The organism is Nitrospira sp. (assembly GCA_030653545.1).
Taxonomy (GTDB): Bacteria; Nitrospirota; Nitrospiria; order Nitrospirales; family Nitrospiraceae; genus Nitrospira_D.
In genome coordinates, this window is sequence record JAURZE010000033.1 from 1 (window position 1) to 57671 (window position 57671).

A 57671-nucleotide genomic window follows, 5' to 3' on the forward strand; every position below is an offset into this window, starting at 1 on the left:
ATCGCTCGCGGCGGGTGGATTTGCGATACGGCTCGAACGTGGCCTCGGCAAATGTCGCTTGCTGCATGGACGCGCCTCCAGTTCAGTGCGATATTTCTCTTAGCACATCAGGCGAGGCGAATAAATCAGACCTTCCCTAGATGATAAATAGCTCCTTCTACAGGATGCTCAAAATGGCCACTGTTCTCACCCACCCAACCCCGGCGCGCCGAGACGCACCGTTCCGCGGGTAAGGCCGCAGCGAGTGACGGACCGAGGAGGTACATACCAAGCTTCGCTTGAGCCGCTCGCTTCGATCCCATGCGAGCGGAGAGGTACCTTTCCTCCAGTAGGCTTGGTACGTTGAGGGTCTGAACGATGCGAGAACGCCGCTGGCGGACATTTTCAGCATCCTGTTATCCCGAAGGAAGCTTCCTATCCTCCAACCGCAGCAAACCGGCCTTCACATCCCGTTCGGCCTGCCCATAGCGTTCCGACGTCCCCACATCGGACCAGTACCCTTTCAGGTCATAGCCCAACAGCGGTTCGCCCCGCCCGATCGCGGCCACATAGGGATCGATGATCGACGACGCCACTTCTCGTGGAATATCCCGCAAGAGCCTGGAGTGCAGAATATGGATGCCGGCAAACATGCGCGGCCTCGTCGGCATGGCGGCCTCCGCCAGGCCTTTCCCATTGATCCGGACGATGCGATCATCCGCCCCCACTTCGACGAGTCCCCATTTCACCGCATCGGGATCCTCCCGCAGCACCAGCGTCGCCAGGGCCTTGCGCTCATGGTGGAACGCACACAGCGCCGCGAGATCCAGATCAAACAGCGTGTCGCCATTCAGGATCAACACCGCCTCGTTGGAGAAGTACCGCTCGGCCTGCTTGATCCCCCCGCCCGTCCCTAAGATGATAGGCTCGTGCGAATAAAGAAGCCGCAACCCGAACTGCGCACCAGTCCCCAGCGCCTGCTCGATCATCGGGCCGAGGTGATGCAGATTGATCACCACATCGCGGAATCCGTGCTGCTTGAGCAGCAGAAGATTCCACACGATGAGCGGAGTGCCGGCAACCGGAAGCAGGGGTTTGGGGATCGTGTTCGTCAGCGGCCGGAGGCGGGTACCGAAACCCGCCGCGAGAATCATGGCTTTCACTGAAGTTCAGGCACATACGGCGTGAGGTGCTTGCGGAGCGGCGCGAGCTCCGGATACCGCTGAAGATTCCGTTTCACATACCCCAAGACGCGCGGGATATCGGCCAGAAATTTGGGGTTGCCCTTCACCCGGTCGATGTAGACAAACCGTCCGGCGGCTTTCATATTCCGTTGAATGCTGGTGAGATCGAACAAGCGCCGGAAGGCGTCGCGGTTGGTCCAGACATGCCGATGCTCAGCCAGCTGATCGAGATAGTAATTCACCAACTGATCCACTAGCGGCTCATCGAGCGCGATGTAGGCATCGCGCAAGAGGGAGGCCAGGTCATAGGTCGCCGGACCCATCAGCGCATCTTGAAAATCGATGACGCCAAGGCGTAGGCCGTCGACCATCAGATTGCGCGAATGATAATCTCGATGGGTGAACACCCTGGGCTGCCCGGCCAAATGTTCGGAAATCTTTTCGAACTCCCCGCGGATCGCCGTCCAGTCCTCCGAGCACATCGGCTTACCCTGGCGCGCCACGATCCCGTACTCCAGGAAATGATCGAACTCCCACATGAGCAACGGCACATCGAAACTCCGGTGGAACGCCAGACAACCGGGATCGGCCGGCGAGGTCGCCTTCACCTGCATCTGAACCAGCACATTAATCGCTTGTTTGTATCGCGACTCCAGACTCGGCGCATCGGCATCACGCACCGCTTCGGCAAGCGTCAGATCGCCGAAATCTTCGAGATACAGCAACCCGGCGACATGGTCATAGTGATGCAGCGTCGGGACCGACACGCCGGCCTTCCCGAGATGCGACAGAATATTCAGAAAGGGCAACTCGGTGATCTGATGCATCGCTCCGCTGACCGCTTCTTCCGATTGCTTAAACCCCTCCGGCTCTGCGAGTTGCATGAGGATCACGGAGTGGGGCGGACCGCCGGCCAGGACGGCGCGGAAGTAGCGCCGATTCGACGCATCCCCCGGCAAGGGCTGAAGTTCGCGCAAAACCAGACCGGGACTCAGCCGCGATTCAATGGTGCGGGCGACGAGGGCTTGATCAGGAGGTGTGAGAGGCCCCTTCGGTGGAGCCGGGTTCGCAGTAGTCATACGCGCCGGATTATACCCAGTGGCCGAAAGGTTGTCACGAAGACTACAGAATTTTGAATGGAATTGAGGGGTTTATTATCACAAGTCGCGGAAGGACAAGCGTAGACATATCACTGATACTCGCCCATTCTCCGGATACATCATGCCGCTTGCGGAATCGTTGCGGGCTGACCTCCTTATGGCTTCTGGGAAGGCAGCCATCGACTGAGCGCATCGGCGAAACCTTGCGACTGGACCGGCTTGCTAAGGTAATCATCCATTCCCGCCTTGAGACATCGTTCCCGATCTTCGACCATGGCATTCGCGGTCATCGCCACGATGGTGAGATGGAGCCCGGCTCGCTCTTCTAGGCGAATCAGACGCGTCGCCTCGAAGCCGTCCATCTCCGGCATCTGACAATCCATGAAAACGATGGAATAGGGCAGTCGCGCCACCGCCTGGACGGCTTCTCGTCCATTGGCCGCCACGTCCACCCGACATCCGAACTTTTCCAACATCTTGACCGCCACCTTCTGGTTCACCGGGTTGTCCTCAACCACCAAGACCCGGCCGCGGAGACCAGACTGAGCTTCGGCCAGACTGTGCCGGGTGACGATGGTCTTCGTCTCACGAGACAACGACTCGACAAGCGGTCGCTCCACTCCCCTCAGGACGAGACTCAAGCAATCGAGTAATTGAGCTTGACGCATCGGCTTGGTGAGATACGCCGCAATGCCCGCATCCCGAGCAGTCGTCATGTCTCCGCGTCGGCCAAGGGAGGTAAACAAGACCAAATGGACCGAGCTGATCGCCGGATCGACCTTGATTCGTCGAGCCAACTCAATACCATCCATGTCAGGAATGTGCATATCGAGAATGGCCAGGTCGAAGGGGCGGCCCTCATCGGCTGCGCGCCGGAGTGCCTCCAACGCGTGATGACCGTTCTCTGCGCTCTCATGCGCCATTCCCTGAGCCTTGAATTGCTGCTCGAGAATTTTCCGGTTCATCGCGTTATCGTCCACAATCAACGCCTTGCGCCCACGAAGAGGGATGAGCAGGCGACCCGAGGGCTCCGCCCCATGACGCCCCTCCGGCTGCCGGGTTAATCGCACCGTGAACCAGAACCGGCTGCCTTCGCCAGGCACGCTCTCTACCCCGATGCGCCCCTGCATCAGTTCCGTCAATTGCTTGCAAATGGCGAGTCCGAGGCCGGTACCACCATACTTGCGCGCCATCGACCCGTCGGCCTGCACAAAGGGCTGAAAGATATTGGCGCACTGCGTCGCCGTCATACCGATTCCCGTGTCGGCGACTTCAAATCGCAGTTCGACGCTGGGCTGTTCCTGGGTTCCGGCCTGCCCGACGACACTGACCGTGACAACGACCTCGCCACGTTCGGTAAACTTGATCGCGTTGCCGATCAGATTCGTCAAAATCTGTCGCAGACGGCCGGGGTCTCCGCAGACCGCGGTCGGAACCGTCCCGTTGATCAGACAGGCTAGTTCCAACCCTTTGCTGTGCGCACGTTCGGCCTGCATCGAGACGGCATCCTCGACCGTTGTGCGAAGATCGAAATCCAACAACTCCAGATCGAGCTTGCGGGCGTCTATTTTGGAAAAATCGAGAATGTCATTGATGATGTCGAGCAACACTTCTCCCGAGCAGCGAATCATCTCGGCATACTCTCGCTGTTCCGCCGTTAGCTCGGTATCGAGCAGTAGGCCCGTCGTGCCGATAACCCCGTTCATTGGCGTGCGGATCTCGTGACTCATCGTAGCAAGGAACTCGCCTTTCGCTCGACTGCCGGATTCTGCCGCTTCTTTTGCGACGAGCAATTCTTTCTCCGCCCGTTTGCGTTCGGAGATATCGCGGATAATGCCGCTGTAGAACGATGTTCCCTCCGTTTCCCAGGTTCCGAGCGAGAGATCGATCGGGAATTCAGTTCCGTCCTTGCGCAGGCCATGCACTTCTGTGATCTTGCCGATCAGACGGGGTTGGCCCATGGCCTGGAGCCGTTGAATCCCCTGCGCATGAGCATCACGGTAACGAGGCGGTATCATCACGGTCAACGGCCGGCCGATGACCTCGAACGCCGCATATCCGAACAGCCTCGATGCGACCGCATTCCACGAGACGATCCGGCCATCCTCATCGGCGACCACGACGGCATCGGGAGCCGATTCCACCAGTTTCTGAAATTTGCTTTCCGCGGACTTGGCCCGCTCGTTGTCTTCCTGCGCCGCCGCACACGCGCGCTCCAGACGGCGAACGCTCCACAATACCAGTCCAACCAGTGGCAGCAACATGCCTGCACCCGCCGCACCGACGTTCCATACAATCGTCCGAATAGGAGCCAGGATGTCGCTCCGGTCTACGCGGACCAGGACTCCCCAGCGGAGTGCGCCAAGATCTCCGACTCCTTTCGTCATAGCATAACCCGTCACCACGTCTACCTTGCGGCGCAGATGCCGCTCTTCGACAAAACCGGGAGGCGCCGTATCGAATAACTTCGCCGACGGCAGGCCCATTCGCTTCAGATTGGCGCGCCGTTCTTCTCTCAACAATGAATCGGCGATGACCTCCCCCTCCCGGTTCACGAACTGATACTCGACCCGCACGTCCGTTCCCCATTGCGCCTGCAATGCGGTCACGGTCTCTACAAAGACATCCTCCAGTACCGGCAGCGCGACCCGCGAGGTGATGGTCCCGAGAAATTCGTTCCGCATCCCTCTGATCGGAGCGGTGAACGCCACCGCACTGACGCCAGGAGACTCTTCGGAGAGTTGCGCATCTCCGACAGAGATCACCCCGCGATCCTTCGATACCCGAAACCACTCTTGGCCGCTTCGATCATTGCCGATGCTGGCGGGATCGGTCGACGCCACGATTCGCCCAGCGGAATCTGTGACACCCAGCCACGCGTACACCGGATAGACCGTCGCCATCCATGTCAGATCATCTGTCATTGCGGCGGCATCGCAACAGTGAACGGCCCCCGAACGGGCCATCATCTGAATATCGCCGTAGCGTTCCGCCATCAGCAAATCGAGCTTCCCGGCAATATCCACCGCCGCGAGCGCAAGATTTTCCCCGGCCTGCGCCACCATGCGCACCTGCAGGTACTGCGACGTGGCGCTTCCCACTACGGTGACGACAAGGATGCAGGCGACAACCAGAGCCACCAGCCGGCGAAACTGGCCGCCCCTCACTCCGCTTGCCGTGTCCCCAGCCACATGATTCTGCGCAGAAAGCCGACGTTCACCGGAAGTCGGGGGCAGACCGGATGGAGCCCCACCGCGGCAAATCATCACTTCGTCTCCATGAGGATGAGGGAGAGGAGAGGCTGGGGTTGTGTCATAGGTACGGCCGATACCGTTAAAAACCGTCTTCCGACACGTATCTGTTCGTTCTCACTGTCGCTCTATCGGACCTTCAGGCGGGACGCTTAATGCGTAAGCGTACGCGGTGAGGCAACGAGGTCTCCCGCTACTTCAAAGTTTTGCGCCTCAGGTATGATGCTACCCATTGTAGGATGTGGGTTCACGCTAATCTCGACGGATAGAGCACAACGGGTCTACCCTTAACCGGGGGACAATGGGTTACAGTTGGCTCCTAGAGAGGATTTGAATGAATCGTCACATGATCGCACTTCCTCCGGTCCCCTCCCGTTCGTTCACCGACATACCCGCTCACGCTCGTCAAGCATGCGTGTTGCGAATTCTTTGCAACCCCCGATCATTGAATAAGACACGCGCCTGAGGGAAGCTCCCCATGAATCAATTCCCAGAGCAAGTCCTGCTGCAGCTGGTTGAGAACGTCAAGAGCCTCTTGCATCCCTCAGTTGTTGAACGCACATTCCTAGATATCGGGGCCACTCTCGGTCGTGAAGTCATCACCCGGGTCTCCGAGCCGCCTGACACTCTCTCCTCAACCAAACAGATGCACTATCTTCGCTACAGCGAGTGGATGAGGACTCACTGGGGCTGGGATCAAACCATGTCGATCGGCACGGGAGATCACATCGAAGTGCACTGTCGAGCCTGCCCCTTTGAGAGGCTGGCGAAAGAGGATTCGCTCATCTGCCAGCTGGAAGGGGCGATCCTGGGGGAACTAGCGGGAAAGTTGTTCGGATACAGTAAGGTGGTTGTCCAGCGCGATCAAAGCCATCCCCCGCGCAATTGCCGGTTTCTCGTACATACGGAACGGACGCCGCAGAGCCAGGCTGCAACTGGCCTCACCTTTGCCTCCAACCGTAGTGAGGGAAAGCGTACATCTGATCAGGCTGCCGCCTCGCGGATCCTCGCTCAGCTTACCGCTCGGGAACGGCAGATTATCGCGCTGCTTGCGGAAGGACTTCCAGACAAACAAATCGCCAAGACGCTCCACCTCAGCGTTCGAACCGTCGAAGGCCACTTGTCGAGAATCCGGCAAAAAACCGCGCTGCAGACACGCAGTGCACTGATTCGTTTCGCCCTTTGCGCCGGCACGATATGACAGGGAGACCTTGTTCGTCCGATAACTCCGTGTCGAGAGCCGACGAAAGAGGACCGACATGCATCGTTCCGCTCGTTCTGTCGCCATCGAAGCCCGGAACATATCGATGATTCGGCTGCTGATCGTCGATAGCCATGAAATCGCGCGAACGGGTACTCGAGCTGTCCTGAATCAAACCGAACGCATCAGGGTCGTCGGCGAAGCGGCCACAATAGCCGCCGCCGTAGAAGCCGGGCGCCGGCTCACGCCCGAAGTCGCACTGGTGGAACTGCGCTTGCCGGACGGAAGCGGCATCGACGCCTGCCGCCGTATTCGCGAAGCCTCCCCCGGCACCCGTCTACTTGTGCTGACGCACGGCGCCGATGACGAGTCCATCGTCTCGGCTTTGCGCGCCGGCGCCACAGGATTTTTGCTCAAAACCATCAGCGGATCCGACTTAGCCAGGGCCATCGAAACCGTCGCCGACGGGCAGGCCATTCTGGATGGCGCGGTGGCGCAGCGGGTTATGACGCACCTCTGCAGCCTGTCCGTCTCAAATTGCGGGAAAATACAACCCGAGCTCTCGGCGCAAGAAAAACGGGTAATGGATCTTGTCGCGCAGGGAAAGACCAACAAGGAAGTCGCCGCCGCACTCGGCCTCAGCGATAAGACTGTCAAAAATTATTTGAGCAACGTCTACGAAAAACTTCAGGTCAACCGCCGGGCACAAGCCACTTCGTCCTTTATTCAACAAACACGCGAGACTTGCGGCCTCAGCATCGCCGATTTCGGATGCCCTGCCTTGCCGCCTCTGACATAAAACAGCGCCTTTTCGATCTCAAGGAGGCAGAAGACTCGCCGCTCAGAGAACGCGTCACAAGCGCGTTATCCCTTTGGCGCTTAGGAAGAAATAAGGGCGTGAAACACGACTGCACGAGACCGCCCCCAGCACCGAGCCCGTCACGTCCGCCAGCCAATCCTGCCAGCTTGACTCACGGAACGGCACGAACAATTGATGAACTTCGTCGGTCACCCCATACAGCGACGCCGTCAGAATCGAAAAGAGCAACGCCCGGGCTGCCACCGATTCTGTTGCGCCCCAGCGAAACGCCCGATAGCACAACCCGCCAAGGCCCGCATACTCCAGCGCATGCAGCACCTTGTCGTTCACCGCTCCGAACAGAGACGGCAGATTGTCGTCCGGATGCGATTGCGCCGACAGATAGAAGATCAATCCGGCATAGCCGAGCACCGGCCCCCAATACACGACGAAGCGCCTCCATCCCGTCTCTCCGGCCTGACCAGTCACGATACAAACTCCTCTGTTCGTTGCGCGTCTCGGACCCCTATGACATACTTCAAAAAATGAGAGAAATCACGCTCCAATGAAAAACGTCCACGTCTGCTTTGTCTGGCACATGCACCAGCCGTACTACACGGACCCCATTGCGGGGACGGCGAGTATGCCCTGGGTGCGCCTCCATGCGACGAAAGCCTATTTCGATATGGCATACCTGCTGGAGAAGTTCCCGGCGGTGAAAGCCACGTTTAACTTCACGCCGTCGTTGTTACTCCAGCTTCAGGAGATCGGCAACGGCACCGTGCGCGACCTGTTCCTCGAACGCGCTCAACGTCCGGCCGCAGAGTTGACGCCGGAGGAACAGGCCTTCCTCATCCGCCATTTCTTCTCAGCCAACTGGGCCACGATGGTGCGTCCGTTCGCCCGCTATCACGAACTGCTGGTCAAACGCGGCACCGAGGTCTCTGGACCGGATCTCGCCAAGGTCGCCCGTCAGTTTTCGACACAGGATTTTCTGGACCTGCAGGTCTGGCACAACCTGGCCTGGTTCGGGTATGGGCCGCTCCAGCGCTACCCCCGCCTAGGCGCGCTCCGCAACAAGAACCGCAATTTCACCGAGGACGACAAACACGAAGTCCTCGCGCTGCAGCGGATCGCGATTCAAGAGATTGTCCCCCTCTACCGTCAACTGCTCGACCGGGGTCAGATCGAACTCACCACCACACCGTTTTTTCACCCGATCCTGCCGCTCGTCATCGACACGGATATCAATCGCCGCGCGCGTCCCGACCTGCCCCTGCCCTCCCGGTTTCGCGCGCCGGAAGATGCGGAGACGCAACTCCAGCGGGCCGTCGACTTTCACCGCAAGACCTTTGGCCAGCCGCCGGTCGGGCTCTGGCCGTCAGAAGGATCCGTCTGCCCCGAACTGCTCCCGCTGGTCCATCACGCCGGGCTCCGCTGGCTGGCGACCGACGAGGGCGTACTCGCCCGCTCGTTCGAATTGAGCAATCGACCATGGCATCGACACAGCGACCTCTACCAAGCCTACCGCGCGGGGGAGTCCGGCCGAAACGTAACGATGGTCTTTCGCGATCGCGATATTTCCGATGCGTTCGGTTTCGTGTACCACAAAACCAATCCGGACTCCGCCGCCGATGACGTGCTCCGCCGGCTCCGAAACATTATTCACAACGCACCGCAGGAACAGATTCTCATCCCTATCATTCTCGATGGCGAAAATCCCTGGGAGCATTACCATGACGGCGGGGAACACTTCCTCTCGCGCCTCTACCGGGCCTTCACCGCGCATGAATTGGACCAGGAACACGCTGTTCATTTGACGGCGTCCACCATGTCGGAAGGCCTTGCCGCAGTCCCGCCCACCCAACACCTCCCCGCACTCCATTCAGGATCCTGGATCAATCAGGACTATAAAATCTGGATTGGGCATCAGGAAGACAACCGCGGCTGGGACCTCCTCGGCCATACCCGCACCCGTCTTGTGGAAGTCGCCCCGACCTTGCCGGTGGACCGTGCAGAGGCGGCCTGGCAGGAGCTCTATGCCGCCGAGGGCAGCGACTGGTTCTGGTGGTACGGCGACGATTTCGACACCGACTATAAGCAGGAGTTCGATCGGCTCTTCCGCACCCACTTGCGCAACGTCTGGCTCTTCATGGGCCTCACTCCTCCCGATCGATTGAACCAGCCGATCTGTGTCATGACCCAGCAGGCTGCGGCAGATCGCATCACCCAGCCGGTCTCGATCCTCACCCCCACCATCGACGGCCTGGTGACGGACTTTTTCGAATGGCGCGGGGCCGGAACTATCACGACGCAACCGCCGCTGGGAGCGATGTGGAAGGCCGAGGGACTATTCACTGCGATCTACTTTGGCTGGAGCCAAGATCATCTGCTCTTACGACTCGATCCGGATGACGCCGCGCAGCCCCGGCTCAACGGATTGGGGATGGAGCTCACGCTCCACGGGCCTCAGCACAGCTTCCGTCTTTCCTGCTCGCTTGCCCCGTCCGGACCGGAGTCCTTCACGCTCTTCCAGCAATGTGAAGGAGAAACCTGGCAGGAGATCGGTCCCTATCGTTCGATTTGTCGCCGGACCATTTTAGAACTGGCGATCCCGATGAAGGACCTCCAGCTTGATGCGGGACAGGAGGTGCGCCTGAGTCTCGTAATTCTCGAACATGGATTGGAAGTGGCCCGCTACCCGCATCATACGCCGGCCATCCTGACGGCACCGGGGCCAGAATTTGAAGCGGGACTGTGGCGCGTGTAGACACCGTTTCAGATGATGTGTAGCGAGCACCGTATTCAAGGAGTACGGTTCATGAAAGACGTTTCACGGAGGAGAGCATGCCTGACTTAAGACGTGATCCTATCGTCGGTCGCTGGGTGATTATTTCAACCGAGCGGAACGGCCGACCGCATGATTTTGCCCAGATGCAACCGGCAAAACCGATCTCCACCGCGATCTGTCCATTTTGCCCTGGTCAGGAACGACTCACGCCGAAAGAAATCATGGCCTATCGGCCGCAACCCGGTGAACCGAACACGCCGAACTGGACCGTCCGCGTCATCCCGAACAAGTTTCCCGCCTTGCAGGTCGAAGGCGACATGGGCCGGGAGGGCATCGGGTTATATGACCGGATGAACGGCGTGGGCGCGCATGAAGTCATCATCGAATCGCCCGGCCACAAGGAAGGCCTCGCCGATCTGCCGACAAAAAAAATAGAGGATGTGCTCTGGGCCTATCGCGACCGTATGATCGATCTCCGAAAAGATCTGCGCTTCCGCTACATCCTGATCTTCAAAAACCACGGCGCCTCGGCCGGCGCTACGCTGGAACACAGTCACTCCCAACTCATCGCCCTGCCCATCGTTCCGACCAGCGTGACGGAGGAACTCGACGGCTGCCGTGCCCACTACGAGCAGAAAGAACGCTGTATCTACTGCGACATCCTCCGGCAGGACCTTGCCAGCGGCGATCGGATCGTGGCGGAGAATCAGGAATTCCTCTGCGTCACACCCTATGCCCCGCGCTTCCCGTTTGAAATGTGGATTCTCCCCAAGCGCCATGCCGCCTATTTCGAAGAGAGCCAGAAATCGCAGTTCGAATTCTTGGCTCCGATTCTCTCCGAGTCCCTGCGCCGCATGGACAAAGCGCTCGGCCGTCCCTCCTACAACTTCATGCTCCACAGCTCTCCGCTGCACGAAAAGACCGGCGACTACTACCACTGGCACCTGGAAATCATCCCCAAACTCACCCAGGTCGCTGGCTTCGAATGGGGCACCGGCTTCTACATCAATCCCGTCGCGCCCGAAGAATCAGCCAAGTTCCTGAGGGAAGCGGAGCTGTAGGTGCCCGTTCGCTTCCGCATTGAAAACCCCGCGCTCGCTCTGCCCCTCCGCCAGATCGAACAATTGGTGCGCCGGGCCGGCGGCCGGCTCTGGCTGGTCGGCGGCTGCGTGCGGGATCTGATCCTCGAACGGCAACCGCGCGATCTGGACCTCGAAGTATCCGGTCTTCCTCCCGGCCAGCTGCACAGCATTCTCACCGAACACTTTTCCGTCCAGTTCGTCGGTCGGGCCTTCGGCGTGTTCAAGCTCGACGGTCTGCCGATCGACGTCTCGCTGCCCATGCGACGCCCTCTGGATGAAGCCACGATCCCCGGGCTGCTCCACCTGGCCGATCCTGATATGGACATCGACGAAGCCCTTTCACGGCGAGACTTCACCATCAACGCCATGGCCTGGGATCCCGATACACTGGATTTTCATGATCCCTTTCACGGCCGTGAGGATCTCAAGACCGGTACCTTGCGCCATGTCTCCGAACGATTTTCCGAAGACCCGTTGCGCGTGCTGCGCGGGCTGCAACTGGTTGCGCGCTTCAACCTGACGGCGGCACCGGAGACGAATGCGCTCTGCCGCTCGCTCACACAAGAGCATCTCCCAAGCGAACGGATCTGGGAGGAGTGGAAAAAATTCCTGCTCCAGGGGGTTACCCTCTCGAAGGGACTGCAGTGGCTCCACGATTGCGGCTGGCTGCGGTTCTATCCGGAGCTTGCCGCGTTGCCCGGTTGCCCGCAAGATCCGGTGTGGCATCCGGAGGGCGATGTCTGGGTTCACACCCTCCACTGCCTTGACTGGTTTGCCAGGGAACGCACCGGCCAGGCGGAGGACGATCTGACGGTCGGCCTTGGCGTGCTCTGTCACGACTTCGGCAAGCCCGCCACGACGAAGGAAGAGTTCGGGCGCATCACCTCGCGCGGCCATGAACCGGCAGGAGAGGCCCCGACCAGGCAATTTCTTGGCCGGCTCATCAATCGAACCGGCCTGGCCGACGAGGTTGTGGCTCTTGTGCTGTGTCACCTGCGACCCCGTGCGCTCTACGATGGGAAGGCGTCCAACAGTGCGGTGCGCCGCCTCGCCAGACACGTAGGCCGTATTGATCGCCTCGTGCGGGTCGCGCGCGCCGATCATGCCGGCCGGCCCCCGAAACCCTTCGATGACTTTCCCGCCGGCGAGTGGTTGCTCAAGAAAGCACGCGAATTGGATGTCGAAACACAAGTCCCTACTCCCATCGTGATGGGCCGCCACCTCCTTGCCATGGGAGTTTCACCGGGGCCGGAGATGGGCAAACACCTTGATGACTGCTACGAAGCCCAGTTGGATGGCTTGTTCACCACACTCGATGAAGGTCTGGCTTATGCCCGCCGGATGCTCTCCTCTACTTCTTAACCCGATACACTCCCTCCACTCGTCACCCGTCACTGATCCCCTGTCTCCTCCTCCACGCCCCTTGCTCCCTCACGCATCGGCAGCATATGATCGCCTCATGCATATTCAACTGAGCCATCCGTCCAGAACTGTCGAGATCAAAGGCCCCAAGAAGGCCAAAGATCTTCTGAAGGAACTCAATCTCGTGGTCGAAGCGCACCTCGTCATTCGCGGCGACGAACTCGTGACCGAAGACGAGATGCTGTATGACCAGGACCAGATCGAAATCCGTCCGGTGATTTCCGGCGGTTCCCCCTTCCCACGTTTCCCTTCACCCTTCACCCCTTATCCCTCACCGGCTTCGGCATGAACTGCACGAAATGTAAAACCCGCGCGGTGATCGATCTGCCGCGCCACAATGCCGCCTTCTGCAAAGACTGCTTCAACTATTATGTGCATGATCAGGTCGGCAGGGCCATTAAGTCTGAAAAAATGTTCGGGAAGGATGATCGTATCCTCGTGGCAGTGTCAGGCGGCAAAGACAGCCTGGCGCTCTGGGACGTTCTCCTCAAGATGGGTTATAAGGCCGACGCACTGTATGTGAACCTCGGCATCGGCGGCTATTCGGAAGTGTCCCATGCCAAAGCAATCAAGTTTTCCGAAACCGTGGCCGCCCCGCATGGCGCAGTCCTGCACGTCCACACCGTGGAGCAGGAAGCCGGAGCCGGTATCAAGGAACTGGCCATGCTGATTCACCGTCCGACCTGTAGTACATGTGGCACCATCAAGCGCTACCAATTCAATCGCGTGGCGCTGGAACATAAATACGATGTGATGGCGACAGGACACAATCTCGACGATGAAGCGGCCCGCCTGCTGGGCAACGTGCTCCGCTGGCAGGAAGAGTATTTGGATAAGCAGTCCCCCAACCTGCCGGCATCCCTTGACGGGTTCGCCAAGAAGGTGAAACCGCTCTTCCGCCTATCCGAGCGCGAATTGGCCGCCTACTCGGTCTTGAACCGAATCGACTACATCGTCGAAGAATGCCCGATGGCGAAAGGCGCCAGGACGTTGCTCTACAAGGAAGTGTTGAATCGGCTCGAAACGGAATCGCCCGGCACCAAGCAAGCTTTCTATTGCGGGTTCCTCGACAAACAGCGCAAGCCGGAAGCCTCCCCTCAGGCTACAATGGCCGAGAAAGATCAGGCTATGCTGCACCCCTGCTCCGTCTGTCAGCAACCGACCACCGCCGACGTCTGCTCCTACTGCAAGATGATGGCACGAGCCAAAGTCCATTCTAATTCATAAGCCCTCCACCACTTATTACTCATGGCCTGCCGTTCTCAGTTGACTCGCATTCTTAGCCTTGTCCTACTACTGTTCCTGAGTGCGCACCTTCTGCCCTGCTCAGCCGCCGCATCTGATGGGCCAATATCAACCCCCATCGGCACCCAAACCATAGGACTCACGACTGGGCCATTCTTTCCCCTGCGTGTTGGGACCAGCCAATCCTCAAAACTTTTCGGGGAAGCCTTCATCCCGTCGTGGATGATGACCCTTACGGAACCGATCGGCTCAGGCTGGTACCAAGGCCAACTGGCGCTCGGCGCAGAGCTCGTCGTTTTCCATACTCATAGTCCGATTACAGCCTATGGGATCGGACTGACTCCGAAAATGGCCTATACCTCCACGGCGTTTGGACGGGTGCGCCCCTTCATCGAGGGAGGCGGAGGGCCGGCGTGGACGGACTTGGGAGGGCGAGTCCCAGAACAACCAGGACAATTCAATTTTCTGGGATGGGGTGGAGTTGGCTGTGCCTACCAGATGACTCCCGCATGGGCGCTGACCGCCGGCTACCGCGTCATGCACATCTCTAACGCAGGGACTCGATCGCCCAATTCTGGGCTAAATTTTAGCCTCCCCTATCTTGGCCTCACCTATCAATTATTCTGATTCCTCCGCCTTCAGACCAGCTGACCAAGCCTATACAAAATTGAACACTTGTCACGAATGAATCGTGAGCATTCTGAGGAGCCCCCCCTCTTTTGATGTGTGGTAACTCTTCAGGAATTATGATGATATGGACCTGCGTGGCAGAGGCACTTACATCACCCACTGGCACTACAAGGCAGGTCTGGTTATGTTCGAGCGCGTCCTATATGCAGTGAACCTCGATCCTTCAAGCAAGTATGGATCGCTGGAGGAACAGATCTTCCTTACAAGCCAAGCCATCGCTAAAGAGGGGGGGGTCTTCATCCCTGTTTTTGCCGCAACGCTTCCAGAGAAGGAGGAACAGCGATACCGAGTTGCAGGACTGACAGTTACATCGTTGCCACTCGGACGATTTAACATCCCCACTCTTCGCAAGCTGCTACGCTTGATCGACCGGCATCGCATTGACGTAGTCCATTGGAATCTCTACCACCCCCTCAGCGGATACGCGGCAGTCTTGCGTGTCCTACGACCCAAGTTGCGGCATTACCTTACCGACCATAACTCCAGACCAACCTCTTTTCGTCCCACCCGTCATGCGCTCTCAAGCGCATGCAAGAAGCTGATGCTTGGAGGCTACTCAAAAGTTCTTGCTGTCAGCGACTATGTCTTAGAGGAGTTAGAGCGACAAGCCATTTGGCCTAACCTTGGCAGATATCACCACTTCGTAAATACAGGCCGCTTCCAGCCTGACAAAACAACACGTTCAACGATACGATGTTCCCAAGGGGTGGAGAAAGTGTTTATAGTCCTGATCGTGGCGCACCTCATTCGGGAGAAAGGTGTGCATGTTGCTATCCAGGCGCTCAGCGATCTTCCATCCAATGTTGTACTCTGGATTGTCGGAGACGGGCCGGAACGACTGCCCCTTGAACGCATCGCCGAATCTCTCGGTCTCCGTGAGCGAATCAGGTTCTGCGGCCTGCAAGCTGAAGTGAGTCCATTCATGCAGGCTGCTGACTGTTTCGTTTGCCCCTCCTTATGGAAAGAGGCGGCAGGCCTTGTTATTCTTGAAGCAATGGCTTGCGGTCTGCCTGTGATCGGAAGTGCTGTCGGAGGCATCCCTGAATTTATTAAACCTGGCCAAACCGGATCGCTGGTTCCAGCTGGAGATCCCGGGGCTCTTGCAGCCCATATTTTCCGGCTCTATGCATCAGAGTCGGAACGGGAAGGGATGCGAGTGAATGCCAGAGCCCTGGCAGTCTCACAGTTTTCCCATGAATCACGAGTCTCCGACGCTGTCGCCATTTACAATACAACATGCCTTGAGGTGCAGTGATGGCACATGATCTAACGAATCAGCTCGACCGGGAAGGCATTGTGATACTTCCGGAATTTGTCACGGGGCCTCAACTGCGAGGAATGCAACAAGCCTTTGAAGCTCGTTTGCGAAACATGGCATGGAACGACACCGTAGGGTATGAACGTACCGAGATGTATCGCCACATGGTCCAGGATGTACTTATTCTGGACCAGGGGTTCCTCGACGCCGGCCTGCACCCACTTGTCCTCCAAGTTCTCAAGGAATATATCGGCCCTCAGTTCCAGCTTGTCGAAGCAAAGGGGTGGTTATCTCTTCCGACCAAGAAAAACTTTCACGGGTGGCACGGCGATGCCTGGTACGACCAAACCACTGTTTCCACGATTCCGCGAGAAGTCAAACTTGCCATTTACCTGACCGACGTTCGCTCAGGCGCTTTCACCTACATCAAGGGGAGCCACCGCAAACAACACCCCCGGCTTGTTCAGAGCCATGAAGTCTCACAAGTTCCCAGAGAGCAGATTATTGAAGTTCCGGGGACTGCGGGGTCGGCTGTCCTGTTTGACACCTCCGGGATTCACCGGCAGGCCACGCCCGTCTTGGAGCCCCGACAAGCGGTATTCCTGAATTATCATGACCCCAGTATCCCGCTCCAGCAAGAGGACATTGAATATTATCGGTACCACCCTCTGCTCCTCAATGCGGCTTTTCTGGGAAACCTCACACCGGAAACACAACGGGTCTTGGGATTTGGCGACAAGAGAAACTATCAGCACTGCTTCGAACGCCGACGTCGCCATGTATTTTTAGAGGGAATCAGCCGATCCCTTCTAGAAACCTCCCTGCAGATCAACCAAGCCCTCTATTATCCTCGGAGGGCTCTGGCCAAGGCCCGAAATCTCTTGAGTCACTAGTAGGACTATCGGTATGGCTCTCCGGCATAGACATCCATATCTCGAACTGCGCTGTCCACTCTATCGAAAAAAGCTCACCCTCCTCCCTGCAGTTTCGAAAGGTCCTAATGCGCGCTAGACGAATATTCCTATTGGTTTCCTTTTCAGGTCTCCTGCTCAGCGTCACTGCGTTAGCATCTGAGCTGGCACTGAGAGCTTCAGGCCACATCTCCACTGCCAGCATCCACGCCATCTCAAATAGGGACTTTGTGCGGGTGCCGGGCATGTTCGAACCGAACCAATCGGTGGAGGAAACGCCTCATCCCAAGCTTCATTACCATGCGACGATTAACTCGCTCGGCTATCGAGGGCCTGAATTTCAACGAATCAAGCCTCCTCACGTTATTCGAATCCTCTGCCTCGGGGATTCCGGCACTTTCGGTCAGTTTGTGAACGATGATGAAACGCTCTCCGCAAATCTTGAGCGGATGCTGCGACAAGAAGGGCATTCTGTCGAAGTCATCAATGGGGGCGTACCAGGCACAACTATTGTGGATCAAGTAGAGATCCTTAAACGGAGCATGAGCCTCGCCCCGGACATCGTCATTCTCACATTCAGCGAAAATGATATTACTGACTTGGACGCGGAGCCCTCTCAATTTGCGGCGCTTGCGGAAAACCGGAAAGTGAAGGGACAGACAGGGCTGAGGACCGTCTATGAACTCGTTCGCGACACAGCCCTCTTTAATTACTTCCTAAAAGTCAGAGCGACATGGAAAACCTACTCGGCACCCCATGCATCAACCGCGGCATTCATTTCAAATCCTGAGGACTCGGAAACCCGGCATGAACAGCTATGGGCAAATTACTCACGCCAGATGGAGACAATGATTCAGTCTCTATCCGGCAGAAATATCCGCTTTATCTTCAATGGCTATCCGACACATCAACGGATCGGAGCCGACACGTTTACGGACGATCGGAGTCGCGTTCAACTCAGCCGGGCTGAAGCCTTGGCGAGGAGTATGGGAGTGACCACGGTGTCGCTCCTTCCTTCCTTCCGAGAAACCGGACTGACCAAAGAAGAGCTCTACCATTTGCCGTACGATGGGCACGCGAATAAGATGGGGTATCTGATTCAAGCGACAGCACTCCTTCCCGCCGCACGAGAAGCAATCCGGGCCGTTCGCCCCGACTCCGGAGACTCACGGCCCTAGAAGTGAGAGGGAACCAATAGAGGCAACACCACGGAAAACCTAATCCCTTGATATGATTCCATGCCTGCTACCCCGATCGTGAGAGAACGTCCGCCCTTTCTGTTTACTGTTGTGTTTTCCCTATTGCTCTTTGCAACTATCGTTACTTCTAGTCATCCCATTTTCGCTGCCGAGCCTGATTTCGTTGGGCGTTGGAACATCACTCTTCTCGAAACATCTGGCTATTCTTCTGCCTGGCTAGAGATTAAGCCCATTGCAAACAAGGTCAAGAGCGGTCGGCTGGTGTGGATCTTTGGCGGAGCTGAGCCCATTAAAGATGTTGCAATCACGGAAGACGTTCTGACCTTCACTCACATATTTATGGGAAAGCGACTACACTTCACCGCCAGATATGCAGGAGATGCTCTATCTGGAACGACAACGGACCACAGTTCCACCATTAGATGGACTGGAGTTCGTGCGCCGGAGCTACAAACACCTACCACGCTGCGGCAAGGAACGCCTGTTGCCATTTTTTCTGGCAACAATCTCTCTGGGTGGACCTTGCGTAACGGATCCCCACCCTATTGTTGGCATACCGAAGAGGGCGTCTTATTCAACGACCCATCCTGCACAGACCTGAAATCGAATACCGATTTCATGAATTTTCATCTCTATCTAGAGTTTCGGCTCGACGACAAAGGCGGGAGCGGAGTGTACCTTCGAGGCCGATACGAAGTCCAAATCAGCCACGACGGGAACATGCCGCCTACCCCTCGCTCGACCGGCGCCATCTTTGGGCATATCGCTCCGACCCTGTCGGCCGGGAAAAACCCAGGCGAGTGGCAAACGCTTGATGTCACTCTCATCGGGAGAGAGGTGACCGTGCGGCTGAACGATCACGTCGTGATTGCCCATGAACAAATTCCAGGGCCCACGGGTGCCGCCCTCGACAGTGATGAAGCACGGTCGGGTCCCATCATGCTGCAGGGGGATCATGGCCGCGTGTCATTCCGTAATATCGTGATTACGCCTTTGCTTCATCAAGTCCCTTAGCGTCTCGATCCATGCACCGTTGACTCGTCCTGCACGGCGACACGGTCCTGAGTTCTTCCGTAAGTCTTCCTCTCATCATACGGTCCTGAATTCGATCCCCTCAAAGAAGCCCGAATCTGAACGCGATCGTTGTCGGCCAGAGCCGCATCGGACGGTTCCTCTCTTGCAAAGAGGGGATTGACCCCGTAAGCTGCAGAATTATCTTCCCTTCCAGAACACTCGACACGAAAGCACTGGACCATGGCAAATTCTGGTCGCGACTACTATCAGGTTCTCGGCATTCCGCGCACGGCTTCGGCCGATGAGATCAAGAAGGCCTATCGCCGTCTCGCCCGCCAGTTCCATCCCGACATGCACAGTGGCGCCAAGAAGGCCGAGATGGAGAAGAAATTCAAAGAGATGAATGAGGCGCATGAAGTCCTCTCTGACCCGGACAAGCGCAAAAAGTACGATCAGCACGGCGCCCAATGGGAGCAGGCCGAGGCCTATGAGCGAGCCCGCCAGGCCGCCGGAGCCCAAAGCCGCGGACAGGCCCACTCGTTCAGCGGCGAGGGATTTTCAGATATCTTTGAGAATCTCTTCGGGGGCCGCGGTCGAGCAGCCGGCCAGCACGAATTTTCGGCATCCGGAGAAGATCTTGAAACGGAAGTCGATCTGTCTCTTCGGGAAGTCCTGAGCGGCGTCACCAAACGAATCAACCTCATGGAGCCGACCCCCTGCGCCACGTGCCGCGGAAGCGGCGCGGTAAAAAACCGGCCCTGCCAGGCTTGTCTGGGATCAGGCCATCGGATGGAGTCCCATTCAATCGAGGTCAAAATTCCTGCGGGCGTCCAGAACGGGACGAGAGTCCGCGTGCCAGGGAAAGGCCAGCTCGGCATGAACGGCGGCCGTCGCGGCGATCTCTACCTGCACGTCACGCTCATGCCGGACAAGGTCTTTCGGCAGCAAGGCAGTGATCTGCATGCCAACCTGCCGGTGTGGCCATGGGAAGCCGCCCTCGGTGCCGAAGTCATGGCCCCCACATTGACCGAGCCGGTCCGCGTGAAAATTCCCGCTGGTAGCCGTGCCGAGGGCAAACTACGCTTGAAGGGGAAAGGGCTCCCGACTGCGGCCGGAGGCCATGGCGACCTGTTCCTCACGCTGCAGATTGTCCTGCCGTCCCCTTTGACCGAGGGAGAACAAAAGCTGTACGAACAACTGAGTCACTTGCGAACGGGCGATCCACGCGCGGAGCTACTGGCCGCCGCCCAACGAAGCTAGCTTCCTCCACTGTTCCCGATACAGGACTCTGCATGCCGCTCGCCGAATACGCCCTGCTGGCCTTCAGCTCTCTATTTGTCATCGTCGATCCGATCGCAACGGTGCCGGCCTTTCTTGCCATGACGCCGCGCGATACCCTGCAACAGCGCCTGCGCATGGCCCGCGTCGCCTGCCTGGTGATGGTCGGAGTGCTGGCCGGGTTTGCACTGATCGGCAAATCGCTGTTTCACTTGCTGGGCATTACACTGCCTGCGGTACAGGTCGCCGGGGCACTGGTATTACTGCTGGTCGCCTTGGACATGCTCCGCGCCCAGCGTTCACCGGTCATGGAAACTGCCGAAGAAACCGCGGAAGCCAGCGGGAAAGACGATATCGCCATCACCCCCCTGGCCATCCCCATGCTGGCGGGCCCTGCGGCTATTTCGACCGTCATCCTGCTGGACGCCCAAGCGTCCGGGTGGGTTCAGCGCGGCATCTTGCTCGCTTGCCTTCCGGTAGTCGGTCTGGCAAGCTACATTATCCTAGCGCTCGGGGCGAAAGGGGCCAAATGGCTGACTCCGATGGCAGAGAAAATCATTACGCGGCTCATGGGGCTGTTGCTCGCCGCCCTCGCCGTGCAATTCTTGTTTAACGGACTCAAAGGAGCAGGCGGGCTGTTACAGCAATAGCGCACTCTTTATCATCATTACACGCGAGTTTAACCGAAGGAGGACACATGCAACGATCCCGTGCAGCAATCATGACTCTGACTCTCGCAGCCGCGGTGAGCCTGACTCTAGGCACGTCCGGTGTCTGGGCCGAAGGATACGGCAAGGACGGCCATGCCGGCGGCGGACACAGCGCCATGGGTGGACACGGTATGGGCGGCATGATGCACAGCAGCGCCGGCCACCTCATCCGCCATCTCCTCAAGCATGAAAAAGACATCGGCCTCACGGCTGACCAGGTCGCCAAGCTCAAGGACATCCAGCTCGGTCTGGACAAGACCAGGATCAAGGCGGAAGCGGATATCCAGGTCGCGGAACGCGAGTTGAAGGCCCTGACCGACGACGAGAAGTCTGATCTCGCCGCCATCGAGGCCAAACTGAAACAAAGCGAGGATATGCAGGTCGGCCTCCGCCTCACCTCCATCAAGACTAAACGCGAAGTCCTGGGTCTCTTGACCCCCGAACAGCGCGCCAAGGAAAAGGCCGAGCACGACAAAGTGATGAAAGAACACAAGGGCGCCGGCAGCGGCCACGGCACACCTCATGGCGGCGGTGCGGCGAATCCTCACGGCGGAACCAGTCCTCACAAAGGCACCGGAACTCCCTCAGCTCCCGGCAACATGTCAGTGCAATAACCTGTTTTCTGAAGGAGGTGGTCCATGAAATCTCTCACACTCATCCTCACACTCGCGATTGGAACAGTGTTGGCGCTCGGCACTCCCGCTTGGAGTGACGAGAAGAAAGGCGAGGAAGGCGATATTGCCGCCTTAGCGAAAGAAGCCAAGATCACGATCGAGCAAGCGATAAAAACCGCCGTGGAGAAAGTGCCCGGCACGGTCGTCGAAGCAGAACTTGAAAAGAAGCACGATAAGACTATCTGGGAAGTCGAAGTCCTCGGCGCGGACGGGAAAGTCACGGAAGTCCACATCGATGCTGCTACCGGCACGGTGATCGATACAGAAGCCAAGGACAAGAAGGACGAGAAGAAAAAAGAGGGGAAGAAAGGAAAGTAATCGGACCATGCCCAAAGAATTGAAGATGAAGAGTCACGATCTCCTCGTTGGTCCAGGCCGGGCGCCGGCACGGGCTATGCTCAAAGCCGTCGGGTTCACCGACGAAGATCTGTCCAAGCCCATCGTCGGGGTGGCCAATACCTGGATCGAGGTCATGCCCTGCAATTTTCACCTCCGGCGGTTGTCGGAACGGGTGAAGGCCGGGATCCGCGCGGCCGGCGGGACGCCGATTGAATACAACACGATCGCCGTCTCCGACGGCATTTCGATGGGGACCGAAGGCATGAGGGCCTCCTTAATCAGCCGGGAAGTGATTGCGGACTCGGTCGAGCTGGTCGCCCGCGGCCATCTGTTCGATGCGGTCGTCGCTCTGTCCGGTTGCGACAAGACCATCCCCGGCACCGTGATGGGGCTCGCCCGATTAAATCTGCCATCGGTGATGCTTTATGGCGGGTCGATCATGCCCGGCCAATTCCAGGGGCACGATGTGACCATTCAAGACGTGTTTGAGGCAGTCGGTAAACACGCCTGCGGGACCATGACGAATGCGGAACTAAAAGATCTGGAAGATCATGCCTGCCCGGGCCCCGGCGCCTGCGGCGGCCAGTTCACCGCCAACACCATGGCCATTGCGTTTGAATTCCTGGGAATATCGGCCATGGGGCGTAACGGTGTGCCGGCCATGGATCAGCACAAGGACGATGTCGCCTTTGAAGCCGGCAAGATGGTGATGGAGCTCCTCAAGAAGGATCTGCGTCCCAAGCAGATCATCACCCGCAAGTCGCTGGAGAATGCGATCGCCGCCGTGGCGACGACCGGCGGCTCGACCAATGCCGTCCTCCACTTGCTGGCTGTCGCCCGGGAGATGGGTGTGAAGTTGACCATCGACGATTTCGACAAACTGAACCGGAAAGTCCCGCTCCTCGCGGACCTGAAGCCGGGCGGTCGATTCACCGCGTCAGACCTCTTTGCCGCAGGCGGGACCACGCTCGTCGCCAAGCGGCTGCTGGATGCCGGCATCTTGCATCCGAATCAGCCGACCGTGTCCGGCCGCACTATCGGCGAAGAAGCCGCCGACGCGAAGGAAACAGCCGGGCAACAGGTGTTGCGGCCCCTCTCGAACCCGATCAAGCCCACCGGCGGCCTGGTCATTCTAAAAGGCAATCTGGCACCGGAAGGCTGCGTCGTGAAAGTGGCCGGCCATTCGATCATGAAGTTCCAAGGCCCGGCTAAAGTATTTGAACGGGAAGAGGATGCCTTCGCATCAGTCAAAGCAGGAAAAATCAAAGCCGGCGATGTGGTCGTGATCCGCTACGAAGGCCCGTCAGGCGGACCGGGCATGCGTGAAATGCTGGGCGTGACCGCGGCGATGGTGGGAGCCGGGCTCGGTGACTCGGTCGCCCTCCTCACCGATGGACGCTTCTCCGGCGCAACTCACGGCCTGATGGCCGGGCACGTGGCACCTGAAGCGATCAAGGGTGGCCCGATCGGCGCGGTGAAGAACGGCGATACGATTACCTTCGATATCGCCAAACGACGGCTGGACGTGGCGCTCACGGACAAAGAAATCAAGGCGCGCCTCAAGAAAGTCAAACATCCCAAACCTCGATATACGACGGGAGTGATGGGAAAGTATTCGCGCCACGTGTCCTCAGCATCAGAGGGAGCAGTGACCAGCTAACGAATCGGGCATTGTGTGGTTGATATCGGGGAGGAGCACATCTGTGTTTCTCCCCGATTCTGTTAGTGGTAGGTTATCTGCCGTTCCCGGCTGACCACGGTTTCCAAAAGCGCGAGCGTTCCATTTTTCTCAGTCCACCGCTGAATCGTTTCCTTCGTCCAATTTCCCACGGTATCGAACTCATACGTCACGACGGACTTGCGAAGGTGCGCGCTCCGGAAGAACTCACTCTGCTGTTCGATCCGCTGACCGGCGTCGTTGTATCGATAGACATCTTTTCGCATCAACGTCCCGTCTCCTGCATAGAACCGGCTTTCCTTCAACCGGCCCAACGGCCCGTGATGATGCGTCGACTCCAGCACCAGACGCCCTTGAAAATATCGAGCGAGGTAAATCAGTGTCCCCCTGATGTCATAGAGCGATTTTTCGACCGTTCCATTCCCGGTGATCGCGAGATCCTCCGTGACGACGCCCCGTTCGTCATACAGGCTGAATTCTGCATGGGCGAGCTGGCCATCATCGGTCGCCGCAATCATGGCCACTTGCCGGCCCTGCTCGTCGAACCCATACCGGTAGAGCTTCTTGTACAGCGCACGGCCGTCCGGCTCGACCGTCTGCTCTTCCGTTACCCGACCGGCATCATCGTAGGACAATCGGTACTGAGCCGAATCGGTTTCTTGCGTGGGAAAGAGTTCGACCTTCGTCAGGCGCCCGTCACGATCGAAGTGGTGGATGGTACGTAGTTGCGCATGACGGGTCTGCGCCGTCTTCACGGGGCCTATCAATTCTTGTTTGGAGAGATCGTTCGTCGTCGCGCCGAGTCCCGAGCCCGCGGCGGGACAGAGGAGAACCCCGACGATGAATAGAACCCGAAACAACCATGGATGATCAGTCTGCATGCAGGTGGCGCATCATACACCGCTTGCTCCAATGAGGAAACTCCTAGGCACGGAGCGTTCCTACCGCTCCTTCATACGCCCGCGCATCTCCAAAATCATGCCATCCAGATCGGCCTCGGCCTTGCTTCGATCACTGACCAATTCGTCCAAGTTATAGGTACGAGGTGCGGAAGGAGTTATGAGCGGCTGAACAGGCCCGCTCTGGGTTTTGGGGCTGACCATCTTGGGTGCCGGAGCCTGGATGGAGGCAGGAGGAGGAACCGGGATGGGTTGTTGCATCGGGAGCTGAGCCGCCGGCACTTCCGCCGCCGCACGGGTTGGCCCAGACGGCGAGCGCGCTGGCAACTGACCTGAGGCAGCACCCTGTTCACGCAACCACTGCCTGGCGACAGAAGATTTGAGCGAGAAGCTGATGCTGGTGATCGGCATGCCATCGGGCGCCACCCGGGCGATCGCCGTATTGACCCCGATCATATGTCCTTCACTGTCGACGAGCGGGCCGCCGGAATTCCCCCGGTTCAAACTGGCTTCCGTTTGGAAGACATGTTTCCCCTTCACGCCGTTGAAATTATCAACTTCGGCGCTGATCACTCCCGTCGTCAGGGTCCACAACCCTCCCTGTTCAGGGTGGCCGATCGCGATCACGCGGTCTCCGATCTTCGTCCGATCCGAGTCGCTTAGATCGATAACTGGAAGCGGAGCCGCCATGCCCTCAAGCTTGAGCAATGCCAAATCCAGCGGGGCAGAATAGGCCACCAGTTTGGCACGCACCATGCGGGCCAGGTCGGCTTTGGTATCCCCGCTCACGCGGACCGGCTTCAAGAACACGGACAGTCGCGGATAGGGCTTTCCCGTTTTCTCTTCAATGACCACATGCGCATTCGTCAGCACGACGCCGTCGGCCTGGATGATCGAGCCCGTTCCCCCGCTGCCGCCCTTTCCACTGTCGGAATGGCCCATGACCATGACGACGGCCGGTGAGGCCTGTTCATAGATCTCGCGCGGGGTCAGCTCCTTCGCTTCAACGCTCATGTGCCCCTGGCTAATCAGAGCCGCAAGAAAAACCAATGCATATCTCATCGATTTCTCCTATCTTTCAATCGTCGCCGCATCGGAGAGAGACTGCTCCCGTCCCCCACTCCATCGACAACAGACACCTCGTTGCCCAATCTTATATGGCTCAACGGAGAGAGGCGCCAGGCGTCGACCAGCCGACAGTACGAGAGCGAGTAGGAAAACCTGAGAAGCGACTTATAGGCGCTTAAAGAAGTCGGCGACCATTTCAACCACGTAGGTCAATTGGGCGTCGCTGAGTTCGGCATAGATGGGGAGGGACATGACTTCTTCGGCGGCCCGTTCGGATAAGGGGAAGGCTCCCTTCCGATAGCCAAGCTCCTGGTAACAGCTCTGCAAATGCATCGGGAGCGGATAATAGATCTCGGTCCCGACGCCCTTCTCTTTCAGATGAGCCCGAAGTTCGTCTCGCTTCGAGACCCGCACGGTGTACTGATTGTAGACGTGAAAATTGCCCGCCTTCGTCGATGGCAATGTCACCCGATCCAGCAAACCTGCCGCTCGAAACAACTGGTCATACCGGGCGGCATTGCGCCGGCGGCCTTCCGCCCATTGATCCAGATACTTAAGCTTGATATCGAGCACGACGGCTTGTAGCGTATCCAATCGGCTGTTAATCCCGACCGCTTCATGGAGATAGCGCACCCGGCTTCCATGCACGCGCAACATGGCCAGCGCATCCGCGAGTCCCTGATCATTAGTTGTGATCATCCCGCCATCGCCGAACCCGCCAAGATTCTTCGAAGGGAAAAAGCTGAAGCAGGCGGTATCTCCCAACACCCCGGCGCGCTGACCGCCTTGTCCGGCCCCGATGGCCTGGCAGGCATCTTCGATGACATGCAGTCTCTTTGCCTTGGCAATCTGGTTGATGGCCGGCATATCGGCGCATTGCCCGAATAGATGAACAGGAATGATAGCCTTGGTCCGCGACGTCACAGCCCGCTCTAGCTGGGCAGGATCAAGATTGAACGTATCCGGCTGAATATCGATAAAGACCGGCTTCGCACCCAATCGAGACACGGCGCCGGCTGTGGCGAAGAATGTAAACGGGACCGTGATCACTTCGTCGCCTTGCCCCACTCCCATCGCCATCAGCGAAAGCAGCAACGCGTCGCTTCCCGAGGCACAGCCGATGGCATACCGAGCACCGACATACTTCGCCAGAGACGCCTCAAAGGCCACCACGCGCGGACCGAGGATAAACCCCTGCTCGTCGCAGACCGTTTGAACCGCCGCCATGATCTCAGCCCGAAGCGGCTGAAACTGAGCTTTCAAATCGAGAAGCGGAATGTTCATAGACTCACAGCGCCCCGAAACTCACTCGCATTGATTGCCTCTGTCCACGCGATCTTTACCCCATCAATACCTTGGACGCGATGTCTTTGCAAGTGGAGAATGAAACTGGCGGGACAGGAGCTAGCGAAAATCACGACGCTGGAAGATGATACTCGCAGACATCAACAGAAATGCGACATAGGTCAATCCATACACCACAATAAGCATAAGGTCCGTTCCAGAGACCTCAATATGGTGAATGACGTTCCCCTTGAGATTGAATCGCTCCAAATTCGGCAAAACATAATAGAGCCCTGTGACCACCGCGCGCATGCCTTCATCCATCTTCTCTCCGAAGGTCTTGAGATCCGCCGTCAGATGGCCGATCACGTAGGTGGCCAGCGTGAAAATGGCGCTGAGCGTCGCGCTCGTGAAGGTAGAACACAACAGAGCCACCGCCGTGATGACCATGAACTCCATAAAGATCAACCCCAGCGCCTTGAACAACACACTTTCAATCGGCACACCTTGCGCAGAGAGTACCAGCAACAGCCCCCCGGCCATGATCAGCGTATTGACAAAGAGGGTCAGTGTTAAACCAAGGTATTTGCCGACCAAGAATTGGTAGCGCGCGACTGGTTTCGACACGATGGTATAGATCGTTTTTTTCTCGATCTCTTTGTTGACAAGTCCGATTCCGACAAAGATCGCGATCAATACACCAAAAATATTGATACTCCCAAGTCCCACATCCAGCAACAAGCGATGAAACTCTCCCAGCGTCAGCCGCATCAACAGCAACGAACTCCCGATCATCAGCAACGCAAACACCAACAGGTTATAGAGCAACTTGTCGCGCAAGTTCTCCCGGAACGTATTGAGCGCAATCGATAAGACCTTCATACCCCCGTCTCCACAGGTGACTGCACCCCTCTGGCTTCACGAATAAACAGGTCCTCCAGCGATGCCTTATGAGGAGTCAGCGAGACCAGCTTGGCATGAGCCGCCCGAATAACTTCAAGAGACTCATCGACCTGACGCTGGCTACTCAGCACAACCATGACTCGTTCCCCGTTCAGCACCACCTTTGTTGCCAAGACACGCAAATGCCCCAGACCTTCCGGCGAAAGCCGATCGACGACCATCTCGACTTCTTGCGTAGCTCCCTGTTCAATCAACTCAGACACCTGTCCACAAGCCACCAATCGGCCCTTCATGATCATGGCGACTCGGTCACAGAGCAACTCGGCATCGTGCAAAATGTGCGAGCTGAACATGACCGTCTTGCCCGATTCCTTGAGACGAAAAATCAGGTCCCGAACTTCTTTCCGCCCGATCGGATCAAGACCGGACATTGGCTCATCCAGGACGACCAGCTCCGGATCATTGATCAAGGCCTGTGCAATTCCCACCCGCTGCAACATACCTTTGGAAAATTTGCGCAGCTGAAGATCCCGCGCATGGGTCATCCCCACCAGCTCAAGTAACTCATCCACGCGCTTGTCGAGGGTGGCTCCCCAGAGACCAAACAGATGACCGTAAAAATTAAGAAATTCTTGGCTAGTCAGATAGTCATAAAAATAGGGAGACTCGGGAAGAAACCCAAGTTTGGCTTTCGCGGCCGGATCGCCCACCGGATGGCCAAAGATTGAGGCAGATCCGCTCGTGGGATAGATCAGCCCCATTAGCATCTTGATCGTGGTCGTTTTCCCGGCGCCGTTGGGGCCAAGAAACCCAAACACCTCACCCCGCCGAACATCCAATGACAACTGATCCACCGCGGTGACACGCCGGCCCCAGAAGCCGATTCTGAATACTTTCTGCAAATTGAGAATCTGTACGACAGGCTGGTCTTGGAAGTCCATGAAGCGCTCCAGGCTACACACCGCCCTGTTTATCCAACCGGAAAACCTTCAGTCTGGCTGGCCGGCTACTGCTGGAAACCTGCCCCGTTTCTGAATCAAGCTGATACGAGCCGCCAAATGGCTCTTCAGGCATTGCTGGCAGTATGCCGGACAAGACTAAGTCAGACAACGATTTTGGATACTTTCGTTCTGTCTGACGGTAGCGCTGGATCGCGTCCTCAAGGCGTCTGAGATCCCGCTCGATTATGACTTCTTTGACCCGCATCTCCAGTTTCTCCCGCACTGCAATGTCGGGATTTTCTCTCCACATTGCCTCAAGAAACTGCAGCGCCACGTCAGGGCTTCCCGATTCCGCATACATTCTGGTCGCCAATCCTGGCAGGAAACCTGGGGCACCGGGAATCTTCGCCGCCCGGCCAATATATTCGGCGCCTTTTGCTGAATCGCCGAGAACAAAATAATGATTGTAGCCAAGTAGAAATGGAAGGTTCCATTCGCTTGGATTTTCCGCATGGCCTTTCTCAAGGAGCTGATTGCTCAAATCAGCCCTGCCCGCTACATCAGTCAGAACCACTCCTCCCACGTAATACACATACGCGTATAAGGGATCGAGCGTGGTAATCACGTCCATCGCATGATACAGCCACACATGCTCATCAGCAGAATTTTTCTTCTTCCCGAGCACCTGGAGCGTCCTGAGCCAGAGAATATCCGCCCCAAGATGGTGGTAGCCCAATAAGGCCGGCCGCAGAACCTCACCACGCGGGAGTTGCGCTAATTCTTCAATCTTCCCTGCCACTCGGTCAGAACGGCGATCCAAATCTTGCTGGAGGTATGTCAGCAGCCCGATGAGGAAGGCCATTGCAACAAGCAGCGCAGGGCATATTAGATTTGTAGCAGTAGAGGATGACGATTGGGCAGGAGAGAGAGAAGAAGAGCCGAAATGCATGGGGAACTACTACCTCTTTAATAAACAAGGTCCCGCCGGCTGTTTCCAGCCGGCGGGACACTTGGTTTAGGCAGAGCCTAGGCCGACGTTAGAATACGCCGGTCGTACAATCCTGAGCTCCGGTCCCGTCAGCCGACGCCCACACCGACAATGTAGCATCGCCGTCGAGATTGGACGAAGCCGTCGCCCGGAAACCACCAGCAGTCGCACCCGCGTCAACGGCTCCGGTTTCATGGATGGCGTTAGCAGCAGGGGTCAGCACCGGACCGAGACACGAGGTATGCGCTGCCACATAAGTGCCGGTCGCATACTGATACAGCACGTTGCCGGTCGGTTGGAAGCCAAGATCGGCGAATGATCCCAACGTCACACCAGCACCGGCGGCACCCACACACCAACCCTGGGCACCAGCAGCCGTAACCACAGGCCCAGCACCGCCCGGAAACCAGGAGGTGGGAGCGTTCTTCGTAGCCGCAACGGGAAGCGCCAACAGCGGCCAACGGGCCACCGTGAGATAGCAGCCCCGCTCACCCTGCCACGACACTTCCGAGGTCTTGATGGCGCCCAGGTTCGTCTTGGCCTCCGACTGCCGCGACTTCATCTGATACTGCAGGAAGTTCGGGATGGCGATGGCCGCCAAGATGCCGATGATCGCCACGACGATCATCAACTCGATGAGGGTGAAACCCTCTTGTTTACGCAATGCCTTAAACATCGTACTGCCTCCTGGTTGATGGTTCACTGACTGCCCTCGTTCACACTCTGCTTCTTCTTGCTACCCGAGGCGCTCGTGTTGGCGCCTACCAGGGCTATAGCAGGTTTGATGCCGGTCAGCGTTAAAGACGAACGTATCACCATCCATCTGGAAATCAACAAGTTAGAAGAAATCATCCGACTGGGCACTTATGCTCGGCGGCAACCAGCCCTTCCGCAATCTGCTCAAAACTGCCAAGAATTGGCATCTCACCCGTTTATCTTGAACAGAAAACGGACGAGGTTCATCTGCCTGATCGATCAATATCGGAAGCCTGGGATCTCTGGAGAATGAGCGCTTGAGGCGGCTTCATGGAGAAGGATCTCCTTGAAACTACTCATGAACTTTAGCGGATGATCACAGGAGAATCGTTGACTGCCTGGTGTGACCGATTGCTCTCTATAGATAAGGATGCGCCGTAATCCGCGTCGTCTCGTGCGAACCGATCGGAATAGATACGGCTATGGGGCAGATTATTTAGACTGTATCTTCTCTGATACGCGACGTTTGGCCTGCTGGATACGATCCTCGCTGGCAGGATCACCAAGACCCTGCTCGCGGAAGCGTTGAACCAGCTTTTCGTTCGAAGGATCAAGTTCCAGTGAATGGAGCCACGCTTCCTTCGCATCCGATAACTTCTGTTGCTTCATATAAATTTCGCCGAGATGCTCATAAATCACCGGATCGTCACCCACCAGTGCGACTGCGCGCTTGATCTCGGTCAGCGCTTCATTGAATTGCCCCGCCTTATAGAACGCCCACCCAAGACTATCAACATAGTATCCGTTGTCGGGTTTAAGCGCGACCGCCTGCCTGGTCAATGACAAGGCCTGCTCCACCTTGACGCCCCGCTCTGCATAGCTATACCCGAGATAATTCAGGGCATCGGCGTGGTGCGGGTCCAGACTCAGGGCCGACTCCATCGACTTCACCACATCCTCAAAGCGGTTGAGCTTATCGTACGCAGTCCCCAAGTTGAAATGCAGATCCGCATTCTTCGGATGATGGCGAAGGCCTTCTTCAAAGGCACTCAAGGATCTCTCGAATTGCTCGGCCTGGAGGTGCGCGAGTCCCAGCACAATAAAGGGTTCAGGCTGCTTGGGATTGATCCTCGTCGCTTCGGTCAAATGGGTGATCGCAGCGGGATAGGCTTTGAGCCGATACTGCAACACTCCAAGATGCATGTGGCTGTCGGCATACGAAGGATCGAGCTGAATATTGAACTGATACGCTTCCAGCGCTTTCGGGAACTCCTTCGTCTCCTCATAGAGATAGCCAAGATAGTCTCGCACTTTGAGTTCGGCAGGCCGCGCTTTCAGCACCGCCTGGAGCAACTCAATAGCCTTCGGGAATTCCCTCTTCTCTCCGTAGATCAAGGCCATTCGCAGCTGCGCGTCGAGGTCGCCGGGCTCTTCGGCCAGCATCTTGTCGAGTTCCGCGAGGCCACCGGCGTAATCCTTGGTATTGACGTAGAGCTGGATCAGATGTTGGCGGATATCCTTATTATTGGGATTCACCCGTTCCAGATATCGCTTGAGCACCGCAATCGCTTTTTCTCGTTCCTGCCGGGTTTCGTATAGTGAGGCTTGGGCAAGGTACGCCGGTTCGAATGCCGTATTGACCGCGATGGCCCGATCGAAGCTTGCCAACGCCTCTTCCTGTTTGCCTGATTCGAGGAAGATCCGCCCGAGGTAGTAGTGGCCGATGGGGGACTCCGGGGAGACTTTCAATCCTTGCTTCGCCGTCTGCTCGGCCTCCGCCAATCGCTTCTGATTCACGAGGATAATCGCTTTGGGGAAATAGGCGTCGCCCTGTGCCGGGTCACGTTCAATTGCCAGATCTAATAGGCGAAGCGCTCGATCAGGCTTGCCGGCGCTGGCGAGAATGCCGGCCATCTGCGTCAACTGTTGGGCATCCTGACCGGTCCCTTCACCGACTTCCTCCGCATAACGAGCCGCATTGGCCAGGTCACCTAAGCCGAAATAGATTCCGGCCAGTCGCGCTTTGACCGAGCGCGAGTTCGGATCGGTTTTGAGCACCGCTCGATATTCCTGGATCGCTTTCTCATTGTCTTGGGCCAGTTCGGCTTGATATCCCAGCATGAAATGATACGACGCTGAAGCATCCGCAGCCGGAGCCGGAGCCACGGCCGGCTTTTTCGGTGCGAGGCCGGCTGACGTGGCTTCCTGCGGATGCGGCGCCGCCGCACAGGCCACCACCACGAGAGGAATAAGGATGCCCAACAGTCCACGCCCCGCGCACAGCGGCATATGACCAGGGGACAATAATGAGGAGGCGACCGAAGAGCAGCGTCGTGTATTCACAGTAGCCTTGGGGGAAAAGGACTCGGAGTGCATCGTCAGTTGTGAGGAATTATACCGACAGGAGAAAAGACCCGTCAAACGACTTCACGATTCGCGAGCGTCGAGGCTTTCAAATTTGGCAAACCGATCCTGGAAGAACAGATCCCGCTTTCCGATCGGACCGTTTCGATGCTTGCTGATAATAATCTCAGCAATGCCCTTCCGCTCAGAGTTCTGGTCATAGACATCTTCGCGATAGATAAACATCACCACGTCGGCGTCCTGTTCGATTGCGCCGGACTCACGCAAGTCGGCCAGCATCGGGATCGGCGGCTTCCTCGCCTCTACGGCGCGGCTGAGCTGCGAGAGCGCCACCACCGGCACATTCAGCTCTTTCGCCAACGCCTTCAGCGACCGGGAGATGTCGGAGATTTCCTGCTGCCGCGACTCGGAATCACTCCGCCCCTGCATGAGCTGGAGATAGTCCACGATCAGAAGATCCAGCCCCTTCTCCGCTTTGAGACGGCGGGCCTTCCCGCGCATCTGCTGGACGGTAATCCCACCCGTATCATCAATATAGATCGGCGCTTGCTCCAACCTGCCTGCGGCTTCGGCCAGCCGCCACCAATCTTCTTTTTGCAGCTTACCCGTCCGGAGTCCGTGCGAATCGACCCGCGCTTCCGAGCTCAACATGCGCAACACTATTTGCGGCTTGGACATTTCGAGACTGAAGATACCGACCACCGCCTTGGCGTGGATTGCGGCATGCGTCGCAAACCCCAAGGCCAGACTGGTCTTGCCCATACTGGGACGAGCCGCCACGATGACGAGATCGGACGGCTGAAGCCCCGCGGTAAGATCGTCCAGATCGTAGTACCCCGTCGGAACTCCCGTAACATGCTCTTTCCGCTTCGACAGCTTGTCGACGAGATCAAGACTCTCTTTGATGATGTCGTTGATCGGGGTAAATGATCGTTCCAGTTTGCCTTGGGCGATACTGAAGACCGAGCGCTCGGCAAAGTCGAGCAGATCGTCAATGGAAGTCGTCCCTTCATAGCCTTTTGTCAGCACTTCCGTCGAAGTGTGAATGAGCTCCCGTGCCACCGCTTTGTCGCGCACAATCTTGCAGTGATACCGAATGTTCGCGGAACTGGATACCGACTGGACCAACTCAGCAAGAAAGGCCGCGCCTCCGATCGATTCCAGCTCCCCCTTTGCTTTCAACCGTTCAGTCAGCGTGATCTGGTCGATGACTTCCCCGACATCGGCTAGGTCGAGCATCGCCCGATACACTTTGCGATGGGCCGTGCGGTAGAAATTCTCTTCGACAAGCAGTTCCATCGCTTTCGGCATGGCCTGGTTGTCCAGCAGGATAGCGCCCAATACGGACTGCTCGGCCTCAAGATTCTGCGGCGGCAATTTCGGCTGGGAAAGATCGACGGTCGCGAACGGCTTCATGACGTCCTCTTCGATCCCTTTCGGGTCTGTTTGGACGCATCCGCCCCTGCTACGCTTACGGATGACTGCGCTTGCAACCCACGAAACAGACGATCAACGTTTAACGCAAAACCCGTGGATGGAATATTCCTCCCGAAGCGGCCGATGAGATGGTCATAGCGTCCCCCACCTCCCAATTCAACCCCGACCCCTTCAGCAAAGACGTCAAACACCACACCATCATAGTAATCAAACCCGCGGAACTCACCCAAATCAAGAATGAGGACGTCTTGATGCCCCGCTTGACACAAGAGCTGATAGACCGTCGCCAACCGAATAAGCGCCTGAGTGGCAGACTTGTCGCCTTTGGCAAGCACTCGACCTCGGTCCAACACCTCGGCCTGCCCGCACAGCTCGGGTGCCTCTAAAATGGAGCTGGCATACCGCGCTGCCACCTGTTCACCGGCAAGAATTTCTTGCAGACGAGGAAGATCTTTGCGAGCCGCAGCCTGTTCCGCTCGTTTCTGTCCGCTTGGAGATAGCCCTGCCCTGACCAGCAGCCCCTTAAAAAACCCGACATGCCCGAGTGAGATCTTAAAGGAGCGGAGGCCGACCTGCTTCAAGCACTCGATCATCAGGATGAGCATCTCGCTGTCGGCAGCAGCATCATCCGCCCCGATATACTCTGCGCCGACTTGAAAAATTTCCCGGTCGCGCCCGGCATGCTCCGGCTCATAGCGAAACACGGAGGTGCGATAGGACACGCGTAACGGCAACTGAGTGCCCATCATGCCCATTGCCACGGTTCGTGCGATCTGAGCAGTCGCGTCCGGTCGCAAGAGCAGAATACGGCCGGTGGTGCGATCGGCAAACTTGTAGCATTTCTCAATCAGCTCAGGCTCCAATCCGGGCGTGAGCACATCGAGATATTCAAATGTCGGCAGAATGATTTCGTCGTAACCCCGACGCGTCAGACGTCCCAGCAGTTTGGACTCGAGCGCTCGGACTTGTTTCGCCGCGGCAGGCAGAATGGTCGCCATCCCTGACGGGACCAGCGACCGGTCACGCAAAGGATGGGTCTGACCAAGATCAACGCGCGTCTTCGAAGAGGCAGGAGGCATAGCAACCGATGCGCGTCTACGACCGTTAGGAGAGATTTGCTACTTTGACCGACAGAATATTGGAACTGGATTTGATCTTGTCCAGCGCGCTCGCCGGGAACACGGTATCCGAAGCAATGATCAACAAGGCGTTTCCGCCGCGCTTTTCGAGCGCGCACTGCATGCGGACGATATTGATATTGTTCTCGCCGAGTACATGTCCCACCATCCCGATCACCCCGGGCCGATCGACATTGTGAATGAACAGCATGTGCCCCTCAGGAACCACTTCAACCTTAAAGCTGTCGATCTCGACGACCCGGGCGTCCTTCTTATGATAAAGCGTGCCCGCAACCTGGTGCGTGGCCTTTCCCGCCTCAACCTTGACGCGGATCAGGCTGGTAAAGTCGCCGGCGTCCGTACTCTTGATCTCTTTCACTTCGATGCCCCGCTCTTTTGCCACGACCGGAGCATTGACGTAGTTCACCGGGTTTTCCATGATCGGCGTCAGCAAGCCTTTCAACACGCCGATTGTCAGCGGCGCGATCGAGAGTGTCGCGACTTCCCCGCTATATTCCACTGTAACCCGTTCAATTCCGCCTTGGCACAATTGAGACAGCAGGGATCCCATTTTTTCCACGAGCGTGAGATAGGGCTGCAACCGCGGCAACAGCTCCGGTGCAATGGACGGAATGTTCACCGCCCCCCTGGCCACACCCTTCGTAAAGTAGTCGACCACCTGCTCGGCGATCCCGACTGCGACGTTTTCCTGAGCTTCCGTCGTCTGGGCGCCGATATGCGGCGTGCAGATAAAATTATCTAAGGCTAAGAGAGGATTGTCGGCCTTGACCGGCTCCTCTTCAAACACGTCAAACGCCGCAGCCGCCACCTTCTTGCTCTTCAATGCCTCGACGAGGTCGACTTCGTTGATGATGCCACCGCGGGCGCAGTTCACGATCATCACACCGGGTTTCATGGTGGCAATGGCCTGCGCGTTGATGATGCCCTTCGTTTCAGGCGTGAGCGGCGTATGGACCGAGATAATATCGGCGCTCTTGAACAAATCAGGCAACGCCATCATCGTCACGCCCATTTTCTCCGCTCGATCCGCAGCCAAATAGGGATCGTATGCGATCACTCGCATACCGATTCCTTGTGCCATTTTCGTCAAGTGGCTGCCGATTTGTCCGACGCCAACGATGCCGAGCACCTTATTGTAGAGCTCGACCCCCATGAACTTGTCTTTTTCCCACTTGCCGGCCTTCACGGACGCGGTGGCTTGTGGAATCCGTCGGCTCATCGCGCAGATCATGGACATCGTGTGCTCGGCGGTCGTAACGGTATTGCCGCCCGGCGTATTCATGACGACAATCCCGCGCTTCGTGGCCGCCGGCGTATCGACGTTGTCGAGACCGGAGCCCGCACGCCCAACGATCTTCAACTTCGGCGCTGCCGCGATCAGCTCATCGGTGACCTTGGTGCCGGAGCGCACGATCAACCCATCCGCGTCCTGAATCTCTTTAAACAATTCCTCTTTCGGCATTTTCGATTTCACCACCACGGTGAAACCAGCCTTTTCAAGGAGTTCGACGCCCTGCTTCGATAAACTGTCGCTGATCAGGATTTTCATGAAGACCTGCCTATTTCGCCATCAAAATTTCTTGCGCTTTACCCACTCCGCTGCCCAACTTCACAGAATGGCCAAGCCCCTTCAGGACCATCTCTGTCGCAGCCACGGCCGTAATCACGTCAAATCGATCGGCATAGCCCATATGAGAGAGACGAAACACTTTGCCCTTCAACTGGTCCTGCCCGCCGGCTGCGGTAATGCCGTATTGAACACGGAGATTCTTATAGATGGCCTGCCCGTCCACTCCCTCCGGAGCACACACCGTCGTCAGCGCATCGCTAGGTGAATTCTTTGGGAATATCGCCAAGCCTGCAGCCTTCATCCCTTCACGCATGGCGTGGGCCAACTGCCCCTGCCGGGCAAACATCTTTTCGAGCCCTTCGGCCTTCATGATTCTGAACACTTCCTGAAGACCGATGATCAAAGACACTGTCGGAGTAAACAACGTCTGATTCTTGGCCTGATTCTCACGTTCTTTCTTGAAGTTGAAATAGAACGACGCATTCTTGGCTTTTTCCGCAAATGCCCAGGCCTTGTCGCTGACACTCACAAACGCCATTCCCGGCGGAAGCATAAGGGCCTTCTGCGAACCGGTAATGACCACATCCAATCCCCATGCATCCGTCTTGATGTCGAATACGCCCAACGCGGTAATCGCGTCGACAACCAAAATCGTATTCTCGTACCCTTTGACAATCTCGCCCAACGCCTTCACGTCGTGCGACACTCCGGTCGACGTTTCACTGGCCTGGACATAGACCGCCTTAATTGAGGGATCGGCCTTCAACGCATCGGCGACCACTTTCGGATCGACCGCATCGCCCCACTCGACCTTGATTTCCGTGACCTGCACTCCAAATGCTTTGCAAATCTTTCCCCACCGCTCGCCAAACTTCCCGCCATTGATACACAGTGCCTTGTCGCCGGGAGACAGAAAATTGGAGATCGACCCTTCCATCCCCCCGGTACCGGAGGAAGCCAACATCAGGACGTCATTTCGAGTCTGAAACAGCCACTTGAGCCCCTCACGAACTTCCGCGAAGATCGGATCGAACTCAGGAGCCCGATGATGAATCATCGGACGGGCCATCGCCAACAACACTTCTGGGGGTACAGGCGTAGGGCCCGGAGCCAACAAATACCGCTTCAACATTGACCGATCCTCCTTCAATATCACCCGGTGGGGATGCGACTAGAAAAGAGGCGGTACGCTACCACTAGCGCCACAAGACTGTCAAGAAATGGAGGCCACAAGAGCTCAAAATCGCTGGATGTTTTGCCTCACATCTCATCACATCCCAACAATACAGAAGTACAGACTCGTGCCGCCAGCGCGGCTATGGACAAAGAGTCCTCCTCAAAAGAAGGGCGCTCTAACCCATTCAATTTCTTGACAACACACAGACTGATCGATAGTCTAATCAAAGAAAAGAGTATTTCACCAGAACTTGAGGTCCATTTTGAATCTACGACATCTCTCTATGCCATTTTTCGCACTCTGCATTCTTACGATCGGAACCTTCTTGGTCCCCGTCGAGGACAGTTTCGCCGAAGCTCCATCGCCGGACGTGGCGGCCGATGTGAATACCCCGGAAGAAGACGACGAACCGGATGCCAACCTGGTTCCTCTCGAACCTGAATTGACCACTCTCCCTCCAGAACTGACCGAACCCGCGCAGGATTCAGGAACGGCCATCGGAGCTGCATCGCAAGATCCGTCAAACTCGATGGTGCCATTCCCAAGCCCCATCCAATCCGCCAATGGCGGGACCGTCTACAATATTCCCATCGTGATGGACCCCACCGTGCAGAGTCACATTCGCTTCTTCAATACGTCGATCCGATCTCGCTTTGAACAATGGCTCATACGACTCAGCCGCTATCAACCGCTGGTTGAAAAGATTTTCTCAGAATTCAATATTCCCAGCGATCTGGTCTATCTGTCCCTAGTCGAAAGCGGCTTCAATCCCTACGCTTTCTCGCGCGCGAAAGCGACCGGACCGTGGCAATTCATGAAAGGCACGGGAAAGGTCTATGGCCTCCGCATCGACAATTACGTGGATGAACGCCGCGACCCGATCAAGTCAACCGTCGCAGCTGCTCGCTACCTCCGCGACCTCTACGACCTCTTCGGAGCCTGGCCTCTCGCCATGGCGGCCTACAATGCCGGTGAAGGCAAGGTCATGCGGGCGCTCCATAAGGTTCAAGGGGAAACCTTCTCTGACATCTCGAAAACTAAATTGATCCGCACCGAAACGAAGCAATACGTACCCCGCATCATGGCCGCCACCGTTATCGCACGGAATCCCGATCAATACGGATTCCCGCAGAATCCTGTTGCGCCCCATCAGTTTGAAGAAGTGGTGGTGAATCGGCCGCTCCATTTCCATGCGATCGCCAACACCACCGGCATCCCGTACGAAGAACTCCGTCTTCTGAACCCGGAACTTCGACGTGACGCCACGCCGCCTGGGGAATCGGCGTACCACCTCAAAGTCCCAGTGGGAACCAGCACGAAAGTGGTCCAGCTTCTGGATCGTGTTCCCTCGTATAAATTTCCTCCGCTCCCGGCAGTCAAAGTGCAACGCGTCAAAGCCGATAGCGGACGATGGTATCGCGTGCGCGGAGGGGACACACTCGAGAAAGTCTCCAAGCGTTTCCGCGTCCCCATGAAAACACTGAAGGCGAAAAACAACCTGACCAGCCCTGTCATCAAGGCCGGGGAGTTTTTGATCATCGCACGCTAACACCGCACCTCTGCTTCAGGCTTAGCCTGAAGCAGCAGTACCGCAAAAGCGGGCGAGTTATGGTTTCTTAGGTGTGGCCGGTGCTGTAGCAGCCGGCGCAGGAGAAGCAGGGGCGGGATCTGGCGACTTCTTCACTTCAAGCACCTTGAGCCGCACAGCGGCTTCGTTGGCCAGCGGGGAATTCGGGTAGTTTTTCATCAAGTCCTGATAATGTGCCAGCGCACCCTCAGGCCGCGACAGACTCTCTTCCAGCCGGGCCAGCTCAAACAGTGCATGATCCCGATTCAACGCACCGGGAATATCTAGCACCGCCGAATAAGCCTTGGCTGCCTGATCACGATCCCCCTTCAAAAGATACGCATAGCCCAAACGCTGCTGAACCAAACCAAGCAGCGACGCATTCGATCCGTACATCAGAACAAATCGCTTATACGCTTCAATAGCCGCATCCAACTCATTGGCCTGAACCAACGCATTCCCGAGATGGAACGCCGCAAGCGGGGCCGTTGATGTCCGGGGATACTCCTCCACAATTCTCTTATAGAGCGCCACCGCTTCCTTGAGATTCGTATCCGCCTTTTTGGGGTCGTCTGCAGGCCGTGTGAAATAGTGAAGCGTGGCTTCCCGTTCAAGATCTTGGGCTTTATGAGCCGTCTGGCTGTCGTACCACAACACACCACCGACAATTCCCGATGCGAGCAGTAGAATCGCTGCCCCCACCAGCAACGGACCACGATAGACGCGCACACTCTCCAGCCAATGCTCAAGATTGCTGACCAGATGCGCCTCGTCGACCGGCAAAGTCCGTGGTGGAACTTTAATACGATAGGTCATAAGATGTCCTGGCAAACTGCGATTTTATTTCGAATGAACCTGGGCCTTATACTAGGGATTGATTTACCTTGTCAACGTAACTCATCCTGGTACGACCCGCAGGCCCCGAGCGCCGCCTGATCAGAGAGTATCCCCCATGTTTCAGAGCCGCCTCCAACAACTGGATCACCAATCACTGACCCGGCGCCTCCATACACTCGGCTCTGCGACCGGACCAACCATTCAGCTCGCGGGGCGCACAGTCATCCTGCTGGCCTCCAACGACTACCTGGGTCTCGCCACCCATCCTGAGGTCATTCACGCCGCCATCCAGGCAACCACACAGTACGGAACAGGTGCCGGAGCAGCCCGATTAGTCTGCGGCACACTCCCTCCTCATACAGAGCTGGAACAGGCTCTTGCCGCCTTTAAACAGACCCCCTCTGCCTTAGTCTATGGATCGGGGTACCTTGCGAATTTGGGCATCATCCCATCGCTCATCACACGAGACGGGCAGATCTTCGCTGATCGCCTCTGTCACGCCAGCCTCATCGATGGTGCGCGCCTCAGTCGCGCTGACCTGCGGGTCTTCAGGCACCGAGATCTGAATCACCTTGAGGCCCTCCTCAAACGGACAACCCCTGGGCGCCCAGTGCTCATCGTGACAGACGGGCTGTTCAGCATGGACGGCGATCTGGCCCCGCTTCCTGAACTGGCAACTCTGGCCGAACGATTCGGTGCGACGCTCTATGTCGATGATGCCCACGGCACCGGAGTGATGGGACAATCCGGCCGCGGCACACTCGAGCATTTCGAAGTTGAGGGCCGGATTCCGTTTCACATGGGCACCCTCGGCAAAGCACTTGGTAGTAGCGGCGCCTATCTCGCCGGCCCTACGGACATGATCCAATACCTGGTGAACACCAGCCGCCCCTTCATGTTTACAACCGCCCCGCCGCCTGCTTCGGCGGCAGCGGCCTGCGCCGCGCTGACCGTACTCCAAAAAGATCCGTCACGCCGCGCTCGGCTGTGGCGCAATCGCGACCATTTATTTGCAGGCCTGACCCGTCTCGGATTTCACCTCACCGAATCCGCCAGCCCTATTCTTCCGATTCTGATCGGTCACGCCGAGAAGGCGCTCGCTTTTGCCGAACAACTGCTGGCTCAAGGAGTCTACGCGCCGGCGATCCGCCCACCGACCGTCCCCGATGGATCCAGCCGTATTCGCGTGACCATCACTGCTGAACATTCTCCCGAACAGATTGAATTCGCGCTGTCCGCCTTTGAACGCGCCGGACAATCCACACAGCTGATCTAGCCGATCAACCGGCTCCGCATCATCCCGCGAATTTCTTGCTTTCCCGTCTTGCTATGGCATGATGCTCACAAGTCATTCATCAGAGAAACCGCCACGCTGATCGCAGTGGCGACACACGACCGACGACCAGTCTTACTACGGAGTCATACCCATGGATATTTCCAAACTCCTGACCTTTTCAGTCAAAGAGGGCGCATCCGACTGCCATATCAGTTCGGGCGAGCCCCCTATGATTCGTATTCATGGCGATCTAAAAAAGTTAGATCATCCGGCCCTTACACCGGATGAGACGCATGCGCTGATCTACGACATGATGACGGACACTCAACGAAAAAACTTCGAAGAACATCGGGAATGCGACTTCTCGTTCGAGCTTGGCGATATCGCTCGCTTCCGCGTGAACGTCTTTGTGCAGCAGCGCGGACTCGGGGCGGTCTTCCGAAACATCCCCACGGAAATTCTTCCGCTTGAAAAGCTCGGCATGCCGCCCACCTTGCGGCAGCTGTGCGACAAGGAAAAAGGGCTCATCCTCGTCACCGGCCCCACCGGGTCCGGTAAGTCGACGACGCTCGCCGCCATGGTCGACTATCTGAACAATACCTTCGAAGGCCACATCATCACAATCGAAGACCCCATTGAGTTCGTCCACAAGTCAAAGAAATGTCTTGTGAACCAACGGGAGCTGGGCGTGCACACGCTGTCCTTTGCCAATGCCCTCAAATCCGCACTTCGCGAAGACCCCGATATCGTGCTGGTGGGAGAAATGCGCGATCTGGATACCATTCAGCTCGCACTGACTGCGGCAGAAACCGGGCACTTGGTCTTCGGCACGCTGCACACATCGAGCGCACCCAAAACCATCGACCGTATCATCGACGCCTTCCCACCGGCACAACAGGCACAGATCCGGACGCAGCTGTCAGAAGCCCTGGAAGCCGTCATTACCCAGACGCTGCTCAAGAAAAAGTCGGGAGGACGAGTCGCAGCGCTGGAAATCATGGTCGCAACCACCGCCGTCCGCAATTTGATCCGCGAGGCCAAGCTCCATCAAATCCCCGGCATCATGCAGGCCAGCCAGAAAGACGGCATGCAGACGATGGACATGGCGTTACTCGAACTGGCAACGCGTGGCGTCGTCACGAAAGCCGAAGCGCAATCGCGCAGCATGAATCCGAACCTCTTCGGATCAGCCGCCTCACTCAGCGGCGCCGCGTAACCACCGCAGGACCACGGAGACGGACATGGATATCCGCAGCCTCTTAAAAGTAATGGTCGACCAAGAAGCCTCCGACCTCTACCTCACAGTCGACGCGCCCCCGATCTATCGAATCCACGGTTCGACGCAACAGACGGACGCGCCCCCGTTCAGCAACGAACAACTGGAGGCCTTGGCCCTGGCGCTCATGCGCGGTCAGCAACGGGGAGAATTCGAAGAGAAGATGGAGATGAACCTGGCGCTCTACTACAAAGAGCTCGGCCGGTTCCGCGTGAATATTTTCCGACAGAGAGGCAATGTCGGTCTCGTTTTCCGTCTGATTAAAGCAGAGATTCAGTCCGTCGATCAGCTGCAACTCCCGCCGATCATCAAAGACATCGCGATGACGAAGCGCGGGTTGGTGCTGGTCGTCGGCGCCACCGGTTCCGGTAAATCAACCTCGCTCGCGGCCATGATCGACCATCGGAACTCCATTCACCAAGGGCACATCATCACGGTCGAAGACCCGATCGAATTCGTCCACAGCCACAAGAAATCGCTGATCACCCAGCGAGAGATCGGCTTCGACACCCTGAGCTTTCAGAATGCCCTGAAAAATACCCTCCGGCAGGCCCCCGACGTGATTCTCATCGGCGAAGTCCGGGATACCGAAACCATGGAAGCCGCCATTACGTTCGCAGAAACCGGGCACCTCTGCATCGCGACGTTGCACTCGAATAATGCCAACCAGGCCATTGAGCGCATCATGAACTTCTTCCCGGTCGAACGGCATCCGCAAATCTATCTTCAGCTCTCGCTGAACCTGCGCGCCATTATTTCACAACGCCTCATTCCCTCCCTCGATGGGCGGCGTGTGCCGGCGCTCGAAATCATGCTGGATACACCGCGCGTGAAAGACCTCGTCAAGAAAGCGGAAATCGATACGCTCAAAGAAGCGATGGAGCAGGGAGTCGATGAAGGCTGCCAAACCTTCGACCACGTTCTCTTCCAGCTCTACAAAGCTAATAAGATCAGCCTTGAACAGGCCTTGATCAATGCGGACAGCGCCAACAATCTCCGTCTCAAGATCAAGCTGGAAGGGCTCAAAGGCGATGACGCGGTGAATGCCCTGCTGGATAAGCACCCCTCGCACCAGCAAAGCGATGCCTTTAAGATTCAGGGGAGCGGAAACGTAGTGCCTCTCAAGAAGCGCTGACACACGTGCGGGAGGCGAAGCACTGCCCGTCGGCCGGTTACCGTTCCGGGGCATTCCCCGTCTGATACTCCAAATACTCCGCAATCTTCTCCAATGCCAGCGCGCTCAGTTTTGCGCCATACCATACCGGCATCGTCCGCTCCGGATACCCCGGAACAACAAATACTGACGGATCCACCACAGACTCCACAACATACTCGTGCACGGTGCTGGCCTTCCCGTGATAAGAGGGGTCGGCCAGCCGTTGAGCCCCTGTCACGCCAAGAGTGAGGCGCGGGCCAACCTGCCCGACCGCGCCTGGAATTCCAGGAATCGCGTGACACACAGGACAACCAGCTTTGGTGAAAATCTCAACAATCGGTTCGTCCCCGGACACGAGCGGGATCATCTCTGCCGTCAGCGAAGTCGGTCCAACATTTTTTGAAGCCACGGATCCGGCCGATGGAGCTGGCGGAGTGCGCAACGTCCACAACGCATAGAGCAGCACCAACACCATGACAATTATGATCGCCGACCGCTCCGGTGGTCGAGGCGTGTGAGGGGAAGAAACGGATGGTTTTAAGGGATCAACCTGCATGCAGATTCAAAGACGATGTTGGGACCAATGCTCTCCATCAGAATGGGACGGGCGATCCGGACTACTTCGCAGCATCCAGGGCACATCGAAACCCGACCGTCCGATCTTCAAACTCCGGCTCCGCTGAAAATCGAGCCGTCACGCGCAATGCCGTTGGCAGATCCGCCCACGACCCACCACGAATGACCCGTTTCTCCCCGCTTTTCGGACCCAGGGGATCAGCGTCAGGGCTCTTCTGATAATACTCACGATCGTACCAATCGTTCACCCATTCAGCTGCATTTCCGGCCATGTGCGCAAGGCCGTACGGGCTCTTGCCCCCCTCCTTCAATCCATGGCGAACACTCATTCCCTCCAGTCCGCTGCCGACCGGCACCAAGGTAATGGCCTCACTCACCCAAAGACCGCGATTGTAGTTCGCAATATCAACAAATGGCTGCATCGCCCCCCAAGGATATCGCCGGCCATCCGTCCCCCGCGCCGCCTTTTCCCATTCAGCTTCAGAGGGCAATCGTTTCCCTGCCCATGCACAATAAGCGGCGGCTTCCGTCCAGGTCACTCCCACGACAGGGCGATCCTCGAGAGAACGCCCCGAATCCTCATCTGTGGGTACCGGATCCCCGCGCTTGCCCAGCTCAAGAAATTGCTGATACCGCCCGGACGTGACCTCATATTGATCAATGTAAAACGCCTTGATGGTCACCGTGTGCTCGGGCCGTTCATTCGGCAATCCTTCATTGGCGCCCATGAGAAAAGGCCCGGCGGGAACCAGGAACATCGGAGCACCATCTTTGCCTTTGACGGCTTCTACAGATTTTGGCGCAGCGCCGTTCGAAGAAGACAGATCAGCCGCCTCAGCGAATGACAGTGCCGCCACCATTCCAACTACCAGGCTGCAACAAACTCCCCATTGCATAGTCCGTCTCCCTGTTGCACGCACTACCACCACTACGCATACGCGGCTGACGAAGAAAGTGTACCCGGCAGGATCCGCAAACACAACGGGAACCCCTTGGGATGCGGAGGAATGCTGAAACAGGCTTCGAGCTGAAGGATGGTTGGTGTCCCCAACGGGATTTGAACCCGTGTTACTGCCTTGAAAGGGCAATGTCCTAGGCCAGGCTAGACGATGGGGACATATGAACGACGACAGTGGCAAGGAACGCGGGAGTTGTATCACACTCGCGAACGCCCTGTCACTACGCCTTTCTGCACCACCGGCACAAGGCCGATCCAAACCGCCGACACCGTCCGATACCGATCTCAGGATTGAATGTGGTAGACTCTCTCGTCCAACGGCCAATCTCCAGATTTGACCGTTCCGAGAAAGGATGCTGCTCATGGGTAGATCAACCTTACATTTCGCTACCGCTGGCCTTGGAGCCCTGCTGGCACTCAGCTTCGGGTGTACCCACGATACCTATCAACAGCGGGCCGACATCGTGAAAGACCATGTCGAAGCGTTCTACTCACACCTGAAGACTAACCACGTCGAGGCGGCCGTGCGCGAGAACGAGCAGATTGAAGCCATGGCGAGTCAGATGGGGGAGACTGTTCGGAAGCGGGCACAGCTGCAAGGCACCACGCAAGTGGAACGGGAGTTTGCCTTGATGAAAACGGCCAATGAAGCGGCGGCGCAAAACTGGCTCGCACTGGGCCAATATTTCTCGATAAAGAAGCAACACGCGCAAGCACGCGCCACCTATCAGAGAATCGTCGATACCTATACCAACCCTACTGACCGTTCATACCGCGAGCAGGCTCAGCGGGCGCTGAAAGACCTCGAGATCTTGTCCCCGCCCACAACCCAGGCGCTTCCCTAGCCTTGCCGGCCCGATATCGCGACCATGCGCTGGATCTATAGATTTCCCCTTCGCACTCGATTCTTGATAGACGGATGGATGGGCACCTTGCTGCTCATCCTCACTACCCTGCCGGGATGCGTACATCGGATTGAAGTCCATCCGGTCCCGAGCCATCCAGCAAGCAACTCAATTCCCCGCTCACTGCAAGTGGGGATCAGCAGCTTGACGATTCAAGGTGCCGATCACATGCCGGGCATCACGCTGCTGGAATGGCGCACTCCGGATCTCTCCCGCGCCACAATGGAATACATCCGCAACCGAGGCACCTTCGCGTCAGTGTCCGGAGGACCTGCAGATCTGGCCATGAAAGTGACCGCCAGGCTCTCAATGATCGCACGGGGCCCCTACGTCTACCACGTCCGCCTCCAGGCAGATATGGGAACAGCGACAGAGCCGATCAAGTCCTATGATGTGCAACGATCTGCGACCGGATCCTCTGCGCGGTGGATCACGGCATCCGATCGCGATCCCATTGAGGCGGCCCTCCAGTTAGCACTGGAAGACCTCCTCACGAATATCGAATCGGATCGTTCGTTGTATCTGGTCAAAGAACCGGTCAGAGGCAGTACGCCCTAGCTTGTCGCCGTCACGGCAACACAGCTTCTCTCGAGCCTACCACTACGCAGATTTTGCTTGGACAAACTTTTCCCAGGCCTGCTTCGCTACCAAGGGAGCAGCCTCGACGTAATCCGAACAATCCAAGCGCAATGATTGATCCGCCAGCGGGACATCAATGAACTGGCAATGGTGAGAAGCTGCGCTATTTGGATGAGCGTTGGGGCTAAAATGCTCACACGACACGCACATCCGCGCCACAGGAATCTCGCCCTGCAATTGCAGCGCTCGAATCATCTTGACCAGAATGGCAAGAAGACTGGCCTGCTCCTGCCCCGACAACTGCTGCGTCGCGGCCGCTAACGCTTCCGGCCATCCCGTTCCCACCTGACTGGCCTTCATTCCCTTCGCAGTCAAATGCACCGTCACCACCCGATTATCCTCATCAGACCGGCGGCGCCGCACCAACTGCTTCAACTCCAGCGTACGAATGACCTCCGATGCCGTTGGAAGCTTGACGGAGAGCTCTCTCGCAATGACCGACACCATGGCGCAACGATTGGGCTGCGTTCGCAAGAAGGACAAGACCTGTACTTGTAGTGGCCCAACCCCCTGCCGTCCCTGTCGACGCCATGGCCGGCTCTTCATCGCCAGGCCAATCTTCGATAGACCCGTCACCAATCGCCCCGGTAGCTCGTCTCGATCAATCTTAATCAATGGCATGTCATGTCCCTCGCTCAATGTGTGGGGAACCTACGTATGGCGGCCAGTGTATTGGTTGCATTATTGGGGCGTCAAGCCACCCCCTCTTTTTTCCTGACGAAGGGACCACAGCAGTCTCATTAGTGTGTGTTAGTGCGCACTGACGCAGAATCGACGTGAGAACCATCCCACATGACGGATGCCATTCACAACGTGGTGAGCCGGCTGGGACTCGAACCCAGGGCCCTCGCCTTAAAAGTTCCAAAAGACAGATAACACTTACGGCTTGATTTTGCAAAGGTTTCCCCACCATTCCTTTAATATCAGGCCTTTAGGCTGTTCTCACTTTCTCCATTGATTCTGATTGGTCTTGGCCATTATGGAAATTTTTAGCACAAATTTAGCACACTGATAGTTTGTAAAATGAGAACCGCAATTGTTCAGCATTTGCGCCATCAATAAACCGTGCTGAACTACTTCCTTTTTCGCCACTCCTACAGCGGCTTATTCGTGAAACGCAGTGAAGTGATCGTATCGAGTGCCACTTTAGGCACGTGCGAAATATCAGGAGTTGCGCCGATGCAACTCTTGATTTCATAAGGGATCACTTCTACGGTTCTTTGGCGTCGGGTTCTTTGGGATCCGATACAACTATAAGCAGCGTACAAATCGGCCCGAAGAACAATGATCCAAACCACCACCCTAAGCCACTCCTGCCTTTAGTCTGGGCAAGACCGGAATTGATGAGCGAAAGAGTAAACCAGCCAACGGCAAATTCACCCTTCATGAGTTGCTCGCCTCCACCGTTTTGAATCGGCTAACGTTCCGCATAACCGGCTGGCAATGAAGCGCAGCGAAATTACCAGTCCGAGTTGATGCGGTTGTTAGGCATTGAGATTACTCATCTTCCCGGTCTTTGTGATCGCTAATTATTCGTTCAGCCTCTCGGTCATAGCTGTCTGCTAAGCCTCTCAAGGTAACGGCAAATCGTTGAAAGCCAGCGTTCTCTATTTCCTCGGCTTTTCTTCTGAACTGTTCGGCTAGTTCCCTCTCCGGCTTTCCAGTTGGGTCAACCCAATGAACACCTCGTGAGTTGTATGTCCCCGTTCTGAAACCGTTGCGTATGTTATCTGCTTCACGGTCGTTCAATGCGGCAGCTACAGCACGGCGTATCCACAATCCGTCTGGATCGGGTGGGGTATAAATCAATACTTCGCCAATATTGATGAGTGCAACTTCCAGGTGGCCGGATTCTGTACAGAATGCCTTTACGCTTTGGAGCCATTCGGTGAAACGCTTTTCGCTAAACGTTCCATCTTTTTGTGTCCCCGGCGGTGTCTTCCACTCATGCAACAGCCGCCAGGCATTTGTTGCAATTGCCTTTGATTCCTCGGAGGGTTTTATCGACGACTGATCTTCTTTCTTGGATCGGTAGATCAGTCGAATTACCTCGCAAAAGAACTCGGGGTCATTGGCCAGCCTGCTTTCAAGGAGTTGAGGCGCGGCACCTCTATGACCGTCGAGCAAGGGAACATATGCCCACTCGACTCTAAAGAGGTCATCCTGGTTAACCGAAGGCTCTGCCTGAAGAAACTTGATCAATTCGACGATGTGGTACCCGTCCATGGCGTAGCTAGGCTCACCGGAGGAAAGCGCTGCGAGCAACGCTCGAACACATTGATTAGTATCGATCGGCTGCTTGGCATGCCGCATCCTGTTCAGGCAGTTGATTGCCGCGTGTGGTCTACCATGCTCAATGAGCTTCTCAATAGCAATGTCAAGATCGCCATCGGCCTGATAAGCATTGGCGTCGGTGCGGGTCCAATACTCACTCTCGTGCATCTGAAGCCACTCAGAAGCGCGATCCCATGCTTCCTTGATAAATGGCAAACAAGCCAGGAATTGTCCTGCTTGCTCTGGCGTCCAATCAGATTTATCGATGTCGTCGCACCACTCCCAACCTTTGAGGTGGTAACGCTGCCAGATAAAACCGCTCACCAATGCCTTGCGCTTATTGTCCGGTGTATTCAGAAAGTGAGGCAAAATGGTTCGCTCAATTGCTGCATCGGCAATAACGCCAAGTGCGTACCCAACCTGACCGGGTGAAGAAGCGGATTCGGCAAATCGGATTACACCCTCTGCGCCATATCGATGAAAGATTTCCGAAATGGCCGCTTCACGACGCGTGTTGAGTTTCTTTCGCTGCTCTTCCCAATCGCCGTTCTCTTCGTAGAGATCAAAATCACGATCTGTAAAGAGGTGCTGATATAAATTGAACGGGTTCGTCGGGGCGAGTTGTTCGGCCACTTGTTCAATACGGGTAATCAGTTCGTCGGGCAATGCCCATTTAGCATCGAAGAACCGCCGGTGTTTATTTGTGAATTTCGTTAGACGGTCCCAAATCGAAAGTCGTTGCTCTTCAGGAAGTTCTGAAATGGGCTGGGAGGCAAGAGTCTGGAGCAGTTGATCAAAAGCAGGCTTAGGCAGGTTATCGAAATGGTCAATCAATGCGGAAAGCCGAGCGGTATCTTGGCCTGCGGCAGCCACCGCAAGCTCCGCGTAAAAAGATGCCTGCTGCCAGTATTCCTGATGCGTAACGCCTTTTCCCCAATCATCGGGGATTGTCTTGCGCCAGCTTGGTTTGTGCGATCCAAAAGAGGTCTGGTGCTGGCCGGGCAGAAGCTGAATGATCAGATTCCAGGCGATATTCGGCCATTCACTAAGAATTGTCCGCACCGCCACCTTGCGCTTGTCAACTGATGCCAGCGTTTGCGGCAGCCAGGGCAGCAAAATGGTTGCAAGCGAATTGGATGGGCGATTGGCCCACTGGCCTCCGGGGTCATGGCTGGCAAGTTCGCCAAGCGCAACACAGACACGAACCAGATATTGGTCATCCCAGGCCAGCCCTTCCAACGCCCAGAGCAGGCCGGTTAAATAATTGCCACCGGTGATGCCGTTGCCTTCTTGGGAAAAAAGCTCATCAAAGGGACAGGGTGTCTGACGCATCGCCTTCTCGACCGCATCAAGAAATTCACCGGGGGCGGCTTCGGCCAGGGTGGGCAGTAAATCGTTCAGGCTTCCCCACAAAAACCAGTCAGCGTTAGTCAGGAGTTCACGTATCACCAGCACGCTGGTTGCTTCAGCTTTCCCTTGGGAGCAGTTACCGCACGCGTGTGGCTGGCTGCCCAGAATTGCCAAACCATCAGCGATGCCTTTTCGCAATACATGTGAACACTTCAGCACCTTGCCATGAATGCTTGCCGCGTATCGCTCTTCAACAGGCAGTTCAAAAGAGGGGTCTGGCTCCTTCAGTACGGAAATAGCCTGCGACCTGAATGCATCGAGGTTCTGATTAAGGATACGCGATCCCAGCAGGTTCCAAAGCTCGGCTCGATTAACAACTTTCCAGATGCCGTTTTTAAGTGACAACGGGCTATCAGGGCAATGCAATATTTCCCGCGCCTTCTTTAGCCACTCGTCATAACTGATGCCGAGCAGTTGGGTTATTGCCTCAAGGTCGCATTGACTCTTGTCTTGCCAAGCGCCAATTAAAACTGCCAAAGCCAGATAGGTAGCGTCCGGGTGCTGAGTCCAATCGGTTTTAGGCTTATCTTGTGGCGCCTTGAACTCCTCAGGAATCTCCACCACGGCCTTTTGTTTAAAGGCATCCAGCAGATCGTCCGGCATCTTTCCGGGTGTGATGGTGCCGGCATCCTGATTCCACGTTTGTACGATATCGACAACCCTTGACCAGACCCACTGCGGGTACTGCTGCTGGAATTGGGAAATATGGGAATGCAGCAGAGACAGGACAACACCGAACTCGTTACCAAGATCGTAGCCGAGTAAATGGAAGGTGTTCAGAAAGGCATAGAGTTCGTCCTTCGAAATATCCTTGCCACCGTTTGCTGTTTTCAGGTGGTACTGAATGACCTCAAGTTTCTCGGTGCTCTTTGCTGGGCTGAAATTTGCCTGCTGGACGTTTCTGAAAAACTCATCAACGTTCTTGGAGTGCCTCGCCTGGTTCAAAAGCCATTGCACAGTGTGTGCATCGGTCGCGCTGAGCGGGCCTGTGATTAGTGCAATAACATCCTTGTTTCTCGTGAACACCTTGGGATTATTGAAATCATTCCACGCAGCCTGCATCACCTCCCCAAACAGAGCGCTGCCTTGCGTAATGGCAATGGAATGCTTGATCTGCCCGAGAAGTTTCCGCCGTTCCTTACTGTCTACGTTTTCTACGACAACAATAAGGTCGTCTGTATCGACGCCGTCAATCTTGCCCTGAAGTTTGATTTCCCTAATGGGCCAGCAGGGAAGACAGGGGGCGTGTCCCCCGGTGAGCATTAACGCGACAAATGACGCCTGTACGTGGGCTTCAAAATGAACCCCGCCGCCTCCAGTGGAGAATGGATTGCTTAGTGTTTTCTTCTTTGCCATCTACGGCCACTGCCCGGATTCTTATGCCTAACAATGTTTAGGCGGACCCATATAAGAACCAGATCTGTCATGTTCTATCCGCGTAACACACCTTTAATGATCGTGAACAATATCTCATCATCGACGTGGGATACGGAGTGCTTTTGCGGTTGGCTCCGTCCTTCATTACTGACTCGTCATCCCATAGACCATGTCACCGATGAAACGGCGGAAGGACTCGTTCTCTACGAACTGCTTGTAGACCTGCGTGTCGTCCTTCAAGAGGTGCTGCATGACCTTGGCCAGCGCCTGATCATGGGCCATACGCGCGGTGTGCGGCGTGTTCTCTTTTGCATTCTGGTAGGCCGCATCGGCAGCGACCTTGGGAGCGATGTCGTCGCGGATACGCTTCGCGACCCGGTCGGTATCGGTGAACAGCGTACCGAACTGCTCATTAAACGTCTTGAGGATGTTGCTCAAACGGTCAAGTTCAGGCTCGGCCTTGTGCCCGTGAGCGTCCGTCGGGACCGGTTCAATCTCTGCATCACTATCCGCTAAGGCAATCTTCATCGTCGCCTTCTTCTCTACGCGGTAGCTGTCCATGTCGATGGCATCGAGAATGCCTTTGGCGAGATCCTCTTCCTGCGGCGCGGGCAACTTGGGCACCAGCAGATTGAGTAGGATCGAGAGCTTCTCCCATTCCGGATTGCTGTAGGGAATGACCGACGAAAGGAAGCTGTACGTGCGGCAGAACACCTTGGCCTTACCTTTAAAGCCAACCTGGCCGTCCTCGTCGAGTTTACTCACATAAACGGCCACGCATGCATCAAGGATCGGATCGAGTTGGTCGCGCTCGGCATCACCCAGGAACAACGTCACCACTTGCTTTACCTGCTCCGGTGAATAGACCTGGGCCGCATCCAGCGCACCCTTCAGGTCGTGCAGCTTGTTGGGATCAGTCTCCTCAGCAAGCAGCGTGGTGCGGTAGTAGTCCTGGAAAGCAAAGGTGATCGCCTCGCTATTGTTCTGGAAGTCGAGCACGAAGCAGTCGTGCTTTTGCGGGTGCGCGCGGTTGAGTCTCGACAAGGTCTGCACGGCTTTGATGCCCGAAAGCGGCTTGTCCACGTACATCGTGTGCAGCAACGGCTCGTCATAGCCAGTCTGGAACTTGTCGGCGCAGATCAGGAAGCGATACGGGTCAGTCTGAATCTTTGACGCGATCTCACTACTCGGAAACCCATTGAGCGAAGCCTCGCTCACCTTGGTTCCGCCGTACTCGTGCTCGCCCGAGAAAGCGACAATCGCCTGATACGGACTCTTGCGTTCCACCAGATACGCCTTAAACGCGTGGAAGTATTGAATGGCTCGCTCGATGCCACTCGTGACGACCATTGCTCGCGCTTGCCCGCCGATTTTCCCGGCCGCCATCACCTGCTCGTGGAAATGATCCACCATGATCTCGGCCTTGAGTTTGATCGCGTGATCGTGGCTCTCTACATAGCGACGAAGTTTCTTCTGTGCCTTCTTGGTATCGAACTCCGGATCGTCCTCCGTCTTCTTGACGAGCTTGTAGTAGCTGTCCACCGGCGTATAGGCCTTGAGCACATCGAGAATAAACCGCTCCTCAATGGCCTGCTTCATCGTGTAGCAGTGGAAGGGCCGGTGCTTGACCTTGCCCTCGGCATCCGGTGGCAGCGGCTCGCCGAACATCTCCAACGTTTTGTTCTTGGGGGTGGCGGTAAAGGCGAAGTAGCTGGCGTTGGTCAGCATCTTGCGCGCTGCCATGCGCTTGGCGAGCGCCTCATTGACGAGATCTTCCGGGTCGGTCCCCTCCTCTTCGTCACCCTTGGCATCGCCGAGCGCCTGGCTCATCGCTGCGGAGGTCTTTCCGCCCTGGCTTGAGTGCGCCTCGTCAATGACGATGGCGAAGCGCTTGCTACCCTCGGTGGCGATCTCGTCGAGGATATGGGGGAACTTCTGCACCGTCGAGACGATGATCTTCTTCCCCTCCTGAATGAATTTACGCAGATCACCAGAATCCTTGGCATGGCCGACCGTCGCGCCCACCTGCATGAACTGCTTGATAGTCGTCTGGATCTGGTCGTCGAGCAGGCGCCGGTCGGTGACGACGATGACCGAGTCGAAGACTTCCTTATCCTCGCGCTTCAGGCCGATAAGCTGGTGCGAAAGCCAGGCAATGGAATTGGACTTGCCGCTTCCCGCCGAATGCTGGATCAGGTAGCGCTTACCCGCCCCGTGGGCACGAACATCGGCCAGTGCCTGCCGCACCACACCAAGTTGATGGTAGCGCGGCCATACCTGTCTTTTCTTTTTTCTGCCGGTGCGCGGGTCCTTCTCCTCGACGATCTGTGCGTAGTTCTCGAGGATGTTGGTTAGGCCTGTTGGAGTAAGGATCTCTTTCCAGAGGTAATCGGTTTTGAGGCCGTGCGGATTGGGTGGGTTCCCCGCGCCGTCAAGGTAGCCCTTGTTGAAGGGCAGGAACCATGAGCCCTTCCCCCTAAGCTCAGTGCACATCTGTACTTCGCTGTCGTCCACGGCAAAGTGCACCACGCAGCGGCCAAACTCAAAGAGCCGCTCGCGTTGGTCACGGTCGCGCTTGTACTGTTCAACGGCATCCGCAACGGTCTGCTTGGTGAGGCTATTCTTCAGCTCGAAAGTCGCAATTGGCAGGCCGTTGATGAACAGGCCCAAGTCGAGCGCACGACGCGTCTCGTCCATGCTATAGGCGAGCTGCCGTGTGATCGAGAAGCGGTTCAGCGCATGCAGCGCCTCAGCCTTGGCGTTGCCCGGTGAGGGCGTGCCGTAGAACAGATCAAAGTGCACCGGCCCATGCTCCACGCCTTTGCGCAGTACATCGATGACGCCACGCTTGCCAATCTCGGCGGAAATCCGGGCGAGAAACTTGAGGCGGTTGATGTCCTTGGGATCGTTGGAGTCAGCCATCGCCAGTTTCTTGAATGCCTCGGGCTGGGTGGCGCGCAGGAAGGCGAAGAGCTGCGGCACATCGAGCGCGTGGGCGCGGTCATAGTCCTGCGCGCTGCCTGCGATATAGCCAGTCCCGCCGTAAGGCGCGAGTCGTTCAGCAGCCATGTTCGGCGCTACGGCGAGACCGTCCGTGCCGGTCATGTACCGTACGATGAGCGTTTCGAGACCCTTTTCGCTCGTGTCAGTGGTCACATGGAACCTCTAATCAAGTAGCCATCAAGTACCAAGGATTCTCTTACCTATTGATTTTAAAGGAGCTAGCCTTTAATTCCGCTTACTACCCTCCATTCTAATCAAGCATCCATCAAGTAACACGATTTCGGTCCGGTCCGGCCCAAACCGGTATATAGCGCATGAGTTTAGGAGCCGCATCCGCATCATAGGCGACGATCACTCCCGCATCGACCGCCTCTCGGATGAGCCGTGAAGCCACAGCGAGATTCTGCGGTTCAATCCCAAACCGCTCGCGCACCGAAGTGTTGGTCAAATACTCCCGGTTCACAAAACGAAGACACGCATGAAGATAAACAGCGCGCACCCGATCCGCCTTGTCCATTTGCGAAAGTGGGCGCGGCGCAAACAGCACGACACGCGTATGGTCCCCAGTAACTTCAGCCAATGGAGCGGGCAGTTGATACAGTTCCGTTTGAAAGACCACCTTATCCCAGCCGCTTCCACGCTCCTCACAAATGCCGATACGTCGCATCAGCGAAGCCAGCACCTCATTGCGTGACTTAGGTGGAGTATCAACAAAGCGCTGCGTATCAACCAGCGGCGCACCCGGGTTCGTGATTTCAATACGATCCTCGAACATCTCCACCATCGGACCTACGCCGGTAGCAAAGAAGTCCTGATGGATGAGGGCATTCGCCACCAACTCACGGACCGCAAGCTCCGGAAACCTCGGTACCGTCCTGCGCAGTGCTTGTTCAATCACCTCATTTGAGGGAAGGACGCCGTTGATAAACCCGATCAGCCCTTCAAAATCAGAGGCATAACCTTTGATTCCGACGTGCTCTTTCAGTGTCTCAACGCGACTTGCGCCTCGGTACTGGATTACCCGAATCGCCTTACGCCGGAGCGAATGAAAATCTTCCAGTCCCTTGGCAAAGAGGATGGCTCCGAGATTGGTGATATTCCAACCACCGGCATCGCACGGGCAAACCAGGCTATCGTCGGCTAACGCCTTGAGGATGCCATCTCGATTCTCCGGCAACGGAAGCTTGAGCAAGTGGAAGTAGGCCGGGTAATCAAGGAGCTGCAACACCTCGTCAGCGGGAATGTGTTCGGCAGCAATCCCCTTCTCAAACGGCATGCAATCGAATATACGCCAGAGGGCACGTTCCCGTTCAGGGAAGTCCTTGAGCCGTTTCTTGTATGACCCCACCCGGATAAACTCTTGTCCCTGGAACTGCACGGGATGCCGAAAGGCTCGTTCAATTTCCAGCAGCACAATCGATCGCCCATCCACCGTCACCTCGTAAAAGCGAAAGTGGATTTTGGGTGTCAGCAGCTTCAAGAGCCAGCTTTCCAGCTCCTCGTTGCCGACTTTTGCCGCACGAGGATTGAACCGCGTGCCAACGATGGCGTGATCCCCATCTGCCACACCCCACACCAGATAGGCAGACGCTTTCCCTACAAGCGCCGCCGAATTACTCAAGGCTGACAGTAATTCGCCGATCTCATTCGGCTCTGCATCGTCTACTTTGAACTCTAGCCACTCGGTCTCGTGCGACAATTTACACAGCTCACGCACAAGACTCACCAGATAGCCAGCAGGCCGGTCCGTACTCACGTCTCAGCCTCCTCGGACGCTGCGTCGAGGGCCGTCTCTTCAATCTCTTCGGCACCTTCAACAAGAGATTCTAGGTCATCCGATTCTTCAGGCAACCGCGCCGCCGCCTCTTGCACATCGAGCTTGCCGGTTACCACATCAGCAACGAGGCGGGTGCGATATTCACGAAGGAGTTCGATCTCCCGTTCGAGACGAGAGATAGCGGAGTGCAGTGCACGTGTCTCGGTCTCGATACCGGCGACCAGCCTCACCTGATCATCCATCGGTGGCAGAAGCACATACAGGCATCGCACATCATCGAGGGTGAGACCGACCTTCGTTCCACCGTTCGTCTTCAGTCGGCATTGGTCCTTTCCAAACTGCGAGAGAAGCCCATACGCGACCCATCGC

Annotated in this window: 45 protein-coding genes, 1 tRNA gene and 2 pseudogenes (1 of these 48 running past the window's edge); 23 read left to right on the forward strand and 25 right to left on the reverse strand. The window is 56.8% G+C overall.

The window, feature by feature from the left end:
- Positions 1–395: 395 nt before the first annotated feature.
- The 3 genes from Q7U39_16835 to Q7U39_16845 all read right to left on the reverse strand — a co-directional run bounded on the left by Q7U39_16835 (position 396) and on the right by Q7U39_16845 (position 5529).
- Positions 396–1133 carry an NDP-sugar synthase gene (locus tag Q7U39_16835; protein MDO9119628.1) on the reverse strand — a complete coding sequence of 246 codons (738 nt, stop codon included), beginning with the start codon at positions 1131–1133 and terminating at the stop codon, positions 396–398.
- A gap of 5 nt (positions 1134–1138) precedes the next feature.
- Positions 1139–2242: a phosphotransferase gene (locus tag Q7U39_16840; GenBank protein MDO9119629.1), complete on the reverse strand. Its 1104-nt coding sequence runs from the start codon at positions 2240–2242 to the stop codon at positions 1139–1141.
- 176 nt (positions 2243–2418) lie between these two features.
- A complete protein-coding gene (locus tag Q7U39_16845) occupies positions 2419–5529 on the reverse strand; it encodes a response regulator (GenBank protein MDO9119630.1) in 3111 nt (1036 codons plus the stop codon).
- A 463-nt stretch (positions 5530–5992) separates the two neighbouring features.
- Between Q7U39_16845 and Q7U39_16850 the strand changes: the two genes are divergently transcribed.
- Together Q7U39_16850 and Q7U39_16855 are read left to right on the forward strand one after the other, a co-directional pair.
- On the forward strand, positions 5993–6715 hold the full coding sequence (locus tag Q7U39_16850; GenBank protein ID MDO9119631.1) for a helix-turn-helix transcriptional regulator: 723 nt from the start codon (positions 5993–5995) through the stop codon (positions 6713–6715).
- A 58-nt stretch (positions 6716–6773) separates the two neighbouring features.
- On the forward strand, positions 6774–7514 hold the full coding sequence (locus Q7U39_16855; protein MDO9119632.1) for a response regulator transcription factor: 741 nt from the start codon (positions 6774–6776) through the stop codon (positions 7512–7514).
- 54 nt (positions 7515–7568) lie between these two features.
- On the opposite strand, the gene Q7U39_16860 is transcribed toward Q7U39_16855, so the two are convergent.
- Positions 7569–8003 carry a VanZ family protein gene (locus tag Q7U39_16860; GenBank protein ID MDO9119633.1) on the reverse strand — a complete coding sequence of 145 codons (435 nt, stop codon included), beginning with the start codon at positions 8001–8003 and terminating at the stop codon, positions 7569–7571.
- Between the two features lie 76 nt (positions 8004–8079).
- Between Q7U39_16860 and Q7U39_16865 the strand changes: the two genes are divergently transcribed.
- From Q7U39_16865 to ilvD, 15 genes and pseudogenes are all read left to right on the forward strand, one after another.
- Positions 8080–10284 carry a glycoside hydrolase family 57 protein gene (locus tag Q7U39_16865; protein ID MDO9119634.1) on the forward strand — a complete coding sequence of 735 codons (2205 nt, stop codon included), beginning with the start codon at positions 8080–8082 and terminating at the stop codon, positions 10282–10284.
- 71 nt (positions 10285–10355) lie between these two features.
- A pseudogene (gene galT, locus Q7U39_16870) lies at positions 10356–11366 on the forward strand (galactose-1-phosphate uridylyltransferase).
- On the forward strand, positions 11367–12749 hold the full coding sequence (locus Q7U39_16875) for a hypothetical protein (protein MDO9119635.1): 1383 nt from the start codon (positions 11367–11369) through the stop codon (positions 12747–12749).
- A gap of 97 nt (positions 12750–12846) precedes the next feature.
- Entirely contained in the window at positions 12847–13098 is a 252-nt protein-coding gene (locus Q7U39_16880; protein ID MDO9119636.1) for a MoaD/ThiS family protein, read from the forward strand.
- A complete protein-coding gene (locus Q7U39_16885) occupies positions 13095–14036 on the forward strand; it encodes an ATP-binding protein (protein MDO9119637.1) in 942 nt (313 codons plus the stop codon). The genes Q7U39_16880 and Q7U39_16885 overlap by 4 nt, the downstream gene beginning before the upstream one ends.
- A gap of 240 nt (positions 14037–14276) precedes the next feature.
- Positions 14277–14681, forward strand: coding sequence for an acyloxyacyl hydrolase (locus Q7U39_16890; GenBank protein ID MDO9119638.1), 405 nt, complete (start codon positions 14277–14279; stop codon positions 14679–14681).
- A 127-nt stretch (positions 14682–14808) separates the two neighbouring features.
- On the forward strand, positions 14809–15999 hold the full coding sequence (locus tag Q7U39_16895; GenBank protein ID MDO9119639.1) for a glycosyltransferase family 4 protein: 1191 nt from the start codon (positions 14809–14811) through the stop codon (positions 15997–15999).
- The gene (locus Q7U39_16900; GenBank protein MDO9119640.1) at positions 15999–16895 is read left to right on the forward strand and encodes a phytanoyl-CoA dioxygenase family protein; all 897 of its coding nucleotides are present in this window, start codon (positions 15999–16001) and stop codon (positions 16893–16895) included. Before Q7U39_16895 ends, Q7U39_16900 begins: the two co-directional genes overlap by 1 nt.
- 263 nt (positions 16896–17158) lie before the next feature.
- Positions 17159–18091: a GDSL-type esterase/lipase family protein gene (locus tag Q7U39_16905; GenBank protein ID MDO9119641.1), complete on the forward strand. Its 933-nt coding sequence runs from the start codon at positions 17159–17161 to the stop codon at positions 18089–18091.
- Between the two features lie 60 nt (positions 18092–18151).
- Positions 18152–19126, forward strand: coding sequence for a DUF1080 domain-containing protein (locus tag Q7U39_16910; protein MDO9119642.1), 975 nt, complete (start codon positions 18152–18154; stop codon positions 19124–19126).
- Between the two features lie 240 nt (positions 19127–19366).
- A complete protein-coding gene (locus Q7U39_16915; GenBank protein ID MDO9119643.1) occupies positions 19367–20386 on the forward strand; it encodes a DnaJ C-terminal domain-containing protein in 1020 nt (339 codons plus the stop codon).
- Positions 20387–20418: 32 nt separating this feature from the next.
- Positions 20419–21054, forward strand: a complete 636-nt coding sequence (locus Q7U39_16920) for a MarC family protein (GenBank protein MDO9119644.1) — start codon at positions 20419–20421, stop codon at positions 21052–21054.
- 47 nt (positions 21055–21101) lie between these two features.
- Positions 21102–21728, forward strand: a complete 627-nt coding sequence (locus tag Q7U39_16925; GenBank protein MDO9119645.1) for a hypothetical protein — start codon at positions 21102–21104, stop codon at positions 21726–21728.
- Between the two features lie 24 nt (positions 21729–21752).
- Positions 21753–22106 carry a PepSY domain-containing protein gene (locus tag Q7U39_16930; protein MDO9119646.1) on the forward strand — a complete coding sequence of 118 codons (354 nt, stop codon included), beginning with the start codon at positions 21753–21755 and terminating at the stop codon, positions 22104–22106.
- 7 nt (positions 22107–22113) lie between these two features.
- On the forward strand, positions 22114–23787 hold the full coding sequence (gene ilvD, locus Q7U39_16935; protein ID MDO9119647.1) for a dihydroxy-acid dehydratase: 1674 nt from the start codon (positions 22114–22116) through the stop codon (positions 23785–23787).
- Positions 23788–23849: 62 nt separating this feature from the next.
- On the opposite strand, the gene Q7U39_16940 is transcribed toward ilvD, so the two are convergent.
- The 12 genes and pseudogenes from Q7U39_16940 to Q7U39_16995 form a co-directional block, all read right to left on the reverse strand.
- A complete protein-coding gene (locus Q7U39_16940; GenBank protein ID MDO9119648.1) occupies positions 23850–24686 on the reverse strand; it encodes a hypothetical protein in 837 nt (278 codons plus the stop codon).
- Positions 24687–24746: 60 nt separating this feature from the next.
- Positions 24747–25766 (reverse strand): trypsin-like peptidase domain-containing protein, encoded by a 1020-nt coding sequence (locus Q7U39_16945; GenBank protein ID MDO9119649.1) that lies wholly within the window; start codon positions 25764–25766, stop codon positions 24747–24749.
- A gap of 171 nt (positions 25767–25937) precedes the next feature.
- Positions 25938–27056: a DegT/DnrJ/EryC1/StrS family aminotransferase gene (locus tag Q7U39_16950; protein MDO9119650.1), complete on the reverse strand. Its 1119-nt coding sequence runs from the start codon at positions 27054–27056 to the stop codon at positions 25938–25940.
- Between the two features lie 120 nt (positions 27057–27176).
- Entirely contained in the window at positions 27177–27938 is a 762-nt protein-coding gene (locus Q7U39_16955; protein MDO9119651.1) for an ABC transporter permease, read from the reverse strand.
- On the reverse strand, positions 27935–28900 hold the full coding sequence (locus Q7U39_16960; GenBank protein ID MDO9119652.1) for an ABC transporter ATP-binding protein: 966 nt from the start codon (positions 28898–28900) through the stop codon (positions 27935–27937). Before Q7U39_16960 ends, Q7U39_16955 begins: the two co-directional genes overlap by 4 nt.
- A 13-nt stretch (positions 28901–28913) precedes the next feature.
- Positions 28914–29849: a hypothetical protein gene (locus tag Q7U39_16965; protein MDO9119653.1), complete on the reverse strand. Its 936-nt coding sequence runs from the start codon at positions 29847–29849 to the stop codon at positions 28914–28916.
- Between the two features lie 613 nt (positions 29850–30462).
- Positions 30463–30552 (reverse strand): annotated as a pseudogene (locus Q7U39_16970) (prepilin-type N-terminal cleavage/methylation domain-containing protein).
- A gap of 524 nt (positions 30553–31076) precedes the next feature.
- On the reverse strand, positions 31077–32927 hold the full coding sequence (locus Q7U39_16975; protein ID MDO9119654.1) for a tetratricopeptide repeat protein: 1851 nt from the start codon (positions 32925–32927) through the stop codon (positions 31077–31079).
- Between the two features lie 84 nt (positions 32928–33011).
- Entirely contained in the window at positions 33012–34364 is a 1353-nt protein-coding gene (gene dnaB / locus Q7U39_16980; GenBank protein MDO9119655.1) for a replicative DNA helicase, read from the reverse strand.
- A complete protein-coding gene (hisZ, locus tag Q7U39_16985; GenBank protein MDO9119656.1) occupies positions 34361–35383 on the reverse strand; it encodes an ATP phosphoribosyltransferase regulatory subunit in 1023 nt (340 codons plus the stop codon). Before hisZ ends, dnaB begins: the two co-directional genes overlap by 4 nt.
- A gap of 106 nt (positions 35384–35489) precedes the next feature.
- Entirely contained in the window at positions 35490–37073 is a 1584-nt protein-coding gene (gene serA, locus Q7U39_16990; protein ID MDO9119657.1) for a phosphoglycerate dehydrogenase, read from the reverse strand.
- 10 nt (positions 37074–37083) lie between these two features.
- Complete coding sequence (locus Q7U39_16995) at positions 37084–38226, reverse strand: alanine--glyoxylate aminotransferase family protein (GenBank protein MDO9119658.1); 1143 nt, start codon at positions 38224–38226, stop codon at positions 37084–37086.
- Between the two features lie 328 nt (positions 38227–38554).
- Here Q7U39_16995 and Q7U39_17000 point away from each other — a divergent pair, with 328 nt between their 5' ends.
- Positions 38555–39820, forward strand: a complete 1266-nt coding sequence (locus Q7U39_17000; GenBank protein MDO9119659.1) for a transglycosylase SLT domain-containing protein — start codon at positions 38555–38557, stop codon at positions 39818–39820.
- 57 nt (positions 39821–39877) lie between these two features.
- On the opposite strand, the gene Q7U39_17005 is transcribed toward Q7U39_17000, so the two are convergent.
- On the reverse strand, positions 39878–40654 hold the full coding sequence (locus Q7U39_17005; protein MDO9119660.1) for a tetratricopeptide repeat protein: 777 nt from the start codon (positions 40652–40654) through the stop codon (positions 39878–39880).
- Between the two features lie 136 nt (positions 40655–40790).
- Between Q7U39_17005 and bioF the strand changes: the two genes are divergently transcribed.
- The 3 genes from bioF to Q7U39_17020 all read left to right on the forward strand — a co-directional run bounded on the left by bioF (position 40791) and on the right by Q7U39_17020 (position 44362).
- On the forward strand, positions 40791–41951 hold the full coding sequence (bioF, locus tag Q7U39_17010; protein MDO9119661.1) for an 8-amino-7-oxononanoate synthase: 1161 nt from the start codon (positions 40791–40793) through the stop codon (positions 41949–41951).
- 151 nt (positions 41952–42102) lie between these two features.
- Positions 42103–43167, forward strand: a complete 1065-nt coding sequence (locus Q7U39_17015) for a type IV pilus twitching motility protein PilT (protein MDO9119662.1) — start codon at positions 42103–42105, stop codon at positions 43165–43167.
- A gap of 25 nt (positions 43168–43192) precedes the next feature.
- Complete coding sequence (locus Q7U39_17020; GenBank protein ID MDO9119663.1) at positions 43193–44362, forward strand: PilT/PilU family type 4a pilus ATPase; 1170 nt, start codon at positions 43193–43195, stop codon at positions 44360–44362.
- Positions 44363–44399: 37 nt separating this feature from the next.
- Here the strand turns inward: Q7U39_17020 and Q7U39_17025 are convergent, their stop codons facing one another.
- From Q7U39_17025 to Q7U39_17035, 3 genes are all read right to left on the reverse strand, one after another.
- Positions 44400–44939, reverse strand: coding sequence for a hypothetical protein (locus Q7U39_17025; protein MDO9119664.1), 540 nt, complete (start codon positions 44937–44939; stop codon positions 44400–44402).
- A gap of 61 nt (positions 44940–45000) precedes the next feature.
- Positions 45001–45855 carry an SUMF1/EgtB/PvdO family nonheme iron enzyme gene (locus Q7U39_17030; protein ID MDO9119665.1) on the reverse strand — a complete coding sequence of 285 codons (855 nt, stop codon included), beginning with the start codon at positions 45853–45855 and terminating at the stop codon, positions 45001–45003.
- Between the two features lie 143 nt (positions 45856–45998).
- Positions 45999–46076: transfer RNA gene (locus tag Q7U39_17035), tRNA-Glu, on the reverse strand.
- A 203-nt stretch (positions 46077–46279) separates the two neighbouring features.
- Between Q7U39_17035 and Q7U39_17040 the strand changes: the two genes are divergently transcribed.
- Together Q7U39_17040 and Q7U39_17045 are read left to right on the forward strand one after the other, a co-directional pair.
- Positions 46280–46762: a hypothetical protein gene (locus Q7U39_17040; GenBank protein ID MDO9119666.1), complete on the forward strand. Its 483-nt coding sequence runs from the start codon at positions 46280–46282 to the stop codon at positions 46760–46762.
- 204 nt (positions 46763–46966) lie between these two features.
- The gene (locus tag Q7U39_17045; protein MDO9119667.1) at positions 46967–47380 is read left to right on the forward strand and encodes a hypothetical protein; all 414 of its coding nucleotides are present in this window, start codon (positions 46967–46969) and stop codon (positions 47378–47380) included.
- Between the two features lie 42 nt (positions 47381–47422).
- On the opposite strand, the gene Q7U39_17050 is transcribed toward Q7U39_17045, so the two are convergent.
- The 5 genes from Q7U39_17050 to Q7U39_17070 all read right to left on the reverse strand — a co-directional run.
- On the reverse strand, positions 47423–48082 hold the full coding sequence (locus Q7U39_17050) for a MarR family winged helix-turn-helix transcriptional regulator (GenBank protein ID MDO9119668.1): 660 nt from the start codon (positions 48080–48082) through the stop codon (positions 47423–47425).
- Between the two features lie 876 nt (positions 48083–48958).
- On the reverse strand, positions 48959–52501 hold the full coding sequence (locus Q7U39_17055; protein MDO9119669.1) for a hypothetical protein: 3543 nt from the start codon (positions 52499–52501) through the stop codon (positions 48959–48961).
- A gap of 165 nt (positions 52502–52666) precedes the next feature.
- On the reverse strand, positions 52667–55678 hold the full coding sequence (locus Q7U39_17060; GenBank protein MDO9119670.1) for a type I restriction endonuclease subunit R: 3012 nt from the start codon (positions 55676–55678) through the stop codon (positions 52667–52669).
- Between the two features lie 112 nt (positions 55679–55790).
- Positions 55791–57281 carry an ATP-binding protein gene (locus tag Q7U39_17065; GenBank protein MDO9119671.1) on the reverse strand — a complete coding sequence of 497 codons (1491 nt, stop codon included), beginning with the start codon at positions 57279–57281 and terminating at the stop codon, positions 55791–55793.
- Positions 57278–57671: the 3' portion of a restriction endonuclease subunit S gene (locus Q7U39_17070; protein ID MDO9119672.1), read on the reverse strand. It continues 1028 nt past the right edge of the window; the window shows 394 of its 1422 coding nt (coding positions 1029–1422); the start codon falls outside the window, past its right edge; its stop codon occupies positions 57278–57280. Before Q7U39_17070 ends, Q7U39_17065 begins: the two co-directional genes overlap by 4 nt.

Bases quoted from the DNA above. Each gene is read 5' to 3' on its own strand.
- ilvD (MDO9119647.1), top strand. From the start codon at position 22,114: ATGCCCAAAGAATTGAAGATGAAGAGTCACGATCTCCTCGTTGGTCCA.
- serA (MDO9119657.1), bottom strand. From the start codon at position 37,073: ATGAAAATCCTGATCAGCGACAGTTTATCGAAGCAGGGCGTCGAACTC.
- Q7U39_16920 (MDO9119644.1), top strand. From the start codon at position 20,419: ATGCCGCTCGCCGAATACGCCCTGCTGGCCTTCAGCTCTCTATTTGTC.
- Q7U39_17000 (MDO9119659.1), top strand. From the start codon at position 38,555: ATGCCATTTTTCGCACTCTGCATTCTTACGATCGGAACCTTCTTGGTC.
- Q7U39_16885 (MDO9119637.1), top strand. From the start codon at position 13,095: ATGAACTGCACGAAATGTAAAACCCGCGCGGTGATCGATCTGCCGCGC.
- dnaB (MDO9119655.1), bottom strand. From the start codon at position 34,364: ATGAAGCCGTTCGCGACCGTCGATCTTTCCCAGCCGAAATTGCCGCCG.
- hisZ (MDO9119656.1), bottom strand. From the start codon at position 35,383: ATGGCGACCATTCTGCCTGCCGCGGCGAAACAAGTCCGAGCGCTCGAG.
- Q7U39_16960 (MDO9119652.1), bottom strand. From the start codon at position 28,900: ATGGACTTCCAAGACCAGCCTGTCGTACAGATTCTCAATTTGCAGAAA.
- Q7U39_16850 (MDO9119631.1), top strand. From the start codon at position 5,993: ATGAATCAATTCCCAGAGCAAGTCCTGCTGCAGCTGGTTGAGAACGTC.
- Q7U39_16835 (MDO9119628.1), bottom strand. From the start codon at position 1,133: ATGATTCTCGCGGCGGGTTTCGGTACCCGCCTCCGGCCGCTGACGAAC.
- Q7U39_16925 (MDO9119645.1), top strand. From the start codon at position 21,102: ATGCAACGATCCCGTGCAGCAATCATGACTCTGACTCTCGCAGCCGCG.
- Q7U39_16915 (MDO9119643.1), top strand. From the start codon at position 19,367: ATGGCAAATTCTGGTCGCGACTACTATCAGGTTCTCGGCATTCCGCGC.
- Q7U39_16905 (MDO9119641.1), top strand. From the start codon at position 17,159: ATGTTCGAACCGAACCAATCGGTGGAGGAAACGCCTCATCCCAAGCTT.
- Q7U39_16930 (MDO9119646.1), top strand. From the start codon at position 21,753: ATGAAATCTCTCACACTCATCCTCACACTCGCGATTGGAACAGTGTTG.
- Q7U39_16890 (MDO9119638.1), top strand. From the start codon at position 14,277: ATGATGACCCTTACGGAACCGATCGGCTCAGGCTGGTACCAAGGCCAA.
- Q7U39_16910 (MDO9119642.1), top strand. From the start codon at position 18,152: ATGCCTGCTACCCCGATCGTGAGAGAACGTCCGCCCTTTCTGTTTACT.
- Q7U39_16965 (MDO9119653.1), bottom strand. From the start codon at position 29,849: ATGCATTTCGGCTCTTCTTCTCTCTCTCCTGCCCAATCGTCATCCTCT.
- Q7U39_16855 (MDO9119632.1), top strand. From the start codon at position 6,774: ATGCATCGTTCCGCTCGTTCTGTCGCCATCGAAGCCCGGAACATATCG.
- Q7U39_16900 (MDO9119640.1), top strand. From the start codon at position 15,999: ATGGCACATGATCTAACGAATCAGCTCGACCGGGAAGGCATTGTGATA.
- Q7U39_16865 (MDO9119634.1), top strand. From the start codon at position 8,080: ATGAAAAACGTCCACGTCTGCTTTGTCTGGCACATGCACCAGCCGTAC.
- bioF (MDO9119661.1), top strand. From the start codon at position 40,791: ATGTTTCAGAGCCGCCTCCAACAACTGGATCACCAATCACTGACCCGG.
- Q7U39_17040 (MDO9119666.1), top strand. From the start codon at position 46,280: ATGGGTAGATCAACCTTACATTTCGCTACCGCTGGCCTTGGAGCCCTG.
- Q7U39_17050 (MDO9119668.1), bottom strand. From the start codon at position 48,082: ATGCCATTGATTAAGATTGATCGAGACGAGCTACCGGGGCGATTGGTG.
- Q7U39_16945 (MDO9119649.1), bottom strand. From the start codon at position 25,766: ATGAGATATGCATTGGTTTTTCTTGCGGCTCTGATTAGCCAGGGGCAC.
- Q7U39_17005 (MDO9119660.1), bottom strand. From the start codon at position 40,654: ATGACCTATCGTATTAAAGTTCCACCACGGACTTTGCCGGTCGACGAG.
- Q7U39_17015 (MDO9119662.1), top strand. From the start codon at position 42,103: ATGGATATTTCCAAACTCCTGACCTTTTCAGTCAAAGAGGGCGCATCC.
- Q7U39_16995 (MDO9119658.1), bottom strand. From the start codon at position 38,226: ATGTTGAAGCGGTATTTGTTGGCTCCGGGCCCTACGCCTGTACCCCCA.
- Q7U39_17055 (MDO9119669.1), bottom strand. From the start codon at position 52,501: ATGGCAAAGAAGAAAACACTAAGCAATCCATTCTCCACTGGAGGCGGC.
- Q7U39_16950 (MDO9119650.1), bottom strand. From the start codon at position 27,056: ATGAACATTCCGCTTCTCGATTTGAAAGCTCAGTTTCAGCCGCTTCGG.
- Q7U39_16845 (MDO9119630.1), bottom strand. From the start codon at position 5,529: ATGATTTGCCGCGGTGGGGCTCCATCCGGTCTGCCCCCGACTTCCGGT.
- Q7U39_16955 (MDO9119651.1), bottom strand. From the start codon at position 27,938: ATGAAGGTCTTATCGATTGCGCTCAATACGTTCCGGGAGAACTTGCGC.
- Q7U39_16940 (MDO9119648.1), bottom strand. From the start codon at position 24,686: ATGCAGACTGATCATCCATGGTTGTTTCGGGTTCTATTCATCGTCGGG.
- Q7U39_16880 (MDO9119636.1), top strand. From the start codon at position 12,847: ATGCATATTCAACTGAGCCATCCGTCCAGAACTGTCGAGATCAAAGGC.
- Q7U39_17030 (MDO9119665.1), bottom strand. From the start codon at position 45,855: ATGCAATGGGGAGTTTGTTGCAGCCTGGTAGTTGGAATGGTGGCGGCA.
- Q7U39_17025 (MDO9119664.1), bottom strand. From the start codon at position 44,939: ATGCAGGTTGATCCCTTAAAACCATCCGTTTCTTCCCCTCACACGCCT.
- Q7U39_16895 (MDO9119639.1), top strand. From the start codon at position 14,809: ATGGACCTGCGTGGCAGAGGCACTTACATCACCCACTGGCACTACAAG.
- Q7U39_17020 (MDO9119663.1), top strand. From the start codon at position 43,193: ATGGATATCCGCAGCCTCTTAAAAGTAATGGTCGACCAAGAAGCCTCC.
- Q7U39_16840 (MDO9119629.1), bottom strand. From the start codon at position 2,242: ATGACTACTGCGAACCCGGCTCCACCGAAGGGGCCTCTCACACCTCCT.